Raw genomic sequence first — 57,671 nt, 5'->3', positions numbered from 1 at the left:
TGGCCATTGCCGCATCACCCGCCCCCCGAAAAATGCCATTTACCGCAATCCGCATAATCAGAAAAAAGATGCTACCAAACATTAACCTCGAAAACAGGTGATCCATTTGTATCAGCGTTTCCGAAATACCCACCAGGCGTAGTATCTCCTGGTTAAAACAACATAATACCAGACTTATGAGCAGCGAAACAACCAGCCCTGTATAAATAACCTGCATGGCGGTAAGACCTGCCGTTTTAGGCTTACCTTCACCTATCCTTCTGGCAATGGTAGTGGAAGCTGCAATACTTAATCCAATGGAAACAGAATATACAAAAGATACCACAGTTTCAACGGTTCCTACCATCGCCACAGCTCCTGCCCCCAGCCGGCTCACAAAAAACAGGTTCGTACATACGAAAAGCGATTCCATGAACAGCTCCATCACCATCGGTACAGATAACAGGATGATGGCCCTGTTAATACCTCCCGTAGTAAATTGCTTTTCCGTACCTAACACTGCTGCACGGAAGAGGGTAAAAAAAGATCGTGTTTGTGCCAGTATTGTTCTCATCTTATATAATCTGGTAAATTAAAAACCTGTTTATGGCGCTACATTCAGCGCTACTTCTGTTACTTGCACCAATGGGTTTACCAAAACACCTCCTTTAGGTGGAATAGCAAAATCGGTGCGGTCTTCATAACCATGATGCAATAGCCGTAGGCTATTGATATAAAAACGTTTGAAAGAAGGCGTAAAGAGATCGTATTTACGGAAACGATCGGCCAACTCCGGATGCTCTGATTGATAGCTAACCACAACTTCCGCTACCAGCTTCCAGAAAGCATGTTCTTCAAACTGTCCATAAGTATGAAAAACATCTGCGAGATACCGGAAGAAAGCATCAAATACACCCAGCAGGATAAACAAGGGTATATTTTCCTTATTGGAAGATTGTATCAACCCACTGGCTAATTCAGGTGGCAGCTTTTCTTTTGCTTCGGTAGTTAACACAATATCGTCTACAAAATCTTTAATGATAATCCTTACCGGCACCTGATCACGCATTACCAGGATAATGTTTTCACCATGTGGGGTTACGCAAAGGGAATGTTGATAATAGATCTGCAGCAAAGGTGTCAGATAGGCGGTCAGATAAGCGCGGAGCCAGGCTGCCGTAGTAAGACCAGATTGCGCCACCAATGCGCCGGCTAAGCTATTGCCTTGATCGTCGACATACAACAGGGAAGCCATTGTGATCATTTTCTCGCCTGCCTGCAAATAACTGGCGGCACTTTCCCGCCACAGCACGCCCAACATTTCATTAAATTGATAAGGCGCATTAGTGATGGCATGATAACCAGGATGCTGGTAAGTTACCGTGGCAACTTCTCCTAATAAGATCAGGCCCATTTTTTTTAACTTAGGATCATTGTCCAGCATATCCTTCACCCACTTCGTAATACGGGGCGCTATCAACATCTGACGGGGCGACAAGCCGCGAATATTACCAGTGCTCAGAATAGACACCGCCATCTTTACATAATGCTTTTCCGGATGGCTAACATTATAAAAAGTACGGATACTTTGCTGAGGCGAATAAATATCTTTCCCTATTCCCAGTGGTATCAGTAGTTGATGGGCAATATCCCCTGCAAACTGCATCAACAGCTTATTATGCCACTGCCATTCATGTACCGGCATCAAAATATAATTATCCGGGTTGAGGCCTTTTGCAGTAAGCTTTTGCCGAAAGGCATCCACCACCTCTTCTCCCAATTCCTGTTGCAGGAAATTGGTTTCCTCTATTTCTCCGAGTGAACTGAAAACGGCCCTGCTCCGGTGTACCGCTATCCATAACAAATGGATAGTCTGGTCGGCTTCCGGCGCATAACGGTTATAGTCATTTACGTCGAAGCCTATACGGCTTTTGTTCACAATCACCCAGGGATGTCCATCCATGCGGTGCTCCGTTTCCTGATAACCCGCCGCAGCGAGTTGGGAGGCGGCCATGCGGCCCCGGAAACATAAATAAGCATCAGCATATAATGTATGCTGTACCTCTTCTATATAACGGGCAAGCGTAAATGGCTTAAGGCCCAACGATACTTGCTGCTCCACAAAAAACGCAGTAGCGGATATAGTATCAACCAGACGCCCGTCTTCATGTTTTTGTATAGATCCGGGATATACATGCCAGTAATCGAGCATGCGTGGACTGGCAGTAAAAGTATAATAGTGGTTCTCCTGGTCGGTATTTAACCGGAAATGTGTACGCTCATCATATTCCTTACCAGTAATTTCAGGTTGCAACACCTGCTCATGTAAAAGCTCTGCAATGCTTTTAGCGATTAGCTGCAAATTTACCTGTTGCCATATTTCCCGGCTCAGGTGGGGCAATGTGTGAAAAGTATCTATACTCGTCATAAATTAAGGAGCTTAAGTAAATGATGCGTTACGATATAACAGCTGTTGAACGCAAGGATGCCGGTACGCCAAAATCCTGGAAGGCGATCCGCGTTTCTGTCTTATATACTTCTCTTCCGACAATTTGATTAATAATACAGGAATTGCGGTAAGCGCCCATCCCCAGATCTGTGGAGATGAGGCTGTGCGTATGTGTTTCCGCATTCTGCACAAATATTTCATTCCCGTTTTGATCGATCGCATAATGCCGGTGCACCTTAAAACTACCATCGCTGTTGCGGGCTATCCGTTCTTGTATACCCTCCAGGAATGCCGGTTCATGGTATTTATAGCCAGTGCCTAATATCACCGCATCAGTATAAACAGTAAACGATTGCTGCTGGGCCAGTTCCTCCAGGTTCAGTTCCAATCCACCGGTAGCGTGATCACGGATATCATTCAATTGCACCCCTGGTTGAATATTTACCCGTACATTTTCATCTTCTACACTCATTTCATACAGGGCATCGTAAATATCATTGATGAGGCTATAGTTGATTCCTTTAAATTGTGATTGCTGTTGTTTAAGCATATCCTTTCTTTTGCGGGCAGGCATGCCATGAAAATAGTCCACAAAATCGGGAGACGTCAACTCCAGGGTAAGCTTGGAATACTCCATCGGAAAAAAGCGATCGGGCCGGGTAAACCAGTTGAGAGAAAGATGACCGGACCGGTGTTGCAGGAGATCATAAAACACTTCAGCCGCACTCTGCCCAGAGCCTATCAGTGTAACGCTATTACGTTCCAGTAATGATGCCCGCTGATGCAGGTAGTTAGCCGTATGCACCACCTGACTGCCGTTGACGGTAGCACTAAATGCAGGCATAGCCGGCACTGTACCGGTACCTAATACGAGTTTTTCCGCGTAATAGGTGCTTATTACTTTTGTAGCCGTATGTTGCACAGTAATTTCGTATAGCCCAGCTGTATAGGTTACCAGCAATACCTGATGCGAGAATTTACAGGCAGGCAATTGTGTGGCCACCCATTTACAATAGCGGTTATATTCCTTCCTTAATACAAAGAAATTTTCCCGTATAAAAAATTTATATAACCGCCCGGTTTCTTTCAGAAAATTAAGAAAACTGTAAGGGCTGGTAGGATCAGCCATCGTAACACAATCACAAAGAAAAGGCGTTTGCAAGGTGGCGTTACTGAACAGGAGTCCGGGGTGCCAGTTGAATTCATCCGATTGGTCAAAAAAGATGGCCTTGATCTCTTTTAGCGGAGCCGTAAGCGCAGCCAGTCCCAGGTTAAAGGGACCTATGCCAATGCCGGCCACCGTATATATTTGAGGGGTACTCATGTTATAGTTCTTTTACGGGGACTTCAGCCACCGGCGTGATAAGGATGTCTTTATTCTGTGGGAATTTGGCCCAATACCATTCTCGATAACAGAAGTTCAGGTTAGCTCGTTTATGCGGCATTTCAATCACCTTCTCTATCTTAAATCCTACATGTGCTTTATTCATCATGGAAGCCAGCGAATCTACCGCCCCTTCTCCCACCATCTTACCTACCTCCGGTTGGGCAAATACATAATCTACCATGCATTGGGTAGAAGGAGAAGCATACTTCTTTTTAGGGTCTACCGGCGCAATAAACTGGTGGGTACCGTAATCAGTGGGTAATACATCGTAATAGTCGCCTACCATATCACGGATAGCCCAATACACTTCAATATTAAAAGTAGGCTCGCCATTAGCTTCCCCTATGTAACTGTACATCATTTCACCGGGTAGCAAGGTGCGGTAGTAATGCTCCAATTGCCGGATTGGCCAGTTCATTTGCCAGATCTTAATGGCATGTTCCCGGTTAAACCATTCATGCAGCATTTCCAGATCGCGGTCCAGGTCTATAGGGCGGATGCTGATCACTACTTCTTCTTTAGGGAAATAACGGCTATAAATCACCTCTTTCCCTTCCGGGTCAATCAATTGCCTGGAAAAGAAGTTCCGGTGCAGCACATTAGGATAGTTCATATGCGCTACAGCGGCAGGCGTTTCCCCTCCGTCTATATTACAGAGGGCGGTGAGCAGGTTAGCTTTCCCCATCCAATAACGGCGCTTTAACAGGTAGTCGGCAAAACCACTTTCATCTCCGGGTACCAGGCTTTCCAGTTCACGGTAAAGGATCTGCAGCAGTTTATCTTCTTCTGCCAGGCCATTGGCACCCATTACATTGATCAAGCCTACCAGGTTGCTGATCACGAGATAGTGCGTCAACAATTCAAATAACCGCTCATCTGGAAGAAAGTCTTTATTATTAGCAATTAATGAGGGCAGCATTTCCGCTACCAATTCCTGTTTAGCCTTTCTGAAAAGGAAGCTTTGGTTGTCGCGGAAATATACTTTAACAGGGAACAGGTCACTGTCTAGCTCCAACAACGTATTTTGCTGATGCGGTTCACAGGCCAGCCCATAGTGGTTGAAGATACGCAACACAGGTTCCAGCAACAAGCGCAGGTAACGCGTAAACCATTCTTCTGCCGCCTGTTCTATAGGCTTAAGGGCACGTGCTGCTACGCCTTCTATTACATTTACGATACGAGGCACTTGTCCTGGCAAGGCATCCTGACAAAAAGAAGCCAGCAGTCCAACGTTCAGGGTTGCCCGTTCCTTCATAAACTGGTTTTCGCGTAAAGCGGTGCTAAATCCATCTATCACCTTACCTTCATAAACAACTGCGATAAAAGCCGGGTCTCCAGTAAAGGCAACAGTAGGATTTTCTTCCTGCAATTGTTGTCCCTGTGGCGTAGCTAACAAGCAAGATACCTGATAACCTCTTTGCAATTCATGCAAATAATTTATTCTTACCGCGCTGGTAATTTTTACGTGCAAAGAAAACTTGTACATCCAATTGCTTTCTTCATGGTATACCGTTCTTACAGAAGAAGTAGCTGTAAATAGTGGCCCCCATGCCCCCAGGTTGTACAGCAGCCCCTTGGCGATCAATTCCTTTACAGTAGCATCCTCCAGGAGGTAATTGGCCTCCCATGGATGCGTTAGCGTTACTTTCCAATCGGCATGCTTATTCAGCAGTGATTGTATCCCGTTATCTTTTTTCGTATATTCATTAAGGTGGTCGCGGAAAATACCGGAGGGTAGTTGCCCTTTCGCCTGTTGCTCTATCACCAGCTCCGGATGTAACAAGAAATAATGTAGTTGAAAACGGCCCCCTGTTTCTGGAGAATACTGCAGCAGGTCATCTACAGAAAAGCCTTCCCTGCTTTTACTCAGCGCATGAGTGGTATGCCCGGCTGGCAACAGTTGTTCTGCTTCTATAAAAGTCATTTCCGCCTTGTTCGTTACTTTCCCTGTTTCCTGGAAATGCGTCAGGAAAGTAGCGATGTTATCTATGCTGTTGTGCAGGCGCTGCTGGATATACGCCGCATTAGCCTGTTCATGGGTAAGGCGGGCATGGGCAGCTACGAGTTCCAGGAAACGTTCCGGACCTATGATAGCGATACTGTCTGCAGTAGTATTTCTTTCCACTACAGGAAAATCATATTGATGCCGGCGGGTAACCGCTGCGTATTTTAACGGCACATATACTTCAGCACTACTTTCCGGAAAATTGAATTTCAGGTGTAAGGTATGGCCAGTGGCATTAAAATGTTCTGCCAACACAGGGTCGTACCTGGGTATGCCATCGTAATAGGAATTGTTATTTAGCTCCCGGCAGGCATTATTTATCAATATAGAGAAATTCAGCTGCAGGGCTGTTTCCCGTAGGTTGTTGTTATTGAAGAACATTTTTTCCATGTCTTTTAATGGTGGTTAAAATTTGCTGGATATCGCTGATAGTGGTAAGTGGGTTAAGGATGGTAAATTTCAGGTAGAAAAGACCGTTTACCCGGGTGCTGGCCAGGAGTACTTCACCACTAGAGAAAAGCGACTTTTTGATCTTCTGGTTAAAAGCGTCGTACGCTAACGGGGCTACGAAATCTGGTTTATAGCGGAATACCAACACACCCAGGTCGGAATGACATAACAGTTCAAAATCGCTGTCGTTTTCCAGGAGGCAGGCTGCCTGCTCAGCAGTATCTATAATGGTATTGGTGTAATTACCCAATTGTTGTTTACCCATCAATCGCAGGGTAAACCAAAGCTTGAGGGCATCAAAGCGACGAGTGCTTTGCGTCACTGTTTTATTAATCAATGCTGGTAATTCATCATAGTCCTGTTCTTCCGGATTGAGATAATCGGCATGATGGCGGATAATATCCAGCGACTGTTTATTTTTTACAATAATGGCGCTGCTGCTGATAGGCTGAAAGAAGGATTTATGATAGTCTACTGTAACAGAATTGGCCAGTTCTACACCATTCAGGAGATAGCGGTATTTATCGGTGAGCAGCAGCCCGCATCCATAGGCGGCATCTACATGATACCAAAGATGGTATGCCACAGCGATGTGACCAATAGCGAGTAATGGATCAAGGTTACCGAAATCGGTGGTTCCGGCAGTAGCTACAATAGCGATTGGAATATTGCCCGCTGCTATCTCTTTTTTGATAGCGGCTTCCAGGAGAACAGCATCCATACGGAAACGGCTATCTGTAGGAACGGCCACCAGCGCCTGTTCTCCCAATCCGAGTAGGGCAGCATTCTTCTGATTGCTGAAATGCGACTTTTCCGAAACAAATATGCGAAAACGGCTTGCCTGCGGCGGGCAACCATTCAATTTAATATTATGCTGCAGATAGCGCATCGCATAATGATCCCTTGCCAACAATAATCCCATCAGGTTACTTTGGGAGCCGCCGGCAGTGAAAACGCCATCGCAATCGGCGTCAAAGCCCAGCTCGCGCCCTGTCCAGGCAATGATCCTTTCTTCCATCAAGGTACCACCTGCACTTTGATCGTAGGTATCCTGGGAGGAGTTGATAGCGCTGACTAGTACTTCCGCGGCGAGCGCCGGGATCACTACCGGACAATTGAGATGGGCAATATATTGGGGCAGGTGGAAAGCGGTAGCATGTTCTACATATAATTTATCCACTTCTTCCAATAAGCTTTTATAATCGGGCAGCGGGGTATCAACATCAACAGTCTCAAAAACCGCTGCCAATGCCTGGGGAGTAATACCGCTAAAAGGTTTTTTGGTACGCTCCAGGAACGTAGCTACCAACTCCAGGGCTGCCTGCATGGCGGTATTGTATTCCTGTACGGTAGCAGCACTAAAAATAGCTTTATCAGTATCAACGGGAGGCAGTATGGTCATCTCCTCAAATGCGGCAATAGTAGCTGTATCCATTAGTTCTTTTTTAGGGTGTTCTTTAATGATAGTATTGGTTATTACTGTTGATTACCGCGCATATATCTTCCCGTAATGTTCTTCCATCACCAGGTAGGGGTTTTCGGGATGCGCCACTGATTGTATATGTATCAGGCTTGTTTTGCTCATCATCCTTAGCATCAGACGGCGCTCACAGGGCACCATCTCGCCATTTTCCTCGCGGAAACCTGCTATAAAAGCATTACGTCCATGGGCGCAGAGATGATTATTAACGAAGATCAGATCGCCCGCCTCGGGAATAAAATCGTTATAGATACGGGCCCTTGCTTCCTGCCAGAAGGCTAGCAGGTTCTCCATCGCTTCCGGGCTCTGACCTGCTTCTATATTATAGATCTGCTCTGCCGCATCAAAACGTATAAAAGGCGTTGCTGCATTGCCATACAAAACAGCTGTCAGCGTACCTTCCCCATTGGCATCTTCTACTGCATAATTCGCATCTTTCGGACATTTGTAAATCGCCTCAAACAACACTTTTAGTACGGGGTCCGACTTATCGTGAGAACGGATAGAATACAGCATGGAAGGTACTTTTTCTTCATTCCTCAGGTAAAGAAAACTGAGGAAATCGGCGGCATGGAACAGGAAAGCATCTTCTGTATGCACAAACAATTCAGTTTTGGAGCCAGCGCCGGTTTGGGAATAGGCCATATTATTTTCCGGAATAATGGCGTGCAATAAACCGCCTCCTTTACGCTGAGCGAAATATTCCACTGGTTTAGAGGGAACAGCGCCATGCAGCAAAGAAGAAATAAAACCATATTCCACCATTTTATCAGCTTCCATTTCCCGCCAACTGGGAGGCGTAGGCCCCAGTGCATGCTGGTCTACTTCCACCAGCCCTTTGAGAATAACAGCACCATATTGCTGCGTCGAAAAATCGGTGCCTAAACGGCTTAATAATGTAGCAATACGCTCCGGTAATATCTTATAAGCATTCAAGTGCAGTATAGATATGTATTCCGGGTTTTCGTAGTGTCCATAGATTTTTCTTAAAGTCTTTCCTATCCTTGTGAGTTCCTGCCGTTCGTCAGCAGTAATGGTAATGATGTCCGGCGCCATAGGAGGACGGTTGGCAGTGTTGGATGCCGGGCTCACCATTGAAGTTAAAAACTGAGGTTCCATTAATGATTCTTTAAGGGTTATGAAACAGGGTTCCAGGAGTCGGATTACAAAAGGGCTCACGGTACCCAATAGCTCGGTTGGCAGTTATTGCGTATTACATCAATATCTGGTATTCCTTTAAAATATAATCGGTCAAAAGGGCACTAACCTTTATCAATGGGATGATAAAAGTTTTTCAATTCAGAACGGAAACAAAGCTAACAGGAAAACAAAAAGGGTATTAATCGAAACGGGAAAATTGTTTACGCAAAAGGAAAAAATTGGTACAACTGTTCCTTCCGGGTAAACATTAAAATCATATTTCCCCCGTTACTGCAGTGGAGGCGCAGTAGAGATATAGAAATTATAGCCAATGTTCTCCGGCATCTCCATATTCACACAGGGGCAATAAAAAAGGCGCCTGTGAACAGACGCCTTTTTAAGTTAATTATCTTACTAATTAAGAAAGTTCTCCATAGTAATCAGCTGTATTAATTACCTGCGTTTTAGCTGCCATATCCCCTACTTTCTTTCGCCGGCATAACAAACCGGCAAAGCAAATAAGCCATCCAATAATGCCGCCAGGAAGCGGTTCGACAAAGAAGCTTTAGGGAATTTCCTTCCTTTTAAATCCAGATCTAAACCATCAAAGTTAGTGGGCGGGGGGCACCATTACAAAGAGTCCATACTACAGCGGCTAACAACTGCACTGGCCTGTTATCTCAAATTTTCCAGTGCAGTTGTTCCTGCCACTGCCAGCCTTATTTTAAGACAGGCTGCAATACTTCCAAACGGCCGTCTACCGGCGTGGTTACCTTTAATCCCAGCATACGCGCAACGAGTGGATATACATGGATATTCTCAAAAGCAGGAATCTTCAAATGCGCTTTAAACGCTGGTCCCCAGGCAATAAAAGTAGCCTGCATGTCTTTTACCACAGTAGCATCAAAGCCATGATGGCCGATACCAGGTTTCCTTTCTGAAAACACATAAGGCCAATCAGGAACCAGGAGGATATCACCTATGCGGTTTAATTTATCATCTGTACTGCTATAATGCAGGTAAGCCGGCATATTTGTTTTCAGATAAACCTTATAATGGTTTTCCTGTTGCTTTAATGTTTCATATAAAGGCTGGATATCTGCTGCATTTTTAGCATGCAATTCCACCATGGTACCTGATGAAGGTATCAGGAATTTAGCGGTATCGATGGCGGCAGGCATAGAAATGGGATGCTCCCTATCTACGCTGGTCATCCCGTGGTCAGACACGAAGATGAAATTTACCGGCAGCCCGGTTTCACGCACAGCTGCTGTTAACTGCTGTACAATCGCATCTACTGTTCTCACTGCTTCTCCTGTTTCCGGTGCATCCGGACCATATTTATGACCGGCATGGTCTGCGTCGGAAAGATAAAACGTAATCAGATGAGGGCGTTTCTCTTCCGGCAGGGAAAGCCACTCTTTCACCACAGCAATGCGTCTGTCTGTATTTATTTTCTCTGTATAGTTATAGTAATAAGTAGGACGCACTCCTTGCACTGCTGCCTCGGAGCCCACCCAGAACATACTGGCGCTGATCATCTGCTGTTGTTCTGCCAATACCCATAGTGGCGTGCCACCATACCAGGAACCGTCCCTCACCTTGGCTTTGTTGCCCATGGAGTAGTTAGACTGCTTTTCCGGGTCATAGAAAGTATTGTTTACAAGTCCATGATGGGAAGGGTACAACCCTGTTACAATCGTATAGTGGTTAGGGAAAGTAACGCTGGGAAAAGAAGGTTGCATGGAAGCTGCTTGCACACCTTGCCGGGCAAAGCCCAACAGGTTTGCCGCCTGGTATTTCTCTGCATAGTCGTAACGGAAGCCATCAGCTGATATGAGGATCACATAAGGCTGCTTCATGGCAGCCGCGCTGTTTACACGTCCAGGAACAATATGCTGTACCGTATCTTCCTGGCTATATGCTGCACTGCCAGACAACAGTAACAGCGCTAGCGCAAGGCGATAATATTTCTTCTTCATGATAGTTATTTTTTAGATACAGGTTGTTGTTTGATATGTGCAGAATGCAGTTGGTTATCGTCGCGGTACTGTTGCAGCATACGACCTGCTTCCACTGGCCTGTCGGTAGACAGGATATCAGCGCCCCGTGTTACAAAATCGTAATAATTCTTGTCGCCCTTGGCCACGGCTTGTTTATCAAGGTTGCCCATAGTACCAAGAATGCAAAGGATTTTATTCTCGTGCAGCAATTGGTATAATGCTTCATCCGCTTCTTTTACGCCGATAAAAGCCACCAAGCGGTTGCTGGGAATACCCAGGCCGTTTAACCTTTCCAGGTCTTCTTTACGCTGAATGGAAGCAGAAATCATCAGATCTGGTGCCAGTTGGTATACTTCTGCTGCCTGTGTGGCGCTATAGGTGATCAGCACTACGGATGCTTCAGCCTTGCAACGGCGCACGGCTTCAACTACTTTGGCATAAGGCACCCCGCGCTTAACATCAAGTGTAAAGATCACTTTGTTCTTTCCCCACCGTAATACCTCGTCGAGGTTGGGAATACGAAAATCGGTAGTATCCCCGTCGTTATCTTTCAGTTTAAATTTCCGCAGTTCCTCGTAAGTATAACTTTCTATCAGCCCGGTGCCAGTACTGGTTCTATCCAACCGGTTGTCGTGCATCAGCACCATCACAGAGTCTTTGCTCAGTGAAATATCACACTCAATGATCACTGGCTGGAACAGGGTGCTATGTTGGAATGTTTCGAGCGCGTTCTCCGGAAACCCTTTTTGTGGGCCACCACGGTGGGCGCTGATCAGGGGAATACGCTGTTGGGAATATGAAAGGAATTGCTGTAGCTCCGTTGTTGTTTTAAACTGGAGCAGGGAAGCAGTTTGCTGTGCAGAAGCTGTAAAGACAAACAGCAGTAACAGCAAAGAGCCTCCTAACTGATAAATGGATCTCTTCATGTGGAACAAAATAAACAAAGGGGCGGGCACTGTCCATAGACAGCACCCCACCCCTCTTTTAAACAAACTTATTTTACTGTAATGAATTTTGTCTGTGAAATGGTAGCCATATCATCTTTATCCGTGCGAACATAAATACGCAAGGAGTACTGCTTATTTCCACCAGTTAATTTAGACAACTTCAGGTTCATGTTACCGGAAAACGTATTTGTATTCGGGTAAGTAGCCGGAGCCAGCGTAGTGGTTACACTATTATTACCGGTAGCTGCGGTAGCTGCTTCGTTCCAGGTAGCAAAATGCACACTGTCTATCAGCTTAGCTGCACCAGAGCTTGGCGCATCATACCAGGCAAAGTCCATGGTACCAGCAGTAGCTTTAGTAATAGCGCCGCCAAAGGTTACCTGTATCACATCGGCAGGGGTAAAAGGACCTACCTGTCTTAACAGGCCCATACTGGTCACTTCTACTGTAGGTAATGCTTTTTCCAATTCTGCCTTAACAAAATCATTGTTTTTTGTACAGGAAGTAAGTAATGCAAAAAGCAAGTATGAGGATAAATAAACTATCTTTTTCATGCTGACATCAATATTAGATTAGAAAATGTAACGGGCACCCAACTGCATAGACCATGTGCTGGAAGAGCCGTAAGTATTCTGGAACGGATTCGTGTATAATGCACCGTTATTATTTTGCTGCATACGGTATACTGGAACGCCATTTTCATTGTAGCTTCTGAAAGCCAGTGGTTGGCTGGTAGTAGTAGATTTCTGTATACCCCAGTATCTGTTCAGCAGGTTAGGCAGGTTATTCACGTCTGCGGTGATCTGCAGGGTGTGTTTAGACTTACCTGTTTTCAGATAGAACTCTTGCATGAAACGTGCAGCAATGTCATTATACCATTGTGAGATAGCACCATTTCTTTCTGCATATTTACCACGGCGTTTGCTGAGGTAAGGAGAGTTATTAATGAATTTATCCAGTGCAGCAGCTTGTTGCTCTGGTGTATAGTTGTAAGTAACACCATTTACAGTAGCAGTATATGCTTCAAAGACCAGGTCTGTAGCTTTATTAGGTACAAACATCAGGTCCTGGTTATTACCATCGCCGTTCATATCACCGTTGATTCTGTAGGTGATGTTACCGCTAGGCGCACCCTGGTACACCAATGAAACAGTAGTAGCAGCGTGAGAAAGGTACTCAAAGCGGTAAGACAGCATGCTTACTACTCTGTGACGAGCTACACCAGAAGATGGATTCATTTCCAGATCGTTGGTAGTACCTACAGTAGCGTTGGAGTTCCACACAGAGTAAGCCTGTGAACCAGAGTTACCGGAGATATCCTTTGCTTGAGTGTAAGTATACGCTACGGAACCATATAAACCTTTAGCAAATGCTTTAGACAATTGAGCAGTCAACGCGTAAGAATATCCTTTGCTGGTATTCTCCAAGATAACAGCAGAGCTGATGTTTGGATAAATATATCTGTCCGGACCAGCTGTAGAAACGTAACGAGGTCTGTTATCCGGACCATTGGCGATGCCGGTAGGATCTTTCAGGTTAGCGTTACGCATGCGAATCGCATTGATATCTTTTGTCACTAAACCTTCCAGGGTGAAGCTGTAACCATGTCCTAAGTTTTTATCTACCGCCAGGTCTGTTCTAAAGATCTGAGGGAATTTAAAATTAGGATCTACCATTACGATATTGGTTGGGATAGAAGCACCTGCCACTGGCGGGAACAATTTTGCATAAGCGTCTACGTTAGGATCGAATTTAATATCCTTCAGCTTATTTGCTTCGTCAGGATTGGCATTTTTCAGTGCCACACTGTTCTGGTACATACCAGAGTTAGTAGGCATGTTAGTTAACCATACAAAAGGCGCCATACCATTGAAGATACCAGTGCTACCACGGATGATCAGGGATTTATCGCCCAGTACATCCCATCTTGCGCCGATACGCGGAGAAAGGTTTATACGGGAAGTAGGCCATTGACCATTGTAATGAACCATGTTACCTTCTTTATTAGGGAAAGTCAACGCAGTGATAGCAGGGTTTTCCAATGCTTTTTCCTGGTATACAGGTTTATCAGCTCTTAAACCCAGCGTCACTTTAAATTTGTTGGTTACTTTGATCTCATCCTGCGCATATAACGCTGTTTGTCCGTATTTCAGTTCTGCTGAGTATACCGCTTTCTTACCAGGCACCATAGAATAGGCATAGGAATAATAGAGCGGAGCCTGATCAGTCATGAAATCGTTCAGTGAGTTGTAAATATAATAGCTCTGTGCACCTGGCATGAACATGTTACCTACCAGCTGGTATTCGTAAGACACACCTGCTGTAAGGGTATGCTTACCGGTATAATAGGTAAAGTTATCGGTAACGCTATATACTTTATTGATTACATCGTTATTATAGCTATATGGTTCTATACCGAAGCTCATATAGTTATGCGGGGTAGTAGTACCATCAAATATTTCCACAAAAGGGAAAGGGGAGCTGTTGGTAACCCTGGTATCCCTTACTTTAGTGGCAGTCAGCAATAAGCTGTTAGACATATTGCGGAAAGTACTGTTCAACTCTACTGTACCGGTTTTAACGATATGTTTAAATCCATATACAGAGTTAGCAAATACCATCGACTTGTTGCTCAAACGGTTGTTAGGCAAAGTGGAAATAGCGGAAGTAGTTCCTGGCAAAATAAATCCACCACCACCAATGATAGAGTTACCATTGATAGAAGCAGGTTCTTCATCGCTCACAAAGTCGCTGTACTTAGCAGTCAGTTTATGATGGTTGTTAATGTTCCAGTCTACCTTTGCCAGGAATTTATAGTTAGACTTTCCGGCAGAAGGATAGTTATCATAAGCACCTGCATCGTAATTATATTTACTTTTCAGGTAAGCGGCCAGCTTTGCCATAGAATCTAAAGGCGTAGATGACTTGTTACCAGCATTCTGGCTACCATCTGCTACGTAGTTGGTAATTCTGGCGCCGGAATTCACTTCATACTCACCATTCACAAAGAAGAACAGTTTGTTTTTAATGATAGGGCCACCTAAGCTACCACCAACAGTTTTCTTGGAAGAAGCTGTAGCTGCATCCAATCTCACATCTGCTGCATTTCTACCGTTGAAAGACTGGTCGCGGTAAAAACCATACGCTGTTCCGTGGAAATCGTTGGTACCACTTTTAGTTACCGCATTGATACCAGCACCGGTAAAGCCAGACTGGCGTACGTCTACAGGCGCAATGTTTACAGATAATTCGTCAAATGCATCCAAGGAAATAGGAGATCCGCTACCACCTGGCAAAGGATCAGTGTTCAAACCGAAGCTGTTGTTCAGGTTAGCACCATCCACTTTCAGGTTGTTGTAATAACCACTTCTTCCTGCAAAAGAGTTACCACCGTTAGATTGCGGAGTAAGCTTAGTGAAGTCGGTGATACTACGGGAGAAAGAAGGCAATGTAGACAGCTGTCTGGAGTCGATCACTGTAGCAGCACCGCTCTTTTCTGTAGCCCCTTTACGTTTTACCACATTTGAATTAATCGTTACACCTTTCAGTGCAGTAACGTTTTCATCCAAAGTTACCACCACGTCATAAGGTTCACCCAACGCGATGTTGAATCCTTCTACGATCTGTGGTTTAAAACCCATAAATTCTACCTTTAACAGGTAAGGACCGCCTACACGTAAACCATTTAAGGTAAACGAACCATTTTTCAGTGCCCGGTTCAAATAGCGGGTACCGGAAGGCTGGTGAATCAGCGTAATGCTGGCTCCTTCCGCCCCCTTCCCATCGGGACCTTTAACAACGCCTGTTACCGACCCTGTAGTAACCTGGGCATTCATTGCCAGCGGCAATAAAAACATGCAGAGCAAGTAAAGTAATGCTTTCTTCAATAGCATAAAAAGTGACTTTTAGAGATAGATATAGATATAGCAATAGCAGTACAGTGATAAAATCCTGTAAAATTTTGTTGTAACCCCGGACGTAGTGAAGCCTGTACTGACTATTATTATTTTACTTCAGATGTAGATGCTGCGTTAATGTTTCCATTAATTACCGGACCATATCCACGGCCACCGGCTGATTTAAGGATACCTGGCAACAGTACACCATCTGGAGCCGTAAAAGGAAGACCCAACAGTTTAGTAATTACTGGTGCAATGTCTTCCAATCCCATTTTAGGGATTACGGTACCTTGGCTGATACCTGCGCCATAGGCGATAAATCCTGTTTCGATATGCGCAAAATCAGGGAAGAAACCGTGCGTACCGCCATGACCTGGCTTTACCAGATCGCCGGTAGCACTACCGGAAATAGATACCCCTTCTATCGCTGCAATAGCCAATACTGCGTGTGGATCTGCACCAATGCTGTCCAACTCTTTACGGCCTACAATGCGGTACATTCTCTTTACCGCGGCAGGTACGCTATCCAATATTGCCTGTACTTTGGCCAGTGTTTTATTATCGTTCTTATTTTTCAGATGCAGGAAAGCTGCACCGCCTGCACTATGGAACATCGCTTTCCAACCGTCTTTATCGCGGCCAGCAGGTATTAAACCATGTTGTGCTAACAATACATTCGGCGCAATGCTTGTATGGATGTCAGAAAATCCATGGTCACCGGTAATAATAATAGTAGTGCTATCCGCAATACCCGCAGCCTGAATAGCTTCCAGTATATTGCTCACTGCATGGTCTGCAGAAGCCAGCGCTTTCTTCACCTCTTCTCCGTTCCTACCGGTATTATGTTCTGCATGGTCTACACATACAATGTGCAGTGTAGTGAAATTAGGTTTATATTTTTTCAGGAGGTAAGCTGCCATCCGGCTTAAGTTTTCATCTATCGCCAGGTTATTCAGGTTCATCTGGCTATAAGATAATTTACCAGTGGCATTTTGTTGTATTTCTTCAAAAAGCCCTGCTGGCGCAACATTCGGATTAATAGACACCGTACCGTTACGGTCGTTTTCCCATGATTCCGGTACATTGTAATCTACTGGCGCTCCCACAGATACCGGCCATGATACGCAGGCAGAGGTCATGCCCACCTCATGAACAGCATCCCACAAAGTAGGCGTTTGAATAAATTTTTCTTCGCGATACCAGGTGTTGGTAGACCCAAAATCTGAAAACATAGTATTATAATAAATACCATGACGGGCGGGCATGGCGCCTGTAATAATAGTGGTATGTGAAGGATAGGTTAGCGTTGGAAATACCCCTCTTACTCCTTCTGCATAGGCACCGCCATTTTTCAGGAATCGCAGGTTGGGCGCTGGCCAGGCAGGGTCCAAATAGAATTCCGGCCTGAGTCCATCAATACTGATCAATACTACGTACTTCGACAATCTGCGGTCTGTACTTCGATTGGCTGTTTGTGCAACTACAGACAAACCAGGCAGTACAGAAATCAACAACAGTAATAAATACGGCATACGTACTCTCATAACAAGAACAAGTTAGATTTAGGCGTAACGTTTTTCACGACGACGTCCGATAGATTTAATAAGCAGGTGCAAAAGTAAATGAAGTAATTGGCAGAAACGGTAATGTAAAGATCACCAAATAGTTATAAAAATATTAAGGATGTCAGATTCTTACATTTAGCGCAATGGCACGCCAGGAAGGCAAATGAGGGGGAAACAAATTATGCGCAGACAGATCATTATAACACATTTAATGTATCGGCAGCCAGCTGTCTGGTGGTAGCGGTGAGGTCTGCAATATCCTGGTAGGTAACCAAACTACCTAAAGAAATAAGCCGGTTAGCCGCTGCGATCTTCGTATTCTGTAATTCTGTATTCAATACCTGAATCCTTTCCCGTGGCTCATAAGAGCGGATATTTGCCAATATGGATTCTGTTTTATTCCACCTGGATACAATCTTCGCAAAGCACCATCCTGCTACTTCCGGATCATGTGTAGTCACATGCTTAAAGAAGGGCAACTTATAAGACCGTAGCTGTGTGATCACTAATGCTTTACAAAATTCACAGAAATCATCCTGTTTCAGCACTGCCAGATTACCAAAGAATTCTCCCGGCGTTACCAACTCGTAAATAAATTCTTTCCCTTTATCCGAAATACTGCCCAACTTAACCGCGCCTGTTACAATTTCATAGATGTCTGTAAATCGTTGCGAAGTACCATATAACTGGGCTCCCCTTTTGAGAGAAAGCGTAGTTACGTTATCTTTTAAGCCTGGAACATTTTTTTGGACGAGGTAATTATACAGTCCTGTTTCTGCAATGCTAAGCATACACTGTTATCAATTAGCATCGCAAATTATGAAAATCCTATCTAAAATATCATAAAATAATATTACTTGTGTCAAATCAACGCTTAAAAAGCATCATGAATTAAGCCCCCAAAGCATCGTCAATTATATTCACCGCACTACCCTACTGCTCACAATAATACCCACTATCAGTAAGGGTTACAGAGATTTTCAGGACACTTTTATCTCGCAGAGATATTTAAAAAATAAGATTAATTTCCCGCTTCCAGAAAAGAATTAAAATTTATTTAACACCAGCATCTCCAATAGGCATTTCCGGACGGTCTTATTGTATATCACCGGTAATAAGCTACTAAATATAGCTATTCGTAGCCGGCGCCTAGCGGATCGAACAGCAGGAAGGCCTACCCTCCTAATAGGCGGTGAAGGGCGAATGTAAACAATCCGGTATTGGCAGGAAATGTGGAAAATTTGGTTTGGAAGCCTACCTAGCACTTAAAATAGTACTGATGTAATATTTATTCCCTGCCTTCAAATCCACTCCGCCCACATACACATTAAATAATATAATAATTTGATAAATTCTCCTTTTTTAGTTACTTTTTATCTGCTATACTTATCTTCTAAATAAATATTTTATCTTGATACCAGATTTATAAACGTATTATAAATTTCGATGATGTATGTAGCTTATCATAATTACTCGGATGTTTTATTGCTTCAGTTATTGAAACAGGATAACAAGGAAGCATTTACCGTTATCTACAACAGGTATTGGGAGAAGTTGCTGGTTTACGTTATGAACGCTGTAAAAGTACAATCAGAGGCGGAAGATATTGTACAGGAATTGTTCGTTTCGCTCTGGAAGCGGAGAAAAGAGCTCTCTATCCAGGCGTCGTTATCTACTTATTTGTACAACAGCGCCCACTATATGTGTATCCGTTATATTGAAAAAAATATTACCCGTTCCAACTATCTTGAATACTTGGCCTCCTTTATGGCACAGGATATCACCTCCACTATTGACAGGAAACTGATAGGTAAAGAGGTGGCCATGCATATGGAAACAGCCATTTCCAGGCTTCCGGACCGCATGCAGCGTATTTTCCGGCTCAGCCGGGAGTATAATCTTAGTTACCAGGAAATAGCCAGGCAATTAAATATTTCAGAAGAAACCGTTCGCAAGCAGATACACCGCGCATTAAAGGTATTACGCGTATACCTGAAAGATATTTCCCTCTCTGTATTGGGGCTTTTATTAATCAGGTAAAAAAATCTTTTATCCGGAGTACCACCTTTTTCAACGTTGTGTCACTAAAAGAATAAGGCATTACCAAATATGCATTTTTCATCCATTAAAAACAGGAGTTATGCAAAAGGAGGAGGCACAGGAGTTATTAAAAAGGTATCGAGAGGGGTTGTGTACTAGAGAAGAAAAGAAAAAGATAGAAACCTGGTTCCGGCATGTGCAACAAACCACCAACTGGAAAGTGCCGGAAGAAGAAAACACGGCTACACGGGATCGTATGTACGATCGTATAGTACAACAGATCGACGTGCTGGAAACTGTTCCTTTAAAAGTGGCCTTTATCCGCCGGTATCGCTGGAAGATAGCCGCTGCGGTGCTACTGTTGATAGGCATAGGTAATGTGATATTGTGGCAATTAAGGCCGGTTCAACACCAGGTTATTGCAAATAATCCGGCAGCCCAGCTGCCACCTGGCACTACCGGTGCCATGCTTACCCTGTCCAACGGACAGCAAATTTTGCTGGACAGCACTAACAACGGGGTATTAGCTACGCAGGGCGACGCGAAGATCATTAAAGACAATGGACAGGTAGCCTACCAGGCCAGTGCGCAAACACAGGAGGCTGTATACAATACCATCACCACACCGGTTGGCCGGACTTTCAAAGTAGTATTGCCCGACAGCACCCAGGTATGGCTAAACGCCGCTTCTTCTATCACCTACCCTACCGCTTTTACGGGAAAGGAAAGGATGGTGAGCATTAATGGGGAAGCCTATTTTACGGTGGCGCATCGTGCCAAACAACCTTTCCGTGTAAAGGCCGGCAAGGAGATCATAGAAGACCTGGGTACGAGCTTTAACGTCAACGTATATCCGGATGAACCTTCCCAGAAAATAACCCTGGTAGAAGGGGCCATCAAGGTCAGGCTTCAACAGCTAAAACCTGCAGAACAGGCTATTATAGCCCTTTCAGGTGCTATGACACTGCTAGAAGATGTGGAGGTAGAAAATGTAGTTGCCTGGAAAAATGGGAATTTTCATTTCAACAGCGTAGATATTTATACAATTATGCGGCAGGTAGCCCGCTGGTATAATATTAAGGTAGAATATCAGGCTTCAGTCGATGAAACCTTCAGTGGCGGGATTTCCCGCAGCGCCAACTTATCTGAATTGTTACATATATTAGAAACTACGGGCAAAATACATTTCGAAATAAAGGACCGAACAATCATTATTCAATCTTAAAAACAACCATGCCAACATGAGAAAGAAGAAATAACGAACTTATCAACCAAAATGCAAAGGCCCATAAAAAACCGCTCCATGGACCAGATGGAACGGCTAAACGATTTGGGCCTGCATCAGAGAGCCATCTGTAGAGACTATAGACAACCAGCTTAATTTATCAACCCAAACTAAACGAAAATATGCAATTTAATGCTAATGGCAAGCCCTTGCCCTTACACAAGGGAATCTTGTCCCCTAACAGCAGCCTTTACCTGCATGAAACGACCGCACGGAACCAAAGGCCCAAACATTTCGTAAAATTTATCACCTTTCTGTTGCTTACTTGTAGCCTGGGCGCATACGCCAGTGCTGTAGCTCAAAAGCTTACTATTTCTAAAAAGAATGCCTCCCTGCAGGAAGTATTTAAAGAAATAGAAAAACAAACCGGTTATCAGTTCTTTTTCAGCGACAGCGATCTTCGCGGAACAAAAACTGTTTCCTTGCAGGTACATGATGCAGAGATGGAAGAAGTACTACGCAAATCCTTATCCGGTCAAGCGCTGACCTACGAAATAGTAGGTCAAACCGTTGTGATAAAACATCAAAAGCAGTCCGGCAACCTCAATGATCTGTCTACCACCAGTGCAGTAGCTCCTATCCAGATCAGCGGCATTGTAACGGATGAACACCAAGAACCTTTGCTTGGCGCCACCGTGATGATAAGAGGTAATAAATCCAAAGCGGCGATCACCGATGTAAAAGGTCGCTTCACCCTTTCCTGTAATGCTGATGATATCCTGTTGGTTTCCTTTATTGGCTATAAAACAACGGAAGTAGCCATTCAAGGCCGTACACAACTGAATATAACATTGGCTGCCAATTCCAACCAGTTGGAAGAAACAGTAGTAGTAGCCTATGGTACCAGTAAAAAATCTGTATATACAGGTGCCGCGGCACAGATTTCATCAAAAGATTTTGAGAAACGCCCGCTGAACAACGTTACTAATGCGCTCGTAGGAGCAGCTCCTGGTATACAGTCTACTAACTCCAGCGGTGCTCCTGATGCCGGTCCTGGTATCAGGCTCCGGGGATTTGGTTCTTATTCCATTTCCAGCTCCCCCTTGTATGTAGTGGATGGTGTACCTTACGACGGTTCCCTGGGAGCCATTGACCCTTCAGATATCGCCACCCTCTCCGTTTTAAAAGATGCGTCCACTTCTGCTTTGTATGGCTCCCGGGCCGCAAACGGTGTGATTATCATTACTACCAAAAAAGGAGAGAAAAACCGTAACCACCTTTCTTTTAGTGCCAACTACGGCATCGTAAGAAGAGGCCTTCAGGAATATGACCGGGTAGATGCTTACCAATATTACCCGCTGATGTGGGAAGCCTACCGTAATAGCCTTGCATATGGCACTACCGCCGTTCCACTGGCAGATGCAGGCAAGATCGCATCCGGGTTATATCCCCGCTTTACCAGCGGCGCCAACAATGGCAAACAAAATTATAACGGCGCCGCCTATAGCGATATTAGCCAGCTGCTGTTAGCTAATCCATTTAGTGTTCCAGCCGGCCAATTGCTGGATGCCGATGGTCATCTTAATCCTGACGCCAAGTTGCTGTATCCGGAAGACCTGGACTGGAGCAAAGCCGCAGAAAAAGGTGGCCGTTCACGTCAGAACTACCAGCTTTCCTATAGCGGAGGAACAGATAAATCGGATTATTATGGCTCCTTTGGCTATACAGATATGAAAGGCTACCTGATCAAATCTGATATGAAAAGATTTAATGGCCGCCTGAACCTCAACGTACACCCACTTACCTGGTTTAAATCAGGCCTTAACGCCGCCGGCAGCTACATGAAACAAAATGAAGACAACACTGCCAGCAGCACCGGGTTCGTAAATCCATTCTATTTCTCCAGGTATGCCGGCCCTATTTACGCCGTGCACCAACACGACGCTTCCGGCGCCTATATCCTGGATGAAAAAGGCGCCCCCCTGTATGACCTCGGCGTAGGAAGACCCTTCGCCGGAGGCAGGAACGCCATCTATGAAAACTTGTTAAATGAAAGGATTCAGAACAAAGATCTGATCAGCGGCAGAACCTATGCAGAGATCAGCTTTGCCCCTTTCCTGAAGTTGACCACTAACTTCAGCGCGGATATTGAAAATAACCTGTACCAGGATTATGATAATAGAATAGTGGGCGACGGCGCACCTGCCGGCAGGTCTGACCGCTATACCGAACGTAAAGTAAGCTACACATTTAACCAATTGCTGAATTTCCATCGCAGCTGGAATAAACACAATGTGGATGTACTCGCGGGCCACGAAAACTACAATTACACTTCCAATTTCCTGGAAGGCTATAAACAGGGCCAGATTGTAGATGGAATCACCGAATTGCCCAACTTTTCAACTATCAACACCGCCACTTCCTATACGGATGTAAGACGCATAGAAAGCTATTTATCCCGTCTGAATTATGATTACGAAGGTAAATATGTTTTATCTGCCTCCCTGCGCCGGGACGGTAACTCCAGATTTGCACCTGCTGTGCGTTGGGCTACCTTCTGGTCTGTAGGCGGCGCCTGGAACATCGCCCAGGAGCACTTCTTCAATACTGATGTGGTGAATCAACTGAAGCTCAGGGCTTCTTATGGTAAAGTAGGTAACGACGGTGGTAACAGAAAAGATGATGGTATCAGCTATTATGCTTACCAGGCATTTTATAATCTGGGCAGGAACAATGCCGGAGAACCAGGCTTTGTTCAGGGAACACTCGGTAACGACGAGCTCACCTGGGAATCTAACAACAGCTTCGATCTGGGCCTTGATTTCAGTTTATTCGATAACCGCTTATCCGGTAACATCGATTACTTCAACCGCCAATCTTCTGGCATGATATTCAGCGTACCGCAACCATTATCTAATGGAGGTACTACCGGTGGCGGTTTCACCATCAACACCAACGTAGGTGATATGTACAACAGAGGCATAGAGCTACAATTAAGAGGAGAAATCGTTAGAACCAGGTATTTCCGTTACTCCCTGACAGTAAATGCCACCACCTTTAAAAACCAGATTACCCGCATGCCCGACAACCAGCCACAAATCATTGATGGTACCAAACAGTTGAGCGTAGGGCATTCTATATACGACTACTACCTGCGTCATTTTTATGGCGTAGATCCTGATAACGGGGATGCGCTTTATACAGCACAAACCTACAATCCAGCAAGTCCTGGCAACACAAAGATCATCACTAACAAAAATGGCACACAGGATACAGTTACCAGCTCTATCAGCAATGCTAAGTATATGTACGCTGGAGCATCTTCCATACCTAAACTCTATGGAAGCCTTTTAAATGAATTCTCTTACAAAAACCTCACCCTCTCAGTAACGGTAACCTACCAACTCGGTGGAAAAGTATACGATGCCAACTACGCTAATCTGATGGTAAGCGGCCAATATGGCACTGCGTTATCTACAGATATCCTAAACCGCTGGCAGAAAAAAGGAGACATTACCAAGGTTCCTCGTATGGATAATCTCCGTGTTTCCGATTTCAGCGGCGCCAGCGACCGTTGGTTGACCAATGCTTCTTACCTGAACATCAACAATATCACGTTGTCTTACAAAGTTCCCAAGAGGTGGCTTTCCCACATCACAGGCAATGATGCCAACGTTTACTTGTCTGGAGAAAACCTGCATATGTTCTCTTCCAGAAAAGGCATGAACGTCAACCAAAGCTTCAATGGTACCACTTCCAACACTTACACCTATAACCGTATCGTTACAATGGGCGTAAACCTTAACTTCTAAGATCATGAAAAAAATATTCTTGCACTATAACAACAGTAACGGAAAGTATATATCCCTGTTTTTACTGTTCCTCGTTCTATGCTCCTGCAGTAAAGATTACCTGAATACCAACCCAACAGACAAGGTAGCTACCAGCGATGCTTTCAGTACAACAACCAATGCCTGGGCCGCCGTTAACGGTATACACCGATACATGTACTCACAGTTTTACAGCAACCAGGACCAGGGAGGCCAGAGTGCTAACATGATATACATGGATATGATGGGTGAAGACCTGGTAATGACTGCAGCTGCCAACGGCTGGTTCAATGACTCTTACAAATGGCTGTCCCATCGGGTAGCTACCGACAGGGTACCTAAATTCAATTACCTGTTCTATTATACCGTTATTGCCAACGCCAATATGATTATTGCTAACATCGACAAAGCAGCAGGGCCAGAGGCAGACAGACGCGCTATAAAGGGCGAAGCATTGGCTTACAGGGGCTGGGCCTACTTCCAGATGATACAGCTTTTTGGCGTGCGTTATGATGGCACAGGCGCCAACAACGGAGCCGGTCTTCCTATTGTACTAGCACCAAGTGCTCTGGCCACTGCCCGGGCTACTATCGCCGACGTATATGGCCGTATTAACCAAGACCTTGATGCAGCCATGGATCTTTTGCAGAATTTCAAACGCCCCAATGCGTCCCATCTGAACATCAACGTGGCGCAGGGCATCAAGGCCAGAGTAGCTTTAACACAGGAAAAATGGGATTCTGCCGCCTACTATGCTAAATTAGCCAGAACCGGCTTTTCCCTGATGGGCAACGCTCAATATACCGCCGGATTTAATGACTATACCAATCCGGAATGGATCTGGGGAATACATCAGCAAGCTGACCAAACTTCCTATTTCTATTCCTTTTTTGCTTATATGTCTGCGAATTATGCCTCCACAAATATCAAAACAAATCCTAAGGCGATCTTTTCCAAACTTTACGCCCTAATCTCTGCTACAGATGTACGCAAACAACTCTGGGACTCAACAGGAAAAGACCCTAACGTACCTATTCCAAGCGGAGGAACAAGAAAACCATACATGAACCGCAAATTCCTGGTAGCAGATCCAGGCAGCAGTATCGGCGATATGCCGATGATGCGTTCGGCAGAAATGTATCTGATAGAAGCTGAAGGGAATGCAAGGTCTGGTAAAGCCAGCGAAGCTGCACAGGCATTGTACACACTCGTACACCAACGCGATCCCCAATATACATTAAGTACCTCTACAGGTAGCGCCCTGGTAAATGAAATCATGATCCAGCGCCGCATTGAACTGTGGGGAGAAGGCTTCCGTTTCTACGACCTGAAACGCACTAACAGCCCGTTAGACCGTAGCGGTGGCAACCACGACAATGCACTTGCCGGAGGCGTTATTAACGTACCTGCGGGCGATATCAGATGGCAATTCCTGATTCCACAGGATGAAATCAATAATTCCAACGGGGTAATTGCACAGAACCCACTGAACTAAATAACAATAGGAATCAATCAATGGCGTCAGGCGGATATACTGCCTGGCGCCATTGCCGTTTATAGCAAAAGACCGGAACGCTTTATAAGCATTCCGGCCGCTGATTTCCCCTTCAACAATAATGTTATTTTTATTTATCTGTAATATCCGTGATAATGATGGTGATGGTGGTAGTATCCCGGTCTGTCAACCACACAACTACTTAATCCAGCTATGAGTATTACTGTAACAATAAGATATTTTAACGTTTTCATGACAGTAGCGTTTGATGATTTAATGAAGGAAGCTAAGCGTTTGCAGGCTGCTTAAACTTCTTAGTCAGGTATACTAATGATAAAATTATGCCAGACTGAAAAAAGAAACGTTATCTATTGTTAACACGTAAGAGATGGTGCAGGCGTATCCGTATCCGAATAAATTGATATGCTTATCCTGGCTTTCTAAAAGGCATCTACAATACCTAGCTTTCTTTCCGGGCATTCTAATTCCAACTTAAAAAAATCGCCTGGTGTAAGCAGCGAAAACTTCTTATAATCTTTAATCAAATGCTGCAGGTCATAATAGCCACAATGGATAGCCAGCGTAAACCAATCCATATCAGGATATTTGTTTTTCATTCTGTTTACATTGCTAAATCGTACAAGGTTAATAAACGCTTTAGGAGACACTCCCATACGCGCTTTACATCTCCGCTCAAATTGACGTAAACTCAAACAGGATTCCTTGGCTAAATAATCAACAGAAAACATATTAGGCGACTCCAGTATTGTTGCACTTAACCTGTCAATACTGTCAATATCTTTTAGCGGCCGGTTGATTAATTTAAAAAGAAAGTCTTCCACAATTGCTATCATTTCATCATTACCGGCTGCCTCTCCCAGTTTCTCATTTATACCACTGATGCTATTAGGAAATACTGTTTCTGCATCTATATAGGCGTTAAACAGTTCTTGCGAAGGAATACCTGTTAAACGATAGAGGGCACCCGGCTGAAATACTATCTGAAACATTAAAAAGTTCCTTCCTACATACCTGTTAATCACCTCGGTATGCTGCCCTATCAAGGCTATTTTTTGCCGGCCGGCTTTGCTTCTGGTGTAAGTATACTCCACCTGCTCTGTATCATTGGGATAAAAACACAAACAATGCTCCGGACGGGGAGGATAGGGTTTAAAAGGCAAAGGAACGTGATTATCAAATACAAACCTGCCTATCCGATATACTCGAATAAATGCCGATAAAGCGATACGCGGGGTGTATTGGTAAAAAGACATAGCGGCTATTTCATTTAAATGAAGGCCAAGCCAACGTTCTATCCTACATTAAGATAATAAAAATCGATTAAGAAAGTTCATTTCCCCATTCCATTGTTCATAATAAGCCATGCTCCACCCTTCCTCTTAGATACCTATCCAATTAACCCATAACGCTCAACAAGGGGCGCTCTCTCTTCGTGGAAGGTAGTCACCCCAAATTTTTTATCCAGGTCGCTCATCCGTTTAGCAATTGCCGGATCCATAGGTGTAACCCCAGCTTTTACCATATCGGGTATTATCTTATGAAATAATTCTTCAAGAAAATCTTCAAAATTCTGATTGAAATACATATCAAAAAATCTCAGTGGTTTATCAGCAGCATTCCAAAAGGTGTGCGCTATCTTTCTGGGGCGAAAATGCCAACCGCCTACAGCAATTTCCTGTACCTTACCTGCTACATAAACAGTGGCAGTTCCCTCAACTACATACATCAACTCATCGAGCTGATCGTGAACATGCGGCGCAGGCCCCATTTTTCTAGCAGCTACTGCTGTTTCCACGCAAGAAAACTGCATATTTGTTTGGGCACTTTTTACCCAGGTGCGGATATTTAATCCCCCAGGGCCTGGTTGTAGCGGTTCCTGAGGAGCAAGGTAAAATGGGCTTAAATTACGCTTGTCATTTTCATTGCCAACACCAAATCCTAGCAATGGGGTCAACAGTGTACTCCCTATAAGCAACCCCATTCTGGCAATCGCATTTCTTCTTGTGAAATTATTATCCATCGCTTTTGATTTTTTGTAAAATTAAAACCCAAAAGCGCCACGGTAGGTGTAAAAAAACGACATTTTAATAAGCATTCACGCTTAAAAAGCCCGATCACCGTAAAAATATCTGCATTGTAAAGCATGGAAGCGCATCAGAGAATGCACAATGTATTTAGCATCGCTACTTTTTCCTCATAAAGCATAAACTGGAAAACGTTTATACTTTTTAATGCATGGGTACATCATTAAGATCACCCGAACGATTTATCATCTCCGGCAGTTCAGGACGATTTTTCTTCTCCCCGCCCAATACCTTATAGGTAATGATTATACTAAGTAGCATACACAACGCTCCAATTAAAAAATGGATACCCGGAAAATAAAACGGTGCTTTATCTGTAGTAAAGTAAGCAAAGGTGCCATTCATGATCAGTGGTCCGATAATAGAAGTAAGGCTCATGAGGCTTGTAAGTGCCCCCTGTAGTTCGCCCTGCTGATTAGGTGGTACATGACCCGAGATAACAGATTGTAACGACGGCCCACAAATTCCTCCGAGGCAATAAGGCACTAAAAAAACAAACATCATCCATCCTTGTGTGGCAAAGGCAAACAACACTAACCCCAACGTATATAGGGATAGTCCGAGATAAATACTTTTTTCATTGCCAATTTTGGGATTGATAACCCTTGTTAATCCGCCCTGCACAGCGCCCACTAATACACCAACTACAGCCAGGGAGATACCCACCATTTTTTCGCTCCAATTAAAACGGTAAATGGTAAAGAAATTCCAGTTCACCTGCACCGCCTGTCCGCCCAGATAAAGCAGGAAAAAACTGAATGCCAGCGCGCCAATCTCAGGATGCCTGGTTAAAAATTTCAGTGAGCCAAATGGGTTAGCCCGTTTCCAGTCGAAAGCACGGCGATTTTCTTTACTTAATGATTCGGGTAGGAAAAAGTATCCATATAAACAGTTTAACAGGCAAAGCACAGCAGCGGCGTAAAAAGGTGCCCTGATGCCCCAGTTTGCCAGTAATCCACCCAGAGCAGGTCCAAGTACAAAGCCCAAACCGAAGGCTGCGCCTATCATACCGAAATTCTTGGCCCTTGCAGTTTCATCCGTGCTCACATCTGCAATATAAGCAGTGGCTGTCGTAAAACTAGCCCCGGTAATGCCAGCAATAACCCGCCCAATAAATAACCATCCATATGCCGGAGCCAATGCTAAAATAATATAGTCGATTCCAAAACCAAATAAAGAAAATAATAAAATAGGACGACGACCATATTTATCGCTCAGGTTTCCCATTATCGGTGCAAATAAAAACTGGGTAATAGCAAAAACGGACAATAAAACAGCACCATAAGTACTGGCCTGGTTCACCGGAATGCCTTTTAACTGTGCAATCAGATCTGCCATTACAGGAATGATTAACCCCCATCCCATTACATCGATCAATAACGTAACAAATATAAAACCGATAGCGGCCTTCTTAGATGTATGCATACCATTATTTTAGAAACTTACAAATATGTAAAATCTTTCGGCATAAAAAAAATTTCCTTTTACCAGATACACAGCGCCCATCATCAACTTCGTTGACGTTTTATTTTAGCCAACACCTACTATCAAAGCTACCTCACGGCTTTAATGCTGTTAAATATCTAATTCTCCAAACAACCAGGCTAACTTTACCAGCACAATTTATAAAGTTAGCAAACCAAACTATTCTGCATTTATTTCATTCCGGATAGCGTACAACGTTATATTTACAAAACCTATTTATATGCTACAACCATAACGTCAACCTAATTTAAGGAATACCTTTTACCACTACACTATTGATATTCCATTACCTGATAAATGCTTTTCCGCAATCTGTCGGAATTAAAGCTTCTCACAGTAATTTTGATAAATTATTCTTTGCATATCCGGTAAAATTATACGAAGTTAGTCCTCGGGTTGTGCGTACTATTAGTTGTATAAAAACCCACAAGCAACTGATTTATAGGCAACTGTATAACTTTTTCTATAGCCGGCACAACACGTTTTAAATATTATTCCTTGCCATGAATACGAATGCTTTGAACGAAAAAGATTGCTGGACCAGGTTTCAAAACGGCGCTGCAGCAGCTTATCGGCAAATCTATGAGAAGCACTGGAACAAGCTGTTCAATTATAGCTACCAGATTATACAGGATTATGATGACTGCAAAGATCTGATGCAGGATTACTTTACGCAACTATGGCTTAACCGGGCTTCTTTTCCGGTGCCCGACAACGTAGAGGCATTCCTGATGTCTTTATTAAAATACCGGGTAATTGATTTTCTCAGAAAAAAGCATATCAGACAAAAACACACTATTTTATTCAATACACTACAACGCTACCAAGGCTCCCTTGATGGCTCCGATCCATTGTTATTTAACGAAGAGCTGGAAAAATTCTACAATTGTTTCAGCCAGCTTCCCGAACAGCTAAGAACCGTGTTCCGCTTACATTACATCGATGCTATGTCTATAGAGGAAATTGCAGCTGCTTCTGCCAAATCAAAGCAAACAATCCGTAACCAACTAAATATTGCAGCTACCCGGTTAAAAAAACAACTTAAAAATAACTTCCCGGCAATATTGTTCTAGCATCTAATATTACCAAATTATTAAGCCCATATCACGATGGTTATTTGCCTCCTTTAAAACGACTAATGAGGTAGAAACTATTAAGTGTGCATCAAAAACTACCACAGGACGATTTATACCAACTGATTAAAAACTACCGGAAGGGGACTTGTACTACCCAGGAAATCGCGCTATTATTCAAATGGCTGGAGGAGCTTGGAAGTAGTATGTCGCCGGAAGAAGCAGCAATGCTGCAAACCATCCGGAACACTATGAAAAACGAGGTGTGGAAGCAGCAGGAAAAGCTTATCAGGAAATACCGTAGCCCACTGCACTTCACACAGAAACGGGAATGGCAGATGGCTGCAGCCTTTGCCGGCGGCTTACTGCTAATCGGGTACACACTGTTTCACCAACCCAGTCATACACCTGAAACCGCCTTGTTGGCGCCTACCTCCCCGGGGATCTCCTCCTCGGATTCTACTATTATCAATCATACAAAAGAAAAACAGCGGTACCAACTAGCAGATGGTTCTGTTGTAACACTCTTCGCTCATTCCTATATCAGTATAAAAATGCCCTGGCCACAAAGCAGCAGAAATGTACAGCTTAATGGCAAAGCCTTATTTGAAGTAGCCAAAGATGCCAATCACACTTTTACGGTTAACACAAAAAGGTTTAGCACTACCGTACTGGGAACCGTTTTTCAGATCACTGCATACGACAGCATGACCTCCAGCAGGGTTCAGTTATTATCAGGTAGTATTGCCGTGAAAAGCCTGCTGGACAAGACCCAAACATTATACTTATCGCCAGGCGACGACTATAGTTTTGATAACCGGATGCATAAGATCTATCCAGCAAAACAACTGGCAAAAACCACTGCTGATATAAGCGGCACAGAAGCGTCTATCGCACTCCAGGATAACATATTCTATTTTAACAATGCACCGCTAACAAATGTATTTAATGCCTTAAGCCATCAATACAACATAGCGATTGATCTTGCTCCGGCCTTAAAGCTGGATAAACGTAAATATACCGGAAACATTAAAACAACTAAATCACTGGATGAAATACTGGTAATGCTAGCGGGGTTAAATGACCTTAAAATAGACACCACTATTTCGGGTTACCTGATAAAAGCCAGATAAAAAATATTCCTAACTATTAAAACACTTCCCGATAAGGGAAGCGGCATTCTATTGTCAAAAACAACCAACATGAATAAAACATTACAGCACATCAAACACACACTTTTGCTGTTCCTGTTAGTACTTTCTCAGCCTGCCTGGTCGCAGCAGGGAGCAGCTATTAAAGGAATAGTGACAGATGAAAAAGGGGTGCCCCTTCCAGGTGTATCCATTGAAATTTTTAACAGAAGCACTAAGTTTAAAGCGGCTACTGTTACTACAGAAAAGGGCATCTTCCTGTTCAGGGGACTGGAAGAAAATACCTACTCCCTCTCCTTTTCTTACATCGGTTATAGTAAGAAGCTCATTGAAAACTACAATTACAAAAAGGGAGAGTTCCTTTCCCTCTCCGTTGAACTGCAGCCCATTCCATCTACCCTGAACGATGTGATGGTAGTGGGTTATGGCACCATGAAGAAGAAAGACCTGACTGGCTCTGTTGAAAAAGTAAATATACAAGATGCCACGAAAGCGCCGGTGCGTTCCTTTGAAGAATTTCTGGCAGGACGGATAGCCGGCGTACAGGTTAGCTCTGTAGACGGACAACCCGGCTCCACTGTGAACATTGTTATCAGGGGAAACAACTCCATCTCACAAGATAATTCGCCTCTTTTTGTAATTGATGGTTTCCCTATTGAAAATCCGGATAACAACAATATCAACCCGGAAGAAATTGAAGCTATAGAAGTGTTGAAAGACGCTTCCGCCACTGCCATTTATGGTGCAAGGGGCGCCAACGGCGTAATCCTTGTTACTACTAAAAAAGGTAAAGAAGGAAAACCCGTATTAAATTTCACCACCTCCTACGGTTGGCAAAACAACCTGAAAACAATGGAGATGATGACACCGTATGAATTTGTACGGTACCAGATTGAACGGGATGGCAACACCACAGATACCACCAGCCCTACGGGCGTTTATCTGAGCAATGGTAAAACGCTTGACTCTTACAAATCACAGCAAGCCATCGACTGGCAATCCATGATGTTTCGCACAGCACCTATCCGGAACCATACCCTTTCCTTAACAGGGGGCAATAAGATGACCAGATACCTAATTTCAGGTTCTGCATTTGACCAGGAGGGTACTATCATCAATTCAAACTACAAAAGATACCAGGGACGCATCAATCTTGATCAGCAAATTAATACTAAACTGAAAGCGGGCATCAATGTAAACTATAGTTACCTGTCCCGGTCTGGTATCAGCCCATCCGAATCCGGCAACAACGCAGCCACTACTTTACTATACAGTGTATTCGGATCTGCACCGCTTAACACCACCAAAAACAACTCCCACCTGGAAGATGAATTATTTGATCCTGCTATAGATTTAAGTTCAGACTACCGGATCAACCCCATCATTAACCAGCAAAACCTGGTGCGGAGAAATATTTCCAAAATACTTTCCGGCAATGCCTATGCCGAATATACACTGATACCAGACCTGATCCTGCGAGTTACTGGTGGAGTAAATAACAGCACCGTACGTACGGAAGCATTAAATAATTCCAATACCCTGTATGGCAGCAAAAGAACTACCTGGGGGTCCAGTTACGGCGTAAACGGCTCTATCAACTTTATCAGTAACGATTCCTGGCTAAACGAAAATACACTTAGCTGGAACAAAAAAATAGGAACGGACCATACATTTAATGTGGTAGCAGGTATGACGGAGCAAGGCGGCAAAACTTCCACCTTTGGATTCGGGGCATTCAACTTACCCAATGAAGCCCTTGGCCTGAGCGGCCTCGAAGAAGGTACGCCACTTCCTAACTCCACCCGCGCCGCCACTTCCCAATGGAATATGGCTTCCTTCCTGGGAAGGATCAATTACAGCTTCCGTTCAAAATACATGTTAACAGCGTCTTACCGGGCAGATGCCTCCTCAAAGTTTGCTCCGGCAAACCAATGGGGCTATTTCCCTTCCGGTGCCGTTGCCTGGCGGTTCTCGGAAGAAAATTTCATGAAACAACTACCCATTATCTCTGATGGTAAATTGCGGTTAAGTTATGGCCTCACCGGTAATAACCGTGTTAATGATTTTGCTTATCTCTCCACCTTTGCTTTACCACTGGGCAATACTTACGTTTTCAATAACACTTATCAAAGCAGTATTATCCCGCTTACTATTTCCAATCCGAACCTGAAATGGGAAACCACTTCACAATTCAATGCAGGTATTGACCTTGGCTTCTTTAATAACCGTTTATCTCTCACCGCAGATATATACAGAAAAAGAACAAATGACCTGTTGCTGAACGCAAGTATGCCTACTTCTACCGGTTATACTACTGCGTATAAAAATATTGGCAGTATGCAAAACCAGGGATTGGAAATCACGATCAATGCGCAACCTGTACAACGTGAAAATTTTAAATGGAGCAGCAGTTTCAATATTTCTTTTAACCAAAGTAAAGTGCTGTCCCTCACAGAAGGCCAGGAAGCTATCACATCTGCCATTGCCTGGGACAATAACTGGGCTACCTTACCTGCTTATATCTCCAAAATAGGCATGCCGCTGGGCAATATGTACGGCTATATATGGGACGGCGTATACCAATATTCAGACTTTGATAAAGCGACGAATGGTTCATATATCCTGAAAGACAATGTACCAACCAATGGCAACACCCGGAACCTGATCAAACCGGGAGATATTAAATATAAAGATATAAACGGGGATGGCGTAGTCAATTCAGCCGATTATACCATCATAGGCCGTGGTTTGCCTATCCATACAGGCGGGTTTAATAACAGCTTTACCTATAAACAATTTGACCTGAACATCTTCTTTCAATGGTCTTACGGAAATGACCTGCTGAATGTAAACCGGTTGTTATTTGAAGGAAATGCCTTTAACCGGGCCTATTTCAACCAATTTGCCAGCTATGAAGACAGATGGACGCCCACCCATACAAACACCAATCTATACAGAACCAACGGGTTTTATGGTGGGGGCTATTCTTCCAGAACAGTAGAAGATGGTTCTTACCTGCGGTTAAAAACGCTGTCGATAGGATACGGTATTCCTACTGCGATACTCAACCGGATGAAAATTGCCGGCTTACGGTTCTATGCTGCTGCCCAGAATGTATTTACCTGGACTCACTACAGCGGTATGGACCCTGAAGTGAATACCTATAATTCGGTATTAACACCTGGATTTGATTATTCCGCTTATCCAAGGGCCAGAACAATCACCTTCGGCGCCAATGTTTCTTTTTAAATTAATTAAAGCTATTGTGATATGAAACAATTCTTATTGTATGGCAGCATCCTCGTTTCTTTTTGTATGGTAGGCTGCAAAAAATTCCTTAATACCCAGCCAACAGATTTCCTTGCACCGGAATCTTATTATAATACTGAAAATAAAGTAATGAGCGCCCTGGCAGGAGTATATAATCCACTCGGCACCTCAGCCCTGTATGGTGATGCCATGTTTTTTAATTTAGGCACCGGTACAGACGAAAGCTTCCGGGCTGTTACCTCCGCCACCACAGGCGTATGGGTATATAACTACGACTATACGGATACTAACATCAATGGTTTCTGGCAACAATTATTCGCGGGTATTGAGCGCGCCAACCTCCTCATCGCGAATATTAACATAGCGCCAATGGACGCAGTAAAGCGCCGCGCTATACTGGGAGAGGCTTTGTTTCTAAGGGGATATTACTATTATCTGCTGGTCAGCAATTTCGGTGATGTGCCATTGCAAACCACTCCTACTGGCTCACCCAATAATATTAGCAGGCCCCGCACCCCCGCCAGAGAAGTGTATGCGCAAATTCTGAAAGATATGCAGACGGCAGAAGAAAATGTATACACCTCTACCCAACTCGGTTATAGCAGCCGTATTAGTAAAACAACAGTAGAAGGTATTCTGGCAAGGGTGTGCCTCTCCATGGCAGGCTATCCATTACTCGACAATACAAAGTATGCAGAAGCTTTAAAGTGGGCTTCCAAAGTAAAAGCATCAGGCGAACATTCATTGATCACAGCGGCAGTTGCACCAGATGGTGATAACAACAGTGGTTTTAGCCAGGTATTCGTTAATGAGATGCAGGATAAATACAATGTACGTGAAGTGATGTGGGAAGCAGAAGAAAAAGGTAACAGGGCTGATGGATACATTGCCAACGGCCGCTTAGGCAATGATATCGGGATTGGATATTCTGCGCCCAACTATCCGGATTCAGGATATTGCTATGGTACCATCCGTGTTACAGAAAGGCTGTATAAATTATATGGCGCCGGCGACCTCAGAAGGGATTGGGCGATTGCTACTTTCTCCTATAGTTCTACAGGACAGCGCTCCTATTTTGCCAACAACAAGATCTATGACCGGACTGCTGCCAAATGGCGCAGAACATATGAAACACTTTTACCGAAAGACAAAAACTATAACGGCGCCAATTTCCCGATCTTAAGATATGCAGATGTATTACTGATGCTAGCAGAGGCAGAAAACCAGGTAAATGGCCCTACGGCTACAGCTTATGAAGCCATTAATATGGTTCGCAGAAGAGGCTATGGCAAATCTGTTACCGCAGCCGACATCACCGCCGATCTTACACCGGGCTTAAGTAAACAACAGTTCCAACTGGCTATACAGGACGAAAGGTCAAGAGAGCTTTGCTTTGAAACGTTAAGAAGGCCAGACCTCATACGCTGGGGAATTTTTATCCCTACCATGAAAGCAGTAGCCGCAGAATTTAAGGCTAATAACGGCACCTATGCTTATGGCGCTGTTGCCGGCAACAACGTATCAGAAAAGCATTTATTATATCCTATCCCAAGCGGGGAAATAACGGTAAATAAGGCAGCTGCCCAAAATCCGGGATGGTAATTTATTATCCAATTTAAAAGTACTTTATGCGCATTTTTCATATACTTCCAATCGCTGTTACACTGTTCACGCTTTCCTCCTGTAGTAAGGAACTGAGTCTGAAAACAATTTCATTTGATGCCTCAACAGCACAAAACAATTACACTCCCGATGATACGATCCGCTTTAATTTAAGCGGCAATGCAGATTATGTTACTTTTTACTCAGGGCTACCAGGAAACAGGTATAAATACAGCAACCGAACTTCGGCATCGGGTACGCCTATACTCCTGTTTACTTCGGCAAGGGCAAACGGCACCCAGCCCAATTCCCTGAAAATCATGGTTTCATCCGACTTCAACGGTCTGGGAACAGATACCGCAACTACCCTTGCTAATATCTCAGCAGCCAACTGGAAAGATTTTACAGACAAGGCTACCCTATCAACAGGTACCGCTGTATCATCCGGCCCTATTAACCTGACAGATATGGCCAATACAAATAAACCGGTTTATATTGCCTTTAAATATTTAGCTACCAGTGGATCTAAACAAAATAAATGGACCATTACCGCTTTAACAATCAATAATACACTGCCGGATAATACCTCTTATCTCATTGCCAATTTAAATGCATATAATACTGCTATTACCAACTATGGCGCCACTACTTACAGCCCTGGGTGGGTATCCTATACCGCAGTTAATACTTATAACTGGGCGATTTCGGCAGGCACATCGCTGGTGATTACAGGAGCAACTACTCCTGAACTGGCTACCGATAATGCCGAAGCATGGGTGATTATGGGACCATTAGACCTGAAAAAGGTAAGCCCGGATTGGGGCACTCCTATCAAAAATGTTGGGGAAAACATAAGTAAGTTCCCCTATACTTACCAATATGCTACGCCTGGCGCTTATGAAGTTACTTTTCTTGCGTCAAACGCCAACAGAGACAAACAGGACTCAATTGTAAAAACAATCCAGCTTACTGTTCACTAACAGAATAGTATAAGATAAAAGTCAACTACATAAAACCATTTTATGGACCTTAAGTAAATACAAGTAGAGGGTGTATCAAAACCTTATAGCCCAATTTTATTCGGGTACCCGAATAAAATTGGGCTATAAGGTTTTGACTGAAATAAGTAAAAATTTATACGCTACTGGAAAAATTCAGCCCGATGAACAAATAAATTCATCGATTTATTTACCAAAATAATTTCTTAATTCGCCATCGTTATCCTCATAGTTCCAGCGGATCTGATCTGCTTTACCATCGCCATTAATATCAGCGTAATAAAAACGGGTATTTTCACTTTGGGAAGTGCCTCTTAATGAGTACATAGGGCTATTAAATGCAGTGGCATCAGCAAAATAAACTTTGGGTTCACCTAAATTCTTATTTGGATTCCAATATATTTTATCTGCCCTGCCGTCTCCATTTACATCGGCGAAGTAGAATGTGGTGGTAGCTACTTCACTATAAGCTCCAGAATTGCTGAATGTTGAAGAAAGTGTAAAATTACCATTACCATTAGATAAGTAAACCATCGGTTTACCTGAATTTAATGTTGGGTGCCACAGCACTTTATCTGCTTTACCGTCGCCATTTACATCAACGTAATAAAATGTTGTACCGGCTGTGGTACTGGCTCCATCAGCGCCAGAAACAACAGATCCGCTAAAGCTACCGCCTGAAGTAGCTAAATAAACCCGTGTATGACCATCGTCATAAGTTGAGTTCCAATAAATTTTATCTGCTTTACCATCACCATTTACATCGGCAAAATGAAAAACAGTCGTAGTTCCCTGGCTGGTACCTTCAGGATTATCTATCACTGTTGAACTAAAGTTACCATTGGTAGTAGCTAAATACACCCGTGTATGACCCGAATTTAAGGTTGGGTCCCAAATAATTTCGTCATCTTTTCCGTCGCCATTGATATCAGCATAATGATATCTCGTAGTGGCAAGTGTAGACGCTCCTGCAGTATGTACTACAGCTGGTGATGCAAAGGTGCCGTCTCCATTCGATAAAAACACCTGTGGTCTGCCATTATCGTAAGTACGGTTCCAATAAATCTTATCTTTTTTACCATCTCCATTTACATCAGCAAAATAGAAGTTGGTATTTGCGCTGGCGCTTTTTCCATTTGTGTCGGTGTGAGCGCCACCAAAGATCGCAGGTATATAAGACGCCATTACCGGAAAGTGGTCGGAAGGCCATAATGTTTTACCCCCAACAGTAAAGCTTGTAGTGATTACACTGGAACTGGTAAAGGCGAGATCTCTTGTACTCAGTATATAATCAATTTTGCTAGTACCCGTCGCATTCCAGCCATGGAATGTGAAATCACCGTCTTTATCAAACAATGCATCCACCATATTCAGCCCACTGGCATCTTTCATTTTTGTGATTTCAGCAGTACCAGGAGAAGCGTTAAAGTCGCCCATACAAATAACAGGTAAATGCTGTGTATTATTAGTAGTAATTGCATTAAGCACACTATCAGCATCCATGCTTCTCTCACTTGAGCTCACAGTAGTCCAGTGACTATTACAAACAAAATAGCTATTGGAAGGAGCTAATTTATCTTGCAAAATCACCCATTTTCCACTACGGTAATCCGGTGTATGCATGGTAAACCAGCCGGCATTTGTACGTGTAAATCTGGAATTCTTATACCAGATAGATTTGGGAGAACCATTCGCGAGCCCGGAGTTGTAGACACCATATCCAGCGGCAGCCATCTCGGTATTGAAATAAGTCTCCATATCGTTATCTGCTAATTCCTGTATTCCAAAAATATCAACGTTGTTGTCAATAATTATTTTAAGAATATAGCTTTTCCGTTCTTCCAGGGTAAAAGGATCTCCTTCAACCGTTTTCCTGATGTTAAATGACATTACCTTGATAGGATTCAGGCTTGCCAATGCACCTGGGCCAGGTTCAACAGCTAAAGTTACCGGTTTAAGAGGTTGGAGAGCGTCTTGCTGTATAGCTTTTCTGCATCCTGCAAAACCTAAGGCTAGGGTAACAGCCAAAATTAAGGTTGTTTTTTTCATTTTGATTTGATTTAAATTAATAGCGTTTTCTTTCAAAAGTGAGCTTTATAATTACAAATTCGTATTCAGGTATTCCAGCGTGAGCACTCCTTCTTCATCCAGATAGAACCGTGTGATTGCTGAATTATGCTGTACTATTTGCCGGTAGTTCTTCAATGGCATACCCAACTTGTACGCCATGTATAAACGGTTCACGCCATTGTGGGCCACTACCATGATCGTATGGTTTTTATGCTGCTGCATCTTTTCTTTAAAAAAATCTTCCACCCTAGCCACTATCTCGGCGCCTGTTTCCCCGGTTTCTCCTGCCCGGGTGCAGAAAGGATCATTGCTCCAGTTATGCCAGCTGGAAGGGTTTTCCAGACAAAACTGTTCACGCGTTTTACCTTCCCAGTTCCCGAAAGCAACTTCAATGAGGCGATCATCTGTAATAACATCCCTACCGGTTGCTATATGTGCAGTCAGGGCAGCACGCTGTAACGGGGAAGCATATACTGCATCCAACCGGATGCCTGATAATTGCTGCTTTACAAACAGTGCCTGCTCCTCTCCCTTTTCCGTAAGGGGAATATCTGTGCGGCCACAATAGCGGTTGCCATCGGCATTCCAGCGGGTTTGTCCATGGCGCAAAAGGTATACAGTTAACATAGGCTCAGAAAATATATCCTTTATTCTTTAACAGGTTAATGAAATGCTGGTAACGATCATTGTATACAGTGGCCAGCCATGGGTCTGGTGTAACTATCTTCTCTGCATGGACCATTGAGCGGGCAGCTTGCCGCAATGAGTTGAAATGCGTGGAAGCAGCAGCTACCACAGCGGCGCCGTTAGCGCCTGTAACATGCTTCATTTTATACACGGGCAGGTTTAATATATTGCTGCGGATCTTCAACCATATATCATTGTTACTTCCACCTCCTGCCGTGCAGATCTTTTCGATCTTCTCCCCTGATAATTCTTTTATCCGTTCATAGGCATATCTTTCAATATAGGCTACTCCTTCCATATTGGCCGCCAATAACAGCTCTCTTGAAATATCCTCCGGCATAAAGCCTTTCGCCTGTGGCGCTACAAAGGGGAAACGTTCCCCTTGTTGCAATAAAGGCCACGAAAAGTACGAGGTAGGCACCAAATCTGCGGCCTTCCCGCTAAGCACATTGATCTCTTCCCCGCTGAACAGGACGCTTACCCAATCGGCACCGGTATTGCTGGCGCCACCGGGCATCCAAAGTCCTTCAGGATGACGGTGACAATATAACGCCCCTTCAGGGTCTTCGATCTCCGTATACGTTACTCCTTTAACAACCAGCGTTGTACCAATAGTAGTATTCCAATTCCCAGGTTCCACAGCGCCTGCGGCTACCTGGGAAGCGCATCCATCGGTAATGCCCACGGTAATCCTTACCGTGGGTGGCAAGCCTAGTTCCGCTGCCAAAAAAGGTTGCAGGTAACCTATTGGTGTACCCGAAGGCACCACCTGCTGCAACCATTCTTCCGGGATATACAATTGCTCCGTGACATAGGCCGGCCATTTCAGCTGGTGCAGGTCGTATCCCGACTTCAACACATTCGTGTAATCTGTAGTGGAAAAATTACCACTTAGTTTTCCAGTAATATAATCCGCTGCATGAACAAATAACCTGATATGCTCTTTCTTGCCTGGGTAGCTATTGAGATACCATAGCATCTTCGGTAATCCACAGGAAGTATTAAAAGCGGTGTATCCCCTGGCACCAAAAGCTGTTGCCACATCCCTGCAACGTTCTGCTTCTTTTACAGATCTGCCGTCGCTATACATGATTGCGCCATGCAGGGGTTGAAAGTCTTTATCCAGCGGAATAACCGTTCCGGAAGTAGAAGTAACCGTAATAGCGCTTACCAACAATAGATCATTTACCGCACCCACCTCTTTACATACCTGCCGGAGCAACTTTAAACAGGTATCCCACCATTCTTGCGGGTCCTGTTCTACCCTGAACCGGGCCGTAACCTCAAATACCCTGTCTGCTGCTCCCAGCAAATGACCATCCTGGTTTACCAGCACAACTCTCGCTCCTTGCGTGCCAATATCGATACCAATAAAATATGCTTGATTCATCCCGTATGTTCAGCTTAATTGTCTGAAAAAATGCCTGGAGTGTTTCCATTCTGCATATAATTGCTCAAAGAGCTGCTGCCTGCATTTATCCGGCACTACAGCTTCCACAGTAGTGTTAACCAACGCATCGTTGATGCCCAATGCAGCATTACAGATTAAAGCGCCACCAATAGCGGATGACTGGCTAAACCCATATCTCACCCTGACTTCTGTATCAAGGATATCAGCAAGCACCTGGCGGAACAACCCACTTTGCAGTCCACCTCCGCAGGCCCATATATAATCAGGCGTATGGCCTACGATCCCCTTTAGCACGTTGAAATTCTCTGCAATGGAAAAGCCGATATCAAGCAGGGCAGCCCAGATAAAAGAGCTGCGCGAGAGCTCATGTGAAACCGGTACGGGGAATATGAACCCACCTTTAACAACAGGAGACCTATCTGATGCAACCAACGACCCCAGTGATGCCATACACATCCTGGCCTCATCTTTCTGCAATTCTCTTTCCATCACCTCATATCCCTCATTCGGATAAAAGATTTCTTTCAGGCGCTGCAAGTTCAGACCCGTTACACCTGCATTCGCTTCGAATATAAACCGGTTATGCTCTACGTCCCTGTTGGTCCAGGTGCGTTGCTGTTCATCTGTAACATAGTGAGCAGCCAGTTTTACAATGGGCGTGGTAGTACCCGATACGATCACAAAATCATCTCCCGCTGGTTGCGTGCTTTTAACGGCCAACTGTGTATCACCACCTCCGGTAACCATCACTGCATCCTTAGAGATATTCCATGTATTGGCAACCGGTTCAAGAATAGGTCCTGTAATGCTGCAGGATTGAGCAAGCGGGGGCAAATATTTTTTATCGAAATGGAATATCTCGCATAGCTCATCACTCCAACCACCTTTTTCTACATCGTACAATAACGTTTCAGAGGCTTGTGAATGCTCGTAGGCAGCAATGCCGGTAAATTGGTATCCTACCCAATCGCTGATACTTACAAATACCTCTATTTCCTGCCAGATTTCCTGTCGCCGCCGGCGAATCCCTTCGAGCTTATACACGGAAAACAAAGAACCGGGATAACGGCCGGAAAGCTGATATATCTTGTTTTTATCTGCAAATTCATTTTCCCATTCACGTCCCCGGTGATCAATATTCGGCAACCCAATCATGGACTTTCCATCCTTACCAATTAAAACAATACCTTCCCGTTGGCTGGTGGAAGTAATGGCTGTTATCACAGGTTTACCAGCCTGCTGCAACGCTTCCTGGGCAAGACCTGTGACTTGCTCCCATAACAGATCCGGCTTAAAATAAATAGCATCAGGATATAACGGATCACGATGGTACTGTATATCTCCCCTCGCCACACCAGTTACTTCACCATCAGACCGGACAACCGCCACACGGGCATTGCCGGTACCGATATCAACAACTAAAAAATATTTATACATACAAAATCTCAAATGTTATTACAGCGCTATGATATCTGTTTACCGTTTCACAGCATTAACCAATACTTCTTTATTATATACCTTGCCATCGGGATGAGTGCCATTCACAAACCAATCGATCAACGCACCGTTCAGGATGCGTACATGATGATCTTCCACTTCAAAAGTGGCTCCTGCAATATGGGGAGTGGCCATTACATTCGGAAGGTCAATGATAGCATAGTCTAACTCATCGGGAGGCTCGTTATCAAATACATCCAGAATAGCTCCGCGGATAGCACCAGCTGCCAGTACATTATACATATCTTCCCGGTTAACTACCGCCGCCCTGGCCGTATTAATAAAGATGGCATCCTTGCGCATCACTGAAAAGAGCGTTTTATCGATTATGTTTCTGGTATCTGAAGTAACCGGTAGATGAACAGAAACAATGTCGCTGCTGGAAAAAACTTCTACCAGTGAAGAATTGGCAAAGGAAGGGAACATAGCTGCATCCACATAAGGATCATAATACTTTATCCTACAGGGATAGTGCTCTACCATTCTGGCGATCAGTTGTCCGATTGCTCCGAATCCAACTATTCCTATTGTTTTACCGGCTAGCTCGGTCCCCTTAAACTGCAGGTAAGAAGTATGTGTCCCGGCGTCCCATTGGCGGTCTTTCAGCCATTGCATAGCCGGCAACGTTCTACGCATAAATGTGATTACATTGGCAACAAACATCTCTGCCACCGCCTGGGCATTCCTTGCGGGGGTATAAAAAACCGGTATGCACAATTTTGTAGCTGCTTCCAAAGCCACATTGGAAGGCGTACCACGGCAAACCCCAATAAATTGAAGATGCGTATTGGCAGCAATAACCCTTTCCGTAACATGATCATGCTCCGTTATAAGTGCTTCTGCTTTCGTTTCGTACAATAGCGCCATTAGCTCTTCTTCATTATAGGCGCGGGCATTCAGTTTCCAGGGTTTGTAAATTACTTCTCCGAGGGATAACTTGAGTTCCAGTAATCCCTGTTCATGATACGGCGCCGTCACTAAGATTCTCATAACAATTTCGTCTTTCGCTTATCTAATTTGATCGTAAAAATTTTTCTTATTTGGACAGGATCTGCGGATAACGTGGGTCCATTTTCGTATTCCATGGCAGCTCCAGCAAAGAGGCTACAATAGCCGCTACGTTGGTCAAGGACATTTCCGGAATAACAATCCCCTTTCCCAAACCAGGACCGTAAGCCACAAACCCGGTCTGTATTTCTTTAAAGTCAGGGAAAAAACCATGCGTGCCACGTTTAACTGGCCGCTCGAAGCTCCCTTTCATTGCGCCTACAAATTGATAGCCATTCGCTGCTGAAAGTGCCAGCGCGGCCTGCGGGTCTGTGCCTATTTCATCCATAGTTTTCCGGCTGATCAGTTTAAACTTTCCACCTGTTAATTCCGGGCGCTTATTAATGATATCGGTTACTGTTTTCAGTACTGCTTTATCTGCAGGATCTTTCAGGTAAAGAAAACACGCGCCACCAGCAGGTTTAAACTGTGCTTTCCAATCATCTTTCTCAATATCATTCAATAAACCGGCCTCTTTCAGCAATACATTCGGCGCATAGGCAGTGTGAACGGTTACAAATCCATGGTCGCCGGTCACAATAATAACAGTACTATCGGCAATGCCTGCACGCTTCACTGATTCAGTGATCGTATAAATAGCCCTGTCTGCCCCGGCCACTGCTGAGCGCACCATGTCTCCTTCCCTTCCTTCAAGATGTTCGAAATGATCAACACTGGAAAGACGAACCGTAGTGAATGCCGGTTTATACGTGCGGATAAGATAACCCGCGATCCTTGCCACATTTTCATCGATCACGAGCAGATCTTCGTTAGTATTGAAGTTAACCGTATCCAGCTGGCCGGTAGCATAATGCTCCACTTCCTGCAACAAACCCTGTGGCGTAGCTACTTCCGAGGTAGCTGATAACTGAGACTTCCCCTTCTGCTTATAAACCGGGATATTATATGTAACCGGCGCACCAACCGATACAGGCCAGTTAACCGATGCAGTTATAAGACCGCTGGCTTTTGCCGCATCCCACAAAGTGGTGGCAGTAATATCTTTTTCATACCAGTACCATTCTTCTGATTCTTCACTGCCCGAAAATGGCGCATTATGGAAAATCCCATGCTTTGCCGAAGGCACGCCTGTAATGATCGTTGTATGGTTGGGGAATGTAAGTGAAGGAAAAATGCTGTTGACACCGTCCGCCGAAACTCCCTTTCTGGCCATCTGTTGCATATTGACCGCACCCCACGATACATCCCTGTAGAAATCCGGCCGGAAACCATCAATAGAAACCAGTACTACATATTTCGTTTTCTGTGCGGATAAATCACCTACCATCATTGTAAACAACAGTATCGTTAGTAGTATCCATTTTCCCATAACTAAAAAATTAATCCATTAAATAAACTGTAAGTCCCGTTTCCGGTATTCCGTTCACAGCGCTTCCTTTTCGATACGCAGGTAGGCGCCTTTTTCAATTAGCTCTTCCTGCAATTTTTTCACATCAATATCAGCCGGCTGCTTATTTTCCCGGACAGCCATTTTGGCCGCCCGGCCAGCTGCTTCTCCCATGGCCATACAAGGCGCCATAACCCGGATAGCAGACATCGCTTCGTGAGTAGTGGAAATACTGCGCCCTGCTACGATCAGGTTCTTTACTTTTTGGGGTATTAGTGAGCGATAGGGAATATCATAAGAGTCGCCGCACCATTCAAGCGTACAACCACCACCCTGTGGATGATGGATATCTAGCGGGTAACTTGCTACCGCAATAGCGTCATCAAAACGGCGGCAGCTTAAAATATCATCCCGGTCCATCGTGTACAATCCTTTGATGCGCCTTGTTTCGCGGATACCCAGGAAAGGTGCTGTTTTAAGGAAATAAGCATTTTCAAAGCCGGGAACGTATTCAATGAGATAGCGTTGGATATCTTCGATCTGCTTCCGTCCTTCGATTTCACCATAAGTGAGGCTGCCAGGATCGGTGCCGTTCACGCCATTCACGCGGGTCATATTTACCCAGATCTCTCCTTTGCGTAAACCGGTAATGAGTATGGTTCTTTCAGTTGTTAATGTAAGACCTGCATCCTGGGCTTTTTTAACCAGATTGCGCAATCCTACCAACACGAACTGGTTGTTTTGTCCGAAATATTCAGCGGGAATAAAATCAGTAAGATAAGTACGGGGTTCTTCAGCGATGCTCAACCGCAATTTTTCTGTATCCACACCTCCCAGGCAGAACATTAACGTTGGCGGCTGTACGCCTCCCTGGTCGTTCCCATATTCGCAAGGCACCCCTGCACGGTAAGCAGCATCTGCGTCTCCGCTGCAATCGATGATCACCTTGGCCAGTATTACTTCGCGACCGGCCTTGCTTTCAATGATCACCCCTTTTAGTTCATCTTCTTCCATCACCACACCCGCGCAAAACGCATAGAACAATACATCTACCTTACTTTCGAGCAACATTTGCAAACCCACTGTTTTTACCGCTTCCGGCTCTACCAGCGTCAGGCTCATGTGGAGCGGACAAGGACGATGTTCGCTGGACGCTTGCACCGCTTTCATGCGATCAATATATTTTTGCGGAATACCTTTAATAATTTGGTTGCCTTTCTGCCCCAAAAAGCCGAGGATCGGCAAACCAATGGTCATATTACCACCAATAAAGCTCCGGCTCTCCACCAATGTTACATTCAACCCATCTTCTGCTGCAGCTTGGGCGGCAATAAATCCCGAAGGGCCACCACCAATGACCAGCACATCTGTTTCTTTCCTGACAGGCAGGTCTTTTGCCGCTTCCCTGATTGTCTTTGCAGTTTTCATATATCTCATTTATTTCATTATTTAATCCGGCGTGCCGCTTTAATTAATTGCCTTAGGACTTTCTAAGCATACCATGGTCCATAGCAATAACACAGCAACAGGATGCAGGAAAGACATGGCGATAAAGATCTTTTCCGCACCCATTGTTCCTATAAACTGCCCTACGAAGTAGTTAAACAGTACAGCCCCCATTGCTCCAAAGCCTCCTGCTATACCTAACACACTCGATACATTATTCGCAGGAAATGCTTCCGCCACCACCACGCTTACCGTAAATAACCAGCTAAGGCAGGCGATTGCAACAATGCTGAACACCGCCAGCGTACCCACAGCATTAGGAATATAAGGTACCAGCATACATAAGGGAGCAAAACAGGCCACTGCTGTAAGCATGATCTTTCTGGCCTTTAAAGGTTCATGCCCTTTCTCCATCAATTTATCCGACCAGGCAGAGGTAGCAATAGCACCGAGGTCGGCTACAAGAAAAGGTATCCATCCAAACATGCCCACTTCCGCCAGTGTAAAACCCGATTCTTCCTGCAAATACCCCGGCAACCAGAAGAGGCAGAAATACCACACCGGATCGCTCACAAAACGGATCAGTAATATTCCCCACAGGCTTTTCCTTGTCCAAAGCTTTTTCCATCTGAAAGCAGGAATAGCTGCACTATTATTATTTCCTGTTGCTTCCAGCAGGATATCTGCTGGCGGATCACGATAAACCCACTTCCATAATAAGGCGATCAGCACACCAATAGCACCCAATATCACAAAAGCAGCCCGCCAGTTATATTTCAATGCCAGCCAGGCAACAACGGGTGGAGCAACAATGGCCCCAATTGAACTACCTGCAACGCATAAACTATTAGCCGTTGCACGAAGTTTGCCCGGAAACCAGACCGTTACTACTTTCAGCTGCGCAACAAAATTGGTTGGCTCAGCAGTGCCCAGCATGCCCCGGAAAAACTTGAATGGCAGGATAGTGCGTGACAAACCACCTCCTATACAAGCCAGCGACCAGCCGAGCACACCCCAAAACATAACCAGTCTGGTACCGAACTTATCGACCAGCCAGCCGGATATAGGATACATCACCGCATAACTGATTGTAAATATATTCAGCACCCACGCATAGCCGCTGTCCGACAATCCGAATTCTCCTTTCAGCATCGGCTTCAGGATGGATACAATCTGGCGATCCATATAATTGAATACGATAGCAATAAATATGATTGCTATAATCAACCATCGTCTGCGTTCTGCTTTTAACACCATCCGTATTGTTATTAAGCTTTGAGATGATCCTGGCAGGGATCATCTCAAAGAAATGCTCAGTTTAATAATTGGGATTTTGTGTAAGATTTTTATTGATGATAATCTCTTTGGAAGGTATTGGCCATAGGTATTGGCGATTCTTGTCAAAATTCCGCTCCACCAGCAATTTGATCTTCCCGGTTGCATACATTGGTGCAAAGTTGGGCAATCCTTCATCATCTATATCGGTAACCGTTGGGAAGAACCATAAGCCCTTGTCAACCACCTCTGTTTTTAACGGACTGGGATCAAGCAGGCCATAAATGGGTTGGGTCAATACTTTTTCAGCAATTCTCCAACGGATGATATCATCAAATCGGCGGTTTTCCCATGCCAGCTCAATACGGCGCTCATTCCGAATGAGCTTTCTCAATCCAGCCTGATTGGTGGCAGTAACAGCGGGATAGCTTCCTACCTCCGTTACATTCACTTTATATGCGCGGGCACGTACCTGGTTGATCGCATTAAGCACCGACTCATCAATTTCATTCAACTCCATTTTTGCCTCTGCATACATCAACAATACATCAGCATAGCGCATAATGATAATGTCAAAATCGGTCTGCAAGTCATCAGACCAATCTTCATCCACCCATTTCTTCAGTGCCAGGCCATTATAGGATGCAAATTGATCCACTGCACGGTTATCTTTATTGCTCACTGTTTTACCAGTGGAAACCCTCAATACGGTAGTAGCATATGGATTGGGATCGTACACAAAACCGAGGTGCGCTGTCTGGAATTCCACAATCGTTGCCATACAGCGTGGATCACGGTTTTCAAAAGGCTTGCGCGGATTATATAATGGCGATTCATCGATAGGCAATCCGTCGGTACAGGGGAATGAAGCGAATAACTCCCAGGATGGCTGAGCTACTGCACTTCCGCCGGCTGTACGTGGAAAGAAATTGGTAGCGGTCCAGGAAGAGCCAAGTGGGAATGAACGCGGTAAAGAAAAGATCGTTTCATTCAGGTTCTTATTCTTGGAAAGAAAATATTGCTGGAAGTCGGGATAAAGGGAATATACGTTCAGATCCATGCAAGCTTTGGCCGCATCGCGCGCAACTGCATAATCGCCCATATACAACGCGATCCTTGCTTTAAAGGCCATAGCAGCACCCTTTGTGGCGCGCTTGAGTGTAGCTGATCCATAGCTGGTAGGCAAATACTGAATAGCATAATCAAAGTCCTTATAAATATCTTTCAGGATTTCTGCTTTGGGTCTGCGGCCTAATTTAAATGCCTGCTCAATGGTCAGGTATTCTGTGTAGTAAGGCACATCTCCATAATGGAAGATAAGCCTTGAATATAAAGCTGCGCGAAAAAAATGTGCTTCTGCATCCAGCTCTTTCAGACGGGCATCCGGAATTTTATCAACAGCCTTTGGCAAGTTATTGATCACGGCATTTGCACGGGTGATCCCTTTATAGGTATTCAGCCAAACCCCTTCACTAAAGGCCCATTCACTGGTGATACTACCGGCAGAAAATACGTGGACAGCCTGGCGTTGTGTCCAGTTGTCCGTCATCCGTTCGGTTTCAAAATTGATTTCCTGCTCCCATAAATACTGGCGGTAAAGATCGTTCAGCGCCATGGTCACTTCTGTTTCATTGGAATACCAGTTTTCGCTGGAACCTTCGGAAAGCGGGTTGAGATCTAGTTTTGCGCATCCTACTAACAGGGGAAGCAGCATGATGATTGCAAATATCTTTTTCATGATCGTTGGAATTAGAATTTAGCGGATAATCCAAAATTGAATGACTTACTGATGTAGGAGGCATAGTTTACCTCAGGGTCCCAACCTTTAGGGAAATGGCTGGCCGAAAACAAGTCCGTACCGGACGCAAAAACGCGCAGGGTGTTCAGCTTTGCACTTTTGAGCCATTGGGAAGGCAGGGTATAACCTATCACCAGGTTCTTCAACCGGAAGTAAGCGCCATTGATCAACCAGTAATCGGACATAACATAATTGTTGTTTTCTGATCCCTGGTAAGAAAGTCTGGGATATTTCGCTTCCTGGTTTTCTTTTTCCGTATTATATACACTCCAGTATTTTCCATCAATAATAGCCGGTGCGTTGGTCCAGGCGCTAAAGAATGGTTTTACCATTTGTTCAACCAGGCGGCTTCTTTTCTTACCAACTCCCTGGAAAGCAAGAGATAGGTCAAATCCTTTATAATCGAGGTTCACTGTACCTCCATAGAGGTAACGTGGTAAAGATCCACCCAGTAATACCCTGTCATAATCAGGAGTGATCTTGCCATCAGGAACGCCATTAGGCCCGCTGATATCTTTATATTTCACATCACCCGGTTTTACAGAAGCGTATAATTTGGGGGATGCAGTTACTTCCGCTGCTGTTTGAAACAAACCGGAGGAAACATAACCAAACCATTCATTGTATTCACTACCCTGACGGATGATCTGTGCGCCATCGAGCACAATACCACCGAGGTCGCCCATGTTGGACCTGGAATCAGACAGGTTCAACGAAACACTATAGCGAAGCTTTCCTATTCTATCTTTCCAGGCCAGTTGCAGATCCCAGCCTTTCGTTGTCATAATACCTGTATTTTGCTGTGGATTGTCGAAACCCATATAATCAGGTATTTCCAGCTCCAGCAACATATCTTTTGTCTTTTTCACATAATAATCGGCGGAAAACATCAGTTTATTCTTAAGGAAATAAGCATCTACGCCTACATCAGCCGTTTCTGTTCTTTCCCAGGTAATATTCTGTATCGCATAGGCAGATTGTGCAGCCGTAGTAGCTGATATCACAGCAGATCCCTGGTGGAATAATGCGTTGGAATAACCGATTGAAGACTGGTAAGGATAATTACCGATTCGTTCATTACCCAGTTGCCCCCATGAACCACGCAATTTCAGAAAAGATATCACCTGGCTGTTTTTCAGGAATGATTCTTCTGAAAGCGCCCAACCGGCGGAAACAGAAGGGAAAGTACCCCAACGGTAACTGGGATGAAACCTTGATGATCCATCGTACCGTACATTTGCCTGGAGGAAGTATTTATCTTTATAATCATATAAGATACGGCCGAATAAAGAACGGTAAGCTGTTTCATAAGCGCTTCCGTTGTTCTTCATATAATCCAGTGGTCCCAGGCTTAAATAGGGAAAACTCGACAAAGTGTAGTTTTCAGCCTGTGCAGCCAACGATTCGTTGTAAATATAGAAATCCTCGTATCCACCCATTATATTCAGGTTGTTATTGCCCAACTTCCTGGTATAGTTTGCGATCAGTTGTTTAGTAAGGCTTTTCCCCTCTCCTCTGTTCTCATAAAGCCCTGTTGTGGAATACCCGGAAATATAACCTGCCAATACAGTAGGATCGTTGGCAGTATAATAAGGTATCTTAGTCTGGAATTTTTTGCCCTTGCTCGAATATAAATAGGGAGCAAGCACTCCTGTAACGGTAAGATCTTTAAAAGGTTTTACCTGCAGAGAAGCGCGCCCATTGAGACGGGTGGTAGCGCCTTTGTCAAATCCACCGTAATGCAGGGCAGCATAGGCATTGGACCCATTTTGTCCTTGTGCGATCCTTCCATCCGCCCATGTAGCGGCATAAATAGGAGCAAAACGGAGCGCGTCCCAGATTGGGTTGATCGTAGGAGCATTTGTATTGGTTTGATTGACGGAAACATCAATATTGGCGGAGATAAAACTATTAATTTCGAAAGCATTATTGATTCTGGAGGTTACCCGTTCAAAATCGCGATGATCATACAAGGCATTTACTTTCTCATAATTGATAGATGCCTGCGTTTTTATTTTATCTGTTCCGGCAGAAAGCGACAGGTAATGGTTGTGATGGAATGCACTGTTATTCACCAGTTTACCTATCCAGTCTGTAACAGGATAGTCGTTCGGGTTAGTTTTATTACGTTCCAGCCAGTTATCCACCTTATCTTTTGCGTATAAGGCATATTCACCGCCAGGTGCATTCCCTGCATCGTTCCAGGTAAATTCGTTGATCATTTCAAGATACCGTTTCACGCCGACTACTTCAGGAAACTTTGCCATTTTCTCAAAACCGACTGTAGGGCTATATTCCAGCGAGAACTTACCACTGCGTGGGCGCTTGGTGGTGATCAATATAACGCCGGCAGCAGCCCGGGCGCCATAAATAGAAGCAGAGGCAGCATCTTTCAATACTGATATATCCTGTATATCGTCGGCCTTAACATCATCAATACTATTGATTGGCACCCCGTCTACAATCACCAGCGGTTCGCTATTACCGATTGTGGTGATACCACGAACACGGATAGAGGCCGATGCACCAGGTGCACTATTAGTACGCGTTACCATCACACCAGGCATGGTTCCCTGCAGTGCCTGGGATACCTGAGTTACATTTCGCCTGGCCACTTCCTGGCCTTCTATAGTAGTCATGGAACTGGTGAGATCTTTTTTCCTGGCCACTCCATATCCAATGGCTACCACTTCCTGGAGACTCTGCGGCTCCGCTTCCAGCGCGATGTTGATGCTGGCATTTCTTCCCACGGTTACTTCCTGGGTTTTCATGCCTATGCACTTGAAGACAAGCACACTGTTTTCATCGGCAATACGCATACTGAACGCCCCCATATTGTTTGAAGTAGTTCCGATGCCGGAACCTTTCAGCGTGATGTTCACACCGGGGAGCGGCTGCCCTGTTTCATTAGTAATAATACCATGAACAGGTTTATCCTGAGCAGATACAGGATAGAAAATGACTGTTGCAAGGAGAAAAAATAACGGGAAGAGCAGCGACAAGTACCATTTGCGGGAGCTGCGGGCAATGACAAGGCATTGGCTTTTTCTCATAGGTTGTATAATTTAGTTTACTTTCTAATAGATAATATTGCTTTCCTTCCGTTTTAAAAAGAAAGGCTTTTAAACAAAATGTAAAGTAATGAAAGAAAATTAAAGGTATTGTTACGCCAATGTGAAGAAATAGTTAGGGATTACAAGTACAGAAAGGATATAAAATATAACTTAATGAAAGAATTTCCTATTCCTACTACAATAGTATATTTACTATTGTAGACTAAAGTTTAACACTATTTAATAAAAAGAAAGCAATTTAAAAGCAATTATAGACCAATTACGCTATCTTGCAACTTCATTTGAAAACTTTCATAGGCACCCGGCCACCCAAATAACTTTATTTTTGCAGAACATTTGATCATGAAAACAATTACCGAAAGACACCAATTCATTCTTAATAAATTACAGGAGAAAGGGAAAGTCAGCATATCCCAATTGATCGAAGAAATGAATGTTAGCGGAGTAACTATCCGCAAAGACCTGAAGCTGCTGGAAGAAAAAAAACTGCTGTTCCGGACCCGGGGAGGCGGCTCTATTAATAATCCTTATGCTGTAGAACGACCCATCAATGAAAAGGAATTCATCAAAGTTGATGACAAAAAGAAAATTGCCCAAGCTGCACTGGCACTTATCGGTCAAAATGACTCTATTATAATAGGCTCCGGTACTACCCTCTTTGAATTTTCCCGCGTGCTGTACCCTGATAAACGTATTACTGTTATAACACCCGCCCTCAAAGTAGCACTTGAATTATGCAACCGCCCCAATGTTGAAGTGCTCCAGTTAGGGGGACTTGTTTATCAAAGCTCTTCTTCCACCGCCGGCTCCTTTGCGGAAAAAATACTGGACGAACTTTCCTGCGGGGTTTTATTCCTGGGTGTGGATGGGATAGATCTGGAACATGGCCTGTCTATTACCAACATCGTAGAAGCCGGCATAAACCAGAAAATGATCACCCTAGCTCAAACAGTGGTAGTGCTTGCAGACAGCAGTAAATTCGACCGCCGGGGCCTGGGCAAGATCTGTAATCTAAACCAGGTGGATTATATTATTACTGACAAGGAAGCAGATCCTGCAACGATAGAGAAGATTAAAAAAACAGGCGTTAGGGTGATTATTGCAACGTAATACATGCTTTCGAATTGTGCCTCGCTTTCGTGAGCCTACAGGGACTATAAACCACCGCTTTCAAGAAACTTTGGTAGCGTATCCGGATTTCTATCCTTTTAAAATGGCTTATTTTATAAGGGTTTGGAGATAATTTAAAACCCAAAGAGGGCATCTTCTATGTTTGCATAAACAAGAGGCACCATCATCTGAGACATTGGTCTGCGCCTGGCAAAAAACTGAGAATCGTACATAAAAACCAATACTATGCGAAGGTCGGGTTGCATTGCAGATGCTTTACCTGTGATGCTGTTAAAGTACGGAAGCAGCAACCAGACTATCAGTAATGCAATAGCCAATGAGAAGTAGGCCATTAACACTGATTCAACCATATACTGCGTGACCAGCGATACACGCCTTGCCCCCATTGCTTTCCTTATACCAATTTCCTTCATGCGGCCAGCGGATTTGGCGGTCGAAAGATTCATAAAATTGATGCAGGCGATTACAAGAATAAATAGTGCTATCAGTGAAAATAATTTTACATTGCTGATACGGCCACCGGTTTGCACACCATTTTCGTAGGTGCGGCCATACAGGTAGTTATCCAATATAGCGCTTCAGGAAGAGATGCCTCGCAGGCCCGCTTCCATAGCTGTTGATAAAGGTACTCAGCTTTGCATCGAATAGCGAAAGATCTGTACCCTTTTTCAGTATCAGGTAGGTATGAAAAAGGCCATAACTATTCTGGGCACTGAGCGTACCTGTAATAGTCATTATTTCCTTAAAAGCATCAAAGGAGAAAACCATATCAAACTGTATGGAAGAGTTAGCAGGCGTACCTTCAAATATACCCACCACCATTGCTTCCTTCTTTATATCTGCAAGTTGATGCTGATAGTTTTACCCACCACATTGGTAGTACCGCCAAATAATGTATTGGCCAGTTTTGCGGAGATTACCACATTATTTCTATTAGCAAGGACTGTCCGTGAATTGCCCTGTAACACAGGATAGGAGAAAATATCAAAATAGGATTTGCCGGCAAAGATACCGGTAGCTTTTACTGGATGATCCCCTACGCTGATGGCCATCTTCTGAAACCAGGACACCGGCGTGGTAGTAACCGCCATTTCCACCTCCGGCAGCGCGTCTGTAATCGCTTCTCCCAACAGTGGGGAGGTTTCCGGCGTAGTATTAATGCCATCTGCATGCGCCCTGTTTTCCATTACCTGGTATAAGTGACGCCCCTGCTTATGGAACTTATCCATACTCCATTCGTCATTTACCCACAAACAAATCAGCAATGCACTGGCCATTCCCGTAGACAGACCAATAAGATTAAGCGAGGTAAACATCCTGTTTTTTAGCAGATAACGCCAGGTTATACGCATATAAGCTTTGATCATAGTGGAATATTAATACTTACGAACCAGCCTACAATAATATGCCAGAATATTATAAAATATCTCCCAATGATATAAATAATAAATAAAATCTAATGTGTTCGTATTAGTACACATCACGTTCACTTTTGACCATTGGAAAAATTGCGTTTAGCCGTAACAGCTACATCTAATTCCCTTCTAATATCAAAGCGGGAAAGCCGCCGGTACTTACCGAAGTATCGAAAATAGTAATTGATTATATACCTTGCACAATTAAACTCCATAAAAAACGAACGGCATCATTTCATGAAAGTATATATTCAAAAAATAGCAAGTACAAGTATAATTACTGTTTTTTCTTTAATCATTGCTTTCCACCTGTTGGTACTCATTGGTGTATTACCCCATACTATTGTATGGGGAGGGCAGCTCAAGTCCCATAATGAGATGTACCGGTTGGAGGGTATATCCATTCTTTTGAATATCCTTTTTCTGGTGATAATATTGATAAAAAATCAAACTTTAAAAGTTCCCATGGGGAATAAGCTAATCAACATAATTTTATGGGTACAGGCTATATTTTTTTTCATTAATGCCATTGGGAACTTGTTTTCAATAAACGAGTGGGAACGCATTATATTTACACCGCTTGCATTACTACTTTCTATCTTTTCCGGGGTACTAGCAAGTAGTAAGTAGTAAGTAAAATTTATACGTAAAAATACTATCATCAATAAACGAAAAAAAGGATACACTTATATGCATATCCTCTTTTTCGTTTATTCTACCAGGTAGCAAAAAACAAAATCCAGCCTGCACATAATCTCTATTTCTAATACCACCATAGGTAGAAAAAGTAGATACAGCAAATCCTATTTCAGGAGCTAGGGAGGAGGCGACAGATTGTATTATGGGATCTCTTCCTAATCCTAACCCAAATCCTGGTCCACCATAGGAAATAGGATCCAATGCAGCCCTTTCTGACATTTCTTTGTCAAATGCATGCTGTTGATTACTTATTTCCTTACACAGTATACAATCATTAGGTCTACTAATACTTGCAGGTTTATTTAGAGATTCAAATAATCTAACCCTTTCTTTCTGCGCAATAGATCGTTGATTCTCTGATCTTTCATATGAAGCGACTGCATCTTCTTTTGGTTTATTTATACTCCAACCCTCCATTCCATCTAAATCAATATTCTCAATAGGGCTATTACTTCCAAATTGATAAGGAGTCAACATTGGATAACTTTTCGTCAACGGATCCACACTCAAAAACTTCCCTATCCTCGGATCATACACCCTCATCCCATAATCCTGCTCATTCCCCTCTCCCTTCACCTCATTATCATTCTCCTTACCATTAAACCCATACCTATACAACACCACTCCCTTCTGTCGCCATTCCCCACTGCCGTCAGGCAGTTTGCCTTCTCAAAGAACTGCTATAAATATATAGTTTTTTCTTTCATTTGATTTTTCAATTGAAAAAAAAATGCGCGCGTAATGTTGATGCGTGGGGGTTACTGCGTTTTGTCTTGTCCTGAAATAGGTTTACACAAAACGTGTAAAAAATGAAGAAAATCGTTAAACCAGAAAATGGTTATTATTTAGAATCTGACAAGCACCTTATCATTAAGGCTTATTTGAGTTCAAATAGAACGAAGCAGTCCATCTGGGAAGAATATACAGGTCATGCTGAGGAACATGGAAAGATTTTGAAGTGGATGCGGGAATTGGGATATGAAGCGCCGGAGAAAATACGTAAATTGGTTAATCAAAGCCCCATCTCTGATGGTGACAGAACCAATTCAATCTCTTAATAATGACTTTGAAAAGAAGCAATTAGAAAAACGCATTGCTGACCTGGAAAAACAGCTTAAAGAGGGTGAAATGAAGGCTATTGCCTTCTCCACCATGGTGGATATTGCGGAAAAAGAGTTTAAAATACCCATCAGAA

General features: G+C 44.0%; 41 protein-coding genes (2 of these 41 cut by a window edge). 12 read left to right on the top strand and 29 right to left on the bottom strand.

The genetic code is table 11. The features are described from left to right. The 12 genes from ACDQ55_RS14760 to ACDQ55_RS14705 form a co-directional block, all read right to left on the bottom strand. A protein-coding gene (locus ACDQ55_RS14760) for an MATE family efflux transporter (RefSeq protein WP_420982174.1) crosses the window boundary here: on the bottom strand, positions 1–553 show its beginning. Its footprint begins 854 nt before the window's first position; the window shows 553 of its 1,407 coding nt (coding positions 1–553); the start codon lies at positions 551–553; its stop codon lies beyond the left edge, outside the window. A 30-nt stretch (positions 554–583) separates the two neighbouring features. Further along, positions 584–2,407, bottom strand: coding sequence for an IucA/IucC family protein (locus ACDQ55_RS14755; RefSeq protein WP_420982173.1), 1,824 nt, complete (start codon positions 2,405–2,407; stop codon positions 584–586). A 28-nt stretch (positions 2,408–2,435) separates the two neighbouring features. Beyond that, positions 2,436–3,752: a lysine N(6)-hydroxylase/L-ornithine N(5)-oxygenase family protein gene (locus ACDQ55_RS14750; RefSeq protein WP_420982172.1), complete on the bottom strand. Its 1,317-nt coding sequence runs from the start codon at positions 3,750–3,752 to the stop codon at positions 2,436–2,438. Position 3,753: 1 nt separating this feature from the next. Further along, the gene (locus ACDQ55_RS14745; protein ID WP_420982171.1) at positions 3,754–6,210 is read right to left on the bottom strand and encodes a GNAT family N-acetyltransferase; all 2,457 of its coding nucleotides are present in this window, start codon (positions 6,208–6,210) and stop codon (positions 3,754–3,756) included. Further along, positions 6,188–7,705: a pyridoxal phosphate-dependent decarboxylase family protein gene (locus tag ACDQ55_RS14740; protein ID WP_420982170.1), complete on the bottom strand. Its 1,518-nt coding sequence runs from the start codon at positions 7,703–7,705 to the stop codon at positions 6,188–6,190. Before ACDQ55_RS14740 ends, ACDQ55_RS14745 begins: the two co-directional genes overlap by 23 nt. Positions 7,706–7,756: 51 nt before the next feature. Next, positions 7,757–8,869: a taurine catabolism dioxygenase TauD gene (locus ACDQ55_RS14735; RefSeq protein ID WP_420982169.1), complete on the bottom strand. Its 1,113-nt coding sequence runs from the start codon at positions 8,867–8,869 to the stop codon at positions 7,757–7,759. 740 nt (positions 8,870–9,609) lie between these two features. After that, positions 9,610–10,872 carry an ectonucleotide pyrophosphatase/phosphodiesterase gene (locus ACDQ55_RS14730; RefSeq protein WP_420982168.1) on the bottom strand — a complete coding sequence of 421 codons (1,263 nt, stop codon included), beginning with the start codon at positions 10,870–10,872 and terminating at the stop codon, positions 9,610–9,612. 5 nt (positions 10,873–10,877) lie between these two features. Continuing rightward, positions 10,878–11,819, bottom strand: a complete 942-nt coding sequence (locus ACDQ55_RS14725; protein WP_420982167.1) for a glycerophosphodiester phosphodiesterase family protein — start codon at positions 11,817–11,819, stop codon at positions 10,878–10,880. A 68-nt stretch (positions 11,820–11,887) separates the two neighbouring features. Continuing rightward, positions 11,888–12,394 (bottom strand): hypothetical protein, encoded by a 507-nt coding sequence (locus ACDQ55_RS14720; RefSeq protein ID WP_420982166.1) that lies wholly within the window; start codon positions 12,392–12,394, stop codon positions 11,888–11,890. Between the two features lie 18 nt (positions 12,395–12,412). Next, positions 12,413–15,733, bottom strand: coding sequence for a TonB-dependent receptor (locus tag ACDQ55_RS14715; RefSeq protein WP_420982165.1), 3,321 nt, complete (start codon positions 15,731–15,733; stop codon positions 12,413–12,415). A 110-nt stretch (positions 15,734–15,843) separates the two neighbouring features. Next, complete coding sequence (locus ACDQ55_RS14710; protein WP_420982164.1) at positions 15,844–17,283, bottom strand: alkaline phosphatase family protein; 1,440 nt, start codon at positions 17,281–17,283, stop codon at positions 15,844–15,846. Between the two features lie 218 nt (positions 17,284–17,501). Next, positions 17,502–18,095 carry a Crp/Fnr family transcriptional regulator gene (locus tag ACDQ55_RS14705; protein WP_420982163.1) on the bottom strand — a complete coding sequence of 198 codons (594 nt, stop codon included), beginning with the start codon at positions 18,093–18,095 and terminating at the stop codon, positions 17,502–17,504. Between the two features lie 655 nt (positions 18,096–18,750). On the opposite strand from ACDQ55_RS14705, the gene ACDQ55_RS14700 reads away from it, so the two are divergent. From ACDQ55_RS14700 to ACDQ55_RS14685, 4 genes are all read left to right on the top strand, one after another. Continuing rightward, the gene (locus ACDQ55_RS14700) at positions 18,751–19,344 is read left to right on the top strand and encodes an RNA polymerase sigma-70 factor (protein ID WP_420982162.1); all 594 of its coding nucleotides are present in this window, start codon (positions 18,751–18,753) and stop codon (positions 19,342–19,344) included. Between the two features lie 100 nt (positions 19,345–19,444). After that, positions 19,445–20,569 (top strand): FecR family protein, encoded by a 1,125-nt coding sequence (locus ACDQ55_RS14695; RefSeq protein ID WP_420982161.1) that lies wholly within the window; start codon positions 19,445–19,447, stop codon positions 20,567–20,569. Between the two features lie 182 nt (positions 20,570–20,751). Continuing rightward, the gene (locus tag ACDQ55_RS14690) at positions 20,752–24,381 is read left to right on the top strand and encodes a TonB-dependent receptor (protein ID WP_420982160.1); all 3,630 of its coding nucleotides are present in this window, start codon (positions 20,752–20,754) and stop codon (positions 24,379–24,381) included. Positions 24,382–24,385: 4 nt separating this feature from the next. Continuing rightward, a complete protein-coding gene (locus ACDQ55_RS14685) occupies positions 24,386–25,894 on the top strand; it encodes a RagB/SusD family nutrient uptake outer membrane protein (protein ID WP_420982159.1) in 1,509 nt (502 codons plus the stop codon). Between the two features lie 440 nt (positions 25,895–26,334). Here ACDQ55_RS14685 and ACDQ55_RS14680 read toward each other — a convergent pair whose 3' ends face one another. The 3 genes from ACDQ55_RS14680 to ACDQ55_RS14670 all read right to left on the bottom strand — a co-directional run bounded on the left by ACDQ55_RS14680 (position 26,335) and on the right by ACDQ55_RS14670 (position 29,424). After that, complete coding sequence (locus ACDQ55_RS14680; RefSeq protein WP_420982158.1) at positions 26,335–27,168, bottom strand: helix-turn-helix domain-containing protein; 834 nt, start codon at positions 27,166–27,168, stop codon at positions 26,335–26,337. 134 nt (positions 27,169–27,302) lie between these two features. Beyond that, positions 27,303–27,935: a cupin domain-containing protein gene (locus ACDQ55_RS14675; protein WP_420982157.1), complete on the bottom strand. Its 633-nt coding sequence runs from the start codon at positions 27,933–27,935 to the stop codon at positions 27,303–27,305. A gap of 208 nt (positions 27,936–28,143) precedes the next feature. After that, positions 28,144–29,424: a TCR/Tet family MFS transporter gene (locus ACDQ55_RS14670; protein ID WP_420982156.1), complete on the bottom strand. Its 1,281-nt coding sequence runs from the start codon at positions 29,422–29,424 to the stop codon at positions 28,144–28,146. A gap of 563 nt (positions 29,425–29,987) precedes the next feature. On the opposite strand from ACDQ55_RS14670, the gene ACDQ55_RS14665 reads away from it, so the two are divergent. The 5 genes from ACDQ55_RS14665 to ACDQ55_RS14645 all read left to right on the top strand — a co-directional run bounded on the left by ACDQ55_RS14665 (position 29,988) and on the right by ACDQ55_RS14645 (position 37,560). Beyond that, positions 29,988–30,557 (top strand): RNA polymerase sigma factor, encoded by a 570-nt coding sequence (locus tag ACDQ55_RS14665; protein WP_420982155.1) that lies wholly within the window; start codon positions 29,988–29,990, stop codon positions 30,555–30,557. Positions 30,558–30,643: 86 nt separating this feature from the next. Beyond that, complete coding sequence (locus ACDQ55_RS14660) at positions 30,644–31,690, top strand: FecR family protein (protein WP_420982154.1); 1,047 nt, start codon at positions 30,644–30,646, stop codon at positions 31,688–31,690. Positions 31,691–31,759: 69 nt separating this feature from the next. Then, positions 31,760–34,957 carry a SusC/RagA family TonB-linked outer membrane protein gene (locus ACDQ55_RS14655; protein ID WP_420982153.1) on the top strand — a complete coding sequence of 1,066 codons (3,198 nt, stop codon included), beginning with the start codon at positions 31,760–31,762 and terminating at the stop codon, positions 34,955–34,957. A 21-nt stretch (positions 34,958–34,978) separates the two neighbouring features. Then, entirely contained in the window at positions 34,979–36,580 is a 1,602-nt protein-coding gene (locus ACDQ55_RS14650; protein WP_420982152.1) for a RagB/SusD family nutrient uptake outer membrane protein, read from the top strand. 26 nt (positions 36,581–36,606) lie between these two features. Then, positions 36,607–37,560: a DUF5017 domain-containing protein gene (locus ACDQ55_RS14645; RefSeq protein WP_420982151.1), complete on the top strand. Its 954-nt coding sequence runs from the start codon at positions 36,607–36,609 to the stop codon at positions 37,558–37,560. 204 nt (positions 37,561–37,764) lie between these two features. Here ACDQ55_RS14645 and ACDQ55_RS14640 read toward each other — a convergent pair whose 3' ends face one another. The 10 genes from ACDQ55_RS14640 to ACDQ55_RS14595 form a co-directional block, all read right to left on the bottom strand. Continuing rightward, positions 37,765–39,663 (bottom strand): FG-GAP-like repeat-containing protein, encoded by a 1,899-nt coding sequence (locus ACDQ55_RS14640; RefSeq protein WP_420982150.1) that lies wholly within the window; start codon positions 39,661–39,663, stop codon positions 37,765–37,767. 15 nt (positions 39,664–39,678) lie between these two features. Continuing rightward, positions 39,679–40,275, bottom strand: a complete 597-nt coding sequence (locus tag ACDQ55_RS14635; protein ID WP_420982149.1) for a histidine phosphatase family protein — start codon at positions 40,273–40,275, stop codon at positions 39,679–39,681. A 4-nt stretch (positions 40,276–40,279) separates the two neighbouring features. After that, a complete protein-coding gene (locus tag ACDQ55_RS14630; protein ID WP_420982148.1) occupies positions 40,280–41,725 on the bottom strand; it encodes an FGGY-family carbohydrate kinase in 1,446 nt (481 codons plus the stop codon). Between the two features lie 9 nt (positions 41,726–41,734). Continuing rightward, entirely contained in the window at positions 41,735–43,183 is a 1,449-nt protein-coding gene (locus ACDQ55_RS14625) for an FGGY-family carbohydrate kinase (protein ID WP_420982147.1), read from the bottom strand. Between the two features lie 39 nt (positions 43,184–43,222). Then, on the bottom strand, positions 43,223–44,233 hold the full coding sequence (locus ACDQ55_RS14620) for an NAD(P)-dependent oxidoreductase (RefSeq protein WP_420982146.1): 1,011 nt from the start codon (positions 44,231–44,233) through the stop codon (positions 43,223–43,225). A 46-nt stretch (positions 44,234–44,279) separates the two neighbouring features. Continuing rightward, the gene (locus ACDQ55_RS14615; RefSeq protein ID WP_420982145.1) at positions 44,280–45,620 is read right to left on the bottom strand and encodes an alkaline phosphatase family protein; all 1,341 of its coding nucleotides are present in this window, start codon (positions 45,618–45,620) and stop codon (positions 44,280–44,282) included. Between the two features lie 54 nt (positions 45,621–45,674). Beyond that, complete coding sequence (locus ACDQ55_RS14610; RefSeq protein ID WP_420982144.1) at positions 45,675–47,066, bottom strand: FAD-dependent oxidoreductase; 1,392 nt, start codon at positions 47,064–47,066, stop codon at positions 45,675–45,677. A 39-nt stretch (positions 47,067–47,105) separates the two neighbouring features. Next, positions 47,106–48,341 (bottom strand): MFS transporter, encoded by a 1,236-nt coding sequence (locus ACDQ55_RS14605; RefSeq protein WP_420982143.1) that lies wholly within the window; start codon positions 48,339–48,341, stop codon positions 47,106–47,108. A 61-nt stretch (positions 48,342–48,402) separates the two neighbouring features. Next, positions 48,403–50,097: a RagB/SusD family nutrient uptake outer membrane protein gene (locus ACDQ55_RS14600; protein WP_420982142.1), complete on the bottom strand. Its 1,695-nt coding sequence runs from the start codon at positions 50,095–50,097 to the stop codon at positions 48,403–48,405. An 11-nt stretch (positions 50,098–50,108) separates the two neighbouring features. Beyond that, positions 50,109–53,210 (bottom strand): SusC/RagA family TonB-linked outer membrane protein, encoded by a 3,102-nt coding sequence (locus ACDQ55_RS14595; RefSeq protein ID WP_420982141.1) that lies wholly within the window; start codon positions 53,208–53,210, stop codon positions 50,109–50,111. A gap of 363 nt (positions 53,211–53,573) precedes the next feature. Between ACDQ55_RS14595 and ACDQ55_RS14590 the strand changes: the two genes are divergently transcribed. Next, positions 53,574–54,341 (top strand): DeoR/GlpR family DNA-binding transcription regulator, encoded by a 768-nt coding sequence (locus ACDQ55_RS14590; protein WP_420982140.1) that lies wholly within the window; start codon positions 53,574–53,576, stop codon positions 54,339–54,341. 134 nt (positions 54,342–54,475) lie between these two features. On the opposite strand, the gene ACDQ55_RS14585 is transcribed toward ACDQ55_RS14590, so the two are convergent. From ACDQ55_RS14585 to ACDQ55_RS14570, 4 genes are all read right to left on the bottom strand, one after another. After that, the gene (locus ACDQ55_RS14585) at positions 54,476–54,931 is read right to left on the bottom strand and encodes an ABC transporter permease (protein WP_420982139.1); all 456 of its coding nucleotides are present in this window, start codon (positions 54,929–54,931) and stop codon (positions 54,476–54,478) included. Then, positions 54,924–55,184, bottom strand: a complete 261-nt coding sequence (locus ACDQ55_RS14580; protein ID WP_420982138.1) for a hypothetical protein — start codon at positions 55,182–55,184, stop codon at positions 54,924–54,926. Before ACDQ55_RS14580 ends, ACDQ55_RS14585 begins: the two co-directional genes overlap by 8 nt. 11 nt (positions 55,185–55,195) lie before the next feature. Beyond that, positions 55,196–55,729: an ABC transporter permease gene (locus tag ACDQ55_RS14575; protein WP_420982137.1), complete on the bottom strand. Its 534-nt coding sequence runs from the start codon at positions 55,727–55,729 to the stop codon at positions 55,196–55,198. Positions 55,730–56,389: 660 nt separating this feature from the next. Continuing rightward, a complete protein-coding gene (locus ACDQ55_RS14570) occupies positions 56,390–57,097 on the bottom strand; it encodes an RHS repeat domain-containing protein (protein WP_420982136.1) in 708 nt (235 codons plus the stop codon). 188 nt (positions 57,098–57,285) lie between these two features. Between ACDQ55_RS14570 and ACDQ55_RS14565 the strand changes: the two genes are divergently transcribed. Both ACDQ55_RS14565 and ACDQ55_RS14560 read left to right on the top strand, forming a co-directional pair. After that, a complete protein-coding gene (locus tag ACDQ55_RS14565) occupies positions 57,286–57,534 on the top strand; it encodes a hypothetical protein (protein WP_420982135.1) in 249 nt (82 codons plus the stop codon). After that, a protein-coding gene (locus ACDQ55_RS14560) for a hypothetical protein (RefSeq protein ID WP_420982134.1) crosses the window boundary here: on the top strand, positions 57,506–57,671 show its 5' portion. The gene runs 23 nt beyond the window's last position; 166 of the gene's 189 nt are visible here — the first part of the coding sequence; the start codon lies at positions 57,506–57,508; its stop codon lies off the right edge, out of view. The genes ACDQ55_RS14565 and ACDQ55_RS14560 overlap by 29 nt, the downstream gene beginning before the upstream one ends.

This window comes from Chitinophaga sp. 30R24 (assembly GCF_049056765.1).
Lineage (GTDB): Bacteria > Bacteroidota > Bacteroidia > Chitinophagales > Chitinophagaceae > Chitinophaga.
The sequence above is the reverse complement of the archived record's forward strand: the minus strand, read 5'-3'. Positions and strand labels throughout refer to the sequence as shown.

Excerpts from the sequence above, each read along its gene's own strand:
- ACDQ55_RS14695 (WP_420982161.1), top strand. The coding sequence starts at position 19,445 with ATGCAAAAGGAGGAGGCACAGGAGTTATTAAAAAGGTATCGAGAGGGG.
- ACDQ55_RS14615 (WP_420982145.1), bottom strand. The coding sequence starts at position 45,620 with ATGGGAAAATGGATACTACTAACGATACTGTTGTTTACAATGATGGTA.
- ACDQ55_RS14700 (WP_420982162.1), top strand. The coding sequence starts at position 18,751 with ATGATGTATGTAGCTTATCATAATTACTCGGATGTTTTATTGCTTCAG.
- ACDQ55_RS14720 (WP_420982166.1), bottom strand. The coding sequence starts at position 12,394 with ATGAAAAAGATAGTTTATTTATCCTCATACTTGCTTTTTGCATTACTT.
- ACDQ55_RS14605 (WP_420982143.1), bottom strand. The coding sequence starts at position 48,341 with ATGGTGTTAAAAGCAGAACGCAGACGATGGTTGATTATAGCAATCATA.
- ACDQ55_RS14625 (WP_420982147.1), bottom strand. The coding sequence starts at position 43,183 with ATGTATAAATATTTTTTAGTTGTTGATATCGGTACCGGCAATGCCCGT.
- ACDQ55_RS14750 (WP_420982172.1), bottom strand. The coding sequence starts at position 3,752 with ATGAGTACCCCTCAAATATATACGGTGGCCGGCATTGGCATAGGTCCC.
- ACDQ55_RS14610 (WP_420982144.1), bottom strand. The coding sequence starts at position 47,066 with ATGAAAACTGCAAAGACAATCAGGGAAGCGGCAAAAGACCTGCCTGTC.
- ACDQ55_RS14745 (WP_420982171.1), bottom strand. The coding sequence starts at position 6,210 with ATGGAAAAAATGTTCTTCAATAACAACAACCTACGGGAAACAGCCCTG.
- ACDQ55_RS14755 (WP_420982173.1), bottom strand. The coding sequence starts at position 2,407 with ATGACGAGTATAGATACTTTTCACACATTGCCCCACCTGAGCCGGGAA.
- ACDQ55_RS14675 (WP_420982157.1), bottom strand. The coding sequence starts at position 27,935 with ATGGATAATAATTTCACAAGAAGAAATGCGATTGCCAGAATGGGGTTG.
- ACDQ55_RS14690 (WP_420982160.1), top strand. The coding sequence starts at position 20,752 with ATGCAATTTAATGCTAATGGCAAGCCCTTGCCCTTACACAAGGGAATC.
- ACDQ55_RS14685 (WP_420982159.1), top strand. The coding sequence starts at position 24,386 with ATGAAAAAAATATTCTTGCACTATAACAACAGTAACGGAAAGTATATA.
- ACDQ55_RS14730 (WP_420982168.1), bottom strand. The coding sequence starts at position 10,872 with ATGAAGAAGAAATATTATCGCCTTGCGCTAGCGCTGTTACTGTTGTCT.
- ACDQ55_RS14630 (WP_420982148.1), bottom strand. The coding sequence starts at position 41,725 with ATGAATCAAGCATATTTTATTGGTATCGATATTGGCACGCAAGGAGCG.
- ACDQ55_RS14735 (WP_420982169.1), bottom strand. The coding sequence starts at position 8,869 with ATGGAACCTCAGTTTTTAACTTCAATGGTGAGCCCGGCATCCAACACT.
- ACDQ55_RS14680 (WP_420982158.1), bottom strand. The coding sequence starts at position 27,168 with ATGTCTTTTTACCAATACACCCCGCGTATCGCTTTATCGGCATTTATT.
- ACDQ55_RS14575 (WP_420982137.1), bottom strand. The coding sequence starts at position 55,729 with ATGATCAAAGCTTATATGCGTATAACCTGGCGTTATCTGCTAAAAAAC.
- ACDQ55_RS14580 (WP_420982138.1), bottom strand. The coding sequence starts at position 55,184 with ATGGTGGTGGGTATATTTGAAGGTACGCCTGCTAACTCTTCCATACAG.
- ACDQ55_RS14655 (WP_420982153.1), top strand. The coding sequence starts at position 31,760 with ATGAATAAAACATTACAGCACATCAAACACACACTTTTGCTGTTCCTG.
- ACDQ55_RS14715 (WP_420982165.1), bottom strand. The coding sequence starts at position 15,733 with ATGCTATTGAAGAAAGCATTACTTTACTTGCTCTGCATGTTTTTATTG.
- ACDQ55_RS14650 (WP_420982152.1), top strand. The coding sequence starts at position 34,979 with ATGAAACAATTCTTATTGTATGGCAGCATCCTCGTTTCTTTTTGTATG.
- ACDQ55_RS14590 (WP_420982140.1), top strand. The coding sequence starts at position 53,574 with ATGAAAACAATTACCGAAAGACACCAATTCATTCTTAATAAATTACAG.
- ACDQ55_RS14600 (WP_420982142.1), bottom strand. The coding sequence starts at position 50,097 with ATGAAAAAGATATTTGCAATCATCATGCTGCTTCCCCTGTTAGTAGGA.
- ACDQ55_RS14665 (WP_420982155.1), top strand. The coding sequence starts at position 29,988 with ATGAATACGAATGCTTTGAACGAAAAAGATTGCTGGACCAGGTTTCAA.
- ACDQ55_RS14740 (WP_420982170.1), bottom strand. The coding sequence starts at position 7,705 with ATGGATACAGCTACTATTGCCGCATTTGAGGAGATGACCATACTGCCT.
- ACDQ55_RS14595 (WP_420982141.1), bottom strand. The coding sequence starts at position 53,210 with ATGAGAAAAAGCCAATGCCTTGTCATTGCCCGCAGCTCCCGCAAATGG.
- ACDQ55_RS14635 (WP_420982149.1), bottom strand. The coding sequence starts at position 40,275 with ATGTTAACTGTATACCTTTTGCGCCATGGACAAACCCGCTGGAATGCC.
- ACDQ55_RS14565 (WP_420982135.1), top strand. The coding sequence starts at position 57,286 with ATGAAGAAAATCGTTAAACCAGAAAATGGTTATTATTTAGAATCTGAC.
- ACDQ55_RS14705 (WP_420982163.1), bottom strand. The coding sequence starts at position 18,095 with ATGCTTAGCATTGCAGAAACAGGACTGTATAATTACCTCGTCCAAAAA.
- ACDQ55_RS14710 (WP_420982164.1), bottom strand. The coding sequence starts at position 17,283 with ATGAGAGTACGTATGCCGTATTTATTACTGTTGTTGATTTCTGTACTG.
- ACDQ55_RS14725 (WP_420982167.1), bottom strand. The coding sequence starts at position 11,819 with ATGAAGAGATCCATTTATCAGTTAGGAGGCTCTTTGCTGTTACTGCTG.
- ACDQ55_RS14645 (WP_420982151.1), top strand. The coding sequence starts at position 36,607 with ATGCGCATTTTTCATATACTTCCAATCGCTGTTACACTGTTCACGCTT.
- ACDQ55_RS14670 (WP_420982156.1), bottom strand. The coding sequence starts at position 29,424 with ATGCATACATCTAAGAAGGCCGCTATCGGTTTTATATTTGTTACGTTA.
- ACDQ55_RS14620 (WP_420982146.1), bottom strand. The coding sequence starts at position 44,233 with ATGAGAATCTTAGTGACGGCGCCGTATCATGAACAGGGATTACTGGAA.